General features: G+C 72.1%; 43 protein-coding genes and 1 other RNA gene (2 of these 44 cut by a window edge). 22 read left to right on the top strand and 22 right to left on the bottom strand.

The window, feature by feature from the left end; all coding sequences use genetic code 11:
• The 11 genes from ACFRIC_RS26525 to ACFRIC_RS26575 form a co-directional block, all read right to left on the bottom strand.
• Positions 1 to 423: the 5' portion of a hypothetical protein gene (locus tag ACFRIC_RS26525; protein WP_382790267.1), read on the bottom strand. The gene continues 225 nt to the left of window position 1, outside the view; 423 of the gene's 648 nt are visible here — the first part of the coding sequence; its start codon is at positions 421 to 423; its stop codon lies off the left edge, out of view.
• A 44-nt stretch (positions 424 to 467) separates the two neighbouring features.
• Positions 468 to 1,172, bottom strand: coding sequence for a hypothetical protein (locus ACFRIC_RS26530; RefSeq protein WP_382790270.1), 705 nt, complete (start codon positions 1,170 to 1,172; stop codon positions 468 to 470).
• A 24-nt stretch (positions 1,173 to 1,196) separates the two neighbouring features.
• Entirely contained in the window at positions 1,197 to 1,820 is a 624-nt protein-coding gene (locus ACFRIC_RS26535) for a hypothetical protein (RefSeq protein ID WP_382790273.1), read from the bottom strand.
• Between the two features lie 90 nt (positions 1,821 to 1,910).
• Positions 1,911 to 3,209, bottom strand: coding sequence for a hypothetical protein (locus ACFRIC_RS26540; protein WP_382790275.1), 1,299 nt, complete (start codon positions 3,207 to 3,209; stop codon positions 1,911 to 1,913).
• Positions 3,206 to 3,523 (bottom strand): hypothetical protein, encoded by a 318-nt coding sequence (locus ACFRIC_RS26545; protein ID WP_382790278.1) that lies wholly within the window; start codon positions 3,521 to 3,523, stop codon positions 3,206 to 3,208. The genes ACFRIC_RS26540 and ACFRIC_RS26545 overlap by 4 nt, the downstream gene beginning before the upstream one ends.
• A 44-nt stretch (positions 3,524 to 3,567) precedes the next feature.
• Positions 3,568 to 4,614, bottom strand: a complete 1,047-nt coding sequence (locus tag ACFRIC_RS26550) for a hypothetical protein (protein ID WP_382790280.1) — start codon at positions 4,612 to 4,614, stop codon at positions 3,568 to 3,570.
• Complete coding sequence (locus tag ACFRIC_RS26555) at positions 4,602 to 5,231, bottom strand: hypothetical protein (RefSeq protein ID WP_382790282.1); 630 nt, start codon at positions 5,229 to 5,231, stop codon at positions 4,602 to 4,604. The genes ACFRIC_RS26550 and ACFRIC_RS26555 overlap by 13 nt, the downstream gene beginning before the upstream one ends.
• 274 nt (positions 5,232 to 5,505) lie before the next feature.
• On the bottom strand, positions 5,506 to 6,996 hold the full coding sequence (locus tag ACFRIC_RS26560) for an acyltransferase (protein ID WP_382790285.1): 1,491 nt from the start codon (positions 6,994 to 6,996) through the stop codon (positions 5,506 to 5,508).
• Positions 6,993 to 9,272, bottom strand: a complete 2,280-nt coding sequence (locus tag ACFRIC_RS26565; RefSeq protein ID WP_382790288.1) for a glycosyltransferase — start codon at positions 9,270 to 9,272, stop codon at positions 6,993 to 6,995. Before ACFRIC_RS26565 ends, ACFRIC_RS26560 begins: the two co-directional genes overlap by 4 nt.
• Positions 9,269 to 10,381, bottom strand: coding sequence for a hypothetical protein (locus ACFRIC_RS26570; protein WP_382790291.1), 1,113 nt, complete (start codon positions 10,379 to 10,381; stop codon positions 9,269 to 9,271). Before ACFRIC_RS26570 ends, ACFRIC_RS26565 begins: the two co-directional genes overlap by 4 nt.
• A gap of 324 nt (positions 10,382 to 10,705) precedes the next feature.
• On the bottom strand, positions 10,706 to 11,686 hold the full coding sequence (locus ACFRIC_RS26575; RefSeq protein WP_382790294.1) for a LysR family transcriptional regulator: 981 nt from the start codon (positions 11,684 to 11,686) through the stop codon (positions 10,706 to 10,708).
• A gap of 83 nt (positions 11,687 to 11,769) precedes the next feature.
• On the opposite strand from ACFRIC_RS26575, the gene ACFRIC_RS26580 reads away from it, so the two are divergent.
• The 6 genes from ACFRIC_RS26580 (at position 11,770) to ACFRIC_RS26605 (ending at position 19,703) form a co-directional block, all read left to right on the top strand.
• On the top strand, positions 11,770 to 13,092 hold the full coding sequence (locus tag ACFRIC_RS26580) for an MFS transporter (RefSeq protein ID WP_382790297.1): 1,323 nt from the start codon (positions 11,770 to 11,772) through the stop codon (positions 13,090 to 13,092).
• 255 nt (positions 13,093 to 13,347) lie between these two features.
• Positions 13,348 to 14,643, top strand: a complete 1,296-nt coding sequence (locus tag ACFRIC_RS26585) for an ABC transporter substrate-binding protein (RefSeq protein ID WP_382790300.1) — start codon at positions 13,348 to 13,350, stop codon at positions 14,641 to 14,643.
• Positions 14,640 to 15,605, top strand: a complete 966-nt coding sequence (locus tag ACFRIC_RS26590) for a carbohydrate ABC transporter permease (protein ID WP_382790303.1) — start codon at positions 14,640 to 14,642, stop codon at positions 15,603 to 15,605. The genes ACFRIC_RS26585 and ACFRIC_RS26590 overlap by 4 nt, the downstream gene beginning before the upstream one ends.
• The gene (locus tag ACFRIC_RS26595; protein ID WP_382790306.1) at positions 15,602 to 16,423 is read left to right on the top strand and encodes a carbohydrate ABC transporter permease; all 822 of its coding nucleotides are present in this window, start codon (positions 15,602 to 15,604) and stop codon (positions 16,421 to 16,423) included. Before ACFRIC_RS26590 ends, ACFRIC_RS26595 begins: the two co-directional genes overlap by 4 nt.
• Before the next feature lie 11 nt (positions 16,424 to 16,434).
• A complete protein-coding gene (gene yicI, locus ACFRIC_RS26600; protein ID WP_382790309.1) occupies positions 16,435 to 18,690 on the top strand; it encodes an alpha-xylosidase in 2,256 nt (751 codons plus the stop codon).
• Entirely contained in the window at positions 18,690 to 19,703 is a 1,014-nt protein-coding gene (locus tag ACFRIC_RS26605; protein WP_382790312.1) for a LacI family DNA-binding transcriptional regulator, read from the top strand. The genes yicI and ACFRIC_RS26605 overlap by 1 nt, the downstream gene beginning before the upstream one ends.
• 104 nt (positions 19,704 to 19,807) lie before the next feature.
• Here the strand turns inward: ACFRIC_RS26605 and ssrA are convergent.
• From ssrA to ftsE, 5 genes are all read right to left on the bottom strand, one after another.
• Positions 19,808 to 20,196: a transfer-messenger RNA gene (gene ssrA / locus ACFRIC_RS26610) on the bottom strand.
• A 139-nt stretch (positions 20,197 to 20,335) separates the two neighbouring features.
• Complete coding sequence (gene smpB / locus ACFRIC_RS26615; protein WP_382790475.1) at positions 20,336 to 20,878, bottom strand: SsrA-binding protein SmpB; 543 nt, start codon at positions 20,876 to 20,878, stop codon at positions 20,336 to 20,338.
• An 81-nt stretch (positions 20,879 to 20,959) separates the two neighbouring features.
• Positions 20,960 to 22,126, bottom strand: a complete 1,167-nt coding sequence (locus ACFRIC_RS26620) for a S41 family peptidase (RefSeq protein WP_382790315.1) — start codon at positions 22,124 to 22,126, stop codon at positions 20,960 to 20,962.
• Positions 22,127 to 22,193: 67 nt separating this feature from the next.
• A complete protein-coding gene (ftsX, locus tag ACFRIC_RS26625) occupies positions 22,194 to 23,114 on the bottom strand; it encodes a permease-like cell division protein FtsX (RefSeq protein WP_355766939.1) in 921 nt (306 codons plus the stop codon).
• A 33-nt stretch (positions 23,115 to 23,147) separates the two neighbouring features.
• Positions 23,148 to 23,837, bottom strand: coding sequence for a cell division ATP-binding protein FtsE (ftsE, locus tag ACFRIC_RS26630; RefSeq protein ID WP_328555238.1), 690 nt, complete (start codon positions 23,835 to 23,837; stop codon positions 23,148 to 23,150).
• A gap of 302 nt (positions 23,838 to 24,139) precedes the next feature.
• On the opposite strand from ftsE, the gene ACFRIC_RS26635 reads away from it, so the two are divergent.
• Positions 24,140 to 24,331 carry a hypothetical protein gene (locus ACFRIC_RS26635; protein WP_037619292.1) on the top strand — a complete coding sequence of 64 codons (192 nt, stop codon included), beginning with the start codon at positions 24,140 to 24,142 and terminating at the stop codon, positions 24,329 to 24,331.
• Between the two features lie 96 nt (positions 24,332 to 24,427).
• Here the strand turns inward: ACFRIC_RS26635 and ACFRIC_RS26640 are convergent, their stop codons facing one another.
• From ACFRIC_RS26640 to ACFRIC_RS26655, 4 genes are all read right to left on the bottom strand, one after another.
• Positions 24,428 to 25,036 (bottom strand): hypothetical protein, encoded by a 609-nt coding sequence (locus ACFRIC_RS26640; RefSeq protein WP_382790319.1) that lies wholly within the window; start codon positions 25,034 to 25,036, stop codon positions 24,428 to 24,430.
• Between the two features lie 336 nt (positions 25,037 to 25,372).
• Positions 25,373 to 26,479, bottom strand: coding sequence for a peptide chain release factor 2 (gene prfB / locus ACFRIC_RS26645; protein WP_382790322.1), 1,107 nt, complete (start codon positions 26,477 to 26,479; stop codon positions 25,373 to 25,375).
• 300 nt (positions 26,480 to 26,779) lie between these two features.
• A complete protein-coding gene (locus ACFRIC_RS26650; protein WP_382790324.1) occupies positions 26,780 to 28,021 on the bottom strand; it encodes a serine/threonine-protein kinase in 1,242 nt (413 codons plus the stop codon).
• 308 nt (positions 28,022 to 28,329) lie between these two features.
• The gene (locus ACFRIC_RS26655; RefSeq protein WP_382790327.1) at positions 28,330 to 30,000 is read right to left on the bottom strand and encodes a serine/threonine-protein kinase; all 1,671 of its coding nucleotides are present in this window, start codon (positions 29,998 to 30,000) and stop codon (positions 28,330 to 28,332) included.
• 490 nt (positions 30,001 to 30,490) lie between these two features.
• Between ACFRIC_RS26655 and ACFRIC_RS26660 the strand changes: the two genes are divergently transcribed.
• From ACFRIC_RS26660 to ACFRIC_RS26700, 9 genes are all read left to right on the top strand, one after another.
• Entirely contained in the window at positions 30,491 to 34,624 is a 4,134-nt protein-coding gene (locus ACFRIC_RS26660) for an FHA domain-containing protein (protein ID WP_382790330.1), read from the top strand.
• A 454-nt stretch (positions 34,625 to 35,078) separates the two neighbouring features.
• Positions 35,079 to 36,485, top strand: coding sequence for an ABC transporter substrate-binding protein (locus ACFRIC_RS26665; RefSeq protein ID WP_382790332.1), 1,407 nt, complete (start codon positions 35,079 to 35,081; stop codon positions 36,483 to 36,485).
• 7 nt (positions 36,486 to 36,492) lie between these two features.
• Positions 36,493 to 37,833, top strand: a complete 1,341-nt coding sequence (locus ACFRIC_RS26670; RefSeq protein ID WP_382790335.1) for a carbohydrate ABC transporter permease — start codon at positions 36,493 to 36,495, stop codon at positions 37,831 to 37,833.
• The gene (locus ACFRIC_RS26675; RefSeq protein ID WP_382790338.1) at positions 37,830 to 38,741 is read left to right on the top strand and encodes a carbohydrate ABC transporter permease; all 912 of its coding nucleotides are present in this window, start codon (positions 37,830 to 37,832) and stop codon (positions 38,739 to 38,741) included. Before ACFRIC_RS26670 ends, ACFRIC_RS26675 begins: the two co-directional genes overlap by 4 nt.
• A gap of 153 nt (positions 38,742 to 38,894) precedes the next feature.
• Positions 38,895 to 41,177 carry a CDP-glycerol glycerophosphotransferase family protein gene (locus ACFRIC_RS26680; protein ID WP_382790340.1) on the top strand — a complete coding sequence of 761 codons (2,283 nt, stop codon included), beginning with the start codon at positions 38,895 to 38,897 and terminating at the stop codon, positions 41,175 to 41,177.
• A 123-nt stretch (positions 41,178 to 41,300) separates the two neighbouring features.
• Positions 41,301 to 43,460, top strand: coding sequence for a CDP-glycerol glycerophosphotransferase family protein (locus tag ACFRIC_RS26685; RefSeq protein WP_382790343.1), 2,160 nt, complete (start codon positions 41,301 to 41,303; stop codon positions 43,458 to 43,460).
• A 1-nt stretch (position 43,461) separates the two neighbouring features.
• On the top strand, positions 43,462 to 45,672 hold the full coding sequence (locus ACFRIC_RS26690; RefSeq protein WP_382790346.1) for a CDP-glycerol glycerophosphotransferase family protein: 2,211 nt from the start codon (positions 43,462 to 43,464) through the stop codon (positions 45,670 to 45,672).
• A 140-nt stretch (positions 45,673 to 45,812) separates the two neighbouring features.
• Positions 45,813 to 47,072, top strand: a complete 1,260-nt coding sequence (locus tag ACFRIC_RS26695; protein ID WP_382790478.1) for a hypothetical protein — start codon at positions 45,813 to 45,815, stop codon at positions 47,070 to 47,072.
• A gap of 84 nt (positions 47,073 to 47,156) precedes the next feature.
• Positions 47,157 to 48,818, top strand: coding sequence for a hypothetical protein (locus ACFRIC_RS26700; protein WP_382790349.1), 1,662 nt, complete (start codon positions 47,157 to 47,159; stop codon positions 48,816 to 48,818).
• 101 nt (positions 48,819 to 48,919) lie between these two features.
• Here the strand turns inward: ACFRIC_RS26700 and ACFRIC_RS26705 are convergent, their stop codons facing one another.
• Positions 48,920 to 49,333 (bottom strand): organic hydroperoxide resistance protein, encoded by a 414-nt coding sequence (locus ACFRIC_RS26705; RefSeq protein ID WP_361681287.1) that lies wholly within the window; start codon positions 49,331 to 49,333, stop codon positions 48,920 to 48,922.
• Positions 49,334 to 49,458: 125 nt separating this feature from the next.
• On the opposite strand from ACFRIC_RS26705, the gene ACFRIC_RS26710 reads away from it, so the two are divergent.
• The 5 genes from ACFRIC_RS26710 (at position 49,459) to ACFRIC_RS26730 (ending at position 56,705) form a co-directional block, all read left to right on the top strand.
• The gene (locus ACFRIC_RS26710) at positions 49,459 to 49,956 is read left to right on the top strand and encodes a MarR family winged helix-turn-helix transcriptional regulator (RefSeq protein WP_382790354.1); all 498 of its coding nucleotides are present in this window, start codon (positions 49,459 to 49,461) and stop codon (positions 49,954 to 49,956) included.
• 1,678 nt (positions 49,957 to 51,634) lie between these two features.
• On the top strand, positions 51,635 to 52,900 hold the full coding sequence (locus ACFRIC_RS26715) for a glycosyltransferase 87 family protein (protein ID WP_382790357.1): 1,266 nt from the start codon (positions 51,635 to 51,637) through the stop codon (positions 52,898 to 52,900).
• Positions 52,901 to 52,955: 55 nt separating this feature from the next.
• Entirely contained in the window at positions 52,956 to 54,551 is a 1,596-nt protein-coding gene (locus ACFRIC_RS26720; RefSeq protein ID WP_382790359.1) for a glycosyltransferase family 2 protein, read from the top strand.
• A 118-nt stretch (positions 54,552 to 54,669) separates the two neighbouring features.
• The gene (gene galE / locus ACFRIC_RS26725; protein WP_382790361.1) at positions 54,670 to 55,650 is read left to right on the top strand and encodes a UDP-glucose 4-epimerase GalE; all 981 of its coding nucleotides are present in this window, start codon (positions 54,670 to 54,672) and stop codon (positions 55,648 to 55,650) included.
• Positions 55,651 to 55,745: 95 nt separating this feature from the next.
• The gene (locus ACFRIC_RS26730; RefSeq protein ID WP_382790364.1) at positions 55,746 to 56,705 is read left to right on the top strand and encodes an ADP-ribosylglycohydrolase family protein; all 960 of its coding nucleotides are present in this window, start codon (positions 55,746 to 55,748) and stop codon (positions 56,703 to 56,705) included.
• Between the two features lie 82 nt (positions 56,706 to 56,787).
• Here the strand turns inward: ACFRIC_RS26730 and ACFRIC_RS26735 are convergent, their stop codons facing one another.
• Complete coding sequence (locus ACFRIC_RS26735) at positions 56,788 to 57,444, bottom strand: TetR/AcrR family transcriptional regulator (protein ID WP_382790367.1); 657 nt, start codon at positions 57,442 to 57,444, stop codon at positions 56,788 to 56,790.
• Between the two features lie 172 nt (positions 57,445 to 57,616).
• Here ACFRIC_RS26735 and ACFRIC_RS26740 point away from each other — a divergent pair, with 172 nt between their 5' ends.
• Positions 57,617 to 57,671: the 5' end (the start) of an ABC transporter permease gene (locus ACFRIC_RS26740; protein ID WP_382790370.1), read on the top strand. 866 nt of this gene lie beyond the right edge of the window; 55 of the gene's 921 nt are visible here — the first part of the coding sequence; its start codon is at positions 57,617 to 57,619; its stop codon lies beyond the right edge, outside the window.

Raw genomic sequence — 57,671 nt, forward strand, 5'->3', positions numbered from 1 at the left:
GAAGTAGCGCACCGTGCCGGTGACCGTCCACTTGGCGGACTTGAAGGACTGGACCCACTGTTGAGCCGCCGCCGCACCCTCGCCCTCCGTGTAGTACTCGAGGGCGGGAAGACGAGGGTTCTGCGCATCGATGGCCGCGTTGAGCGCGCGGATGAGTTCCGCGTTGTCCTTGAGGATCGCGTCCTGGACTGCGTCGCCCGAGGTCTCAGGAGTGAAGGTGAGGGTCAGATCCGACGGCAGCTCGATCTTCGGTCGGCCCGGCGTCTGCGGCACGCTCGCGCTGGGTGAGGCCGCCTTCTTGTCTCCGGTGTTCGCGCCGGCGATCTTGTCGTTGGCCTTCGGCTTGTCACCACCCCCACCGCACCCGGACAAGAGCAGTACCGCTGACGCTCCGACAGCGGCTGTGGCAAGCAGGCGGTTCACGGCAGGCTCCTGTGTGGCGTGGGGTGCGGAAGGGCACCAACACGCTAACCGGTTGCTGTCCGCAAGGCTCCCGGCCCCTCGAAGCCGGTCATCGTCGCGATCCGGCGGAGGATCGCCCGGTACTGCTCACACCGTTCGACAGCGGTCGTGCTCAGCGTGAGCACGGCCAGCCGCCTGCAATCCGGATGCGGCAGGTGGGCGCGGAACTGGACCAAGGGTGTCCGAGGAAGCCCTTCGACCGTGCCGGGGGTGTGGACGCACTCGCTGAACGTGACCGGACCGCAGGGCAGTTCGGCGTACTCGATGTTCGCCCGCGCATCGAGTTCGCTCACCGCACGAGCCGCCGTGACGGCTCTCGGCGCCACCGCCGTGGTCCGCCAGGAGACGGTGAAGAACGACAGCAACGGACCGCCACCGGTCCCGGCCCCCTCGTCCACGTCGTCCACGTCGTCCACGTCGTCCCTGTGCAACCCGACCGAGCAGTGAACGGTTCCCGCCTCCTTCAACGCACCCAGCAGTCGCTGCCCTTGGGCCAACTGGGCGATGAACCGCTGCCGTACCGCCTCGTCGGGAGCCGCCTGGAGGAACGGCGCGAGGGCGATACGTAGATCGTCCGCCGCCGAGGAGTCCGGCGCGGGAAGCAGCGCGTCGAGCGGCACCGCGGTGAAGCCGGCCGGCTCCGCGAACCAGATGTCAGCGTCGGGGTCCTCCGCCGAATCGTCGACGGTGAAGTGAGGGGTCGTGGTCATCGGATCCTGCCTGCCCGGTGCGAATCAGCGGGGATGCGAGTGCGGGCGCACCGCGTCGGGGACATGGGCTCCGGAACGGCGGGCCCGTTCGAGGGCGTCCGGGCTCGCGTTCCAGTCGGTCGGCTCGATGCCCCGGCGGCCCGTGGCCGTGCGCTGGTAGAGCAGGTGCAGCCGCTTGGGAGCCTCGCCCCTGCGCCGGGAAGCCGCGATGACGGCGATGAAACGGGGGTCACCGGCGAACCAGAGCGGTTCGATCTCCGCCTTGAGCTCCGGCTTCGTCCGAGCGGTACCGAACCTTCGCATCCACCAGAAGGTGCGCATACCGGAAAGGAACAGCAGCGGAATCTGCTCCCCCGGCGCCTCTGGATTCGGCAGCTCCAGCCACATCTCGTCCTCTTCGACCGCCGGATGCCGGTTCCGCCCTCGGGGCACGTCCGAGAGGAACTGCCAGGGGTACTGCCAGAGGACGCGCTGAATGTAGATGGAGGGCCGGATGTAGGCGAGTTGGAGGACGGCTCGGAACGCCGAATACAGAAGTACTGGGATGAAGAGAACGGCGTAGGCGGGGCTCAGGAACGAGACGAGAATGCCGAGAGCGCCGATCCAGACTGCGACCCACCCCACTAGTCGCGCAGCGATCGAGAGCATGTGCTGGACCCAGGCTCGTCGGGTCGGCGGATGATCCCAAGCGGTCGGGTACTTGGTCGGATGCATAGGGCGAGAGCCTCCTGCTCAGGACTAGAAGACGTGACGAGCGATGTCGAAGAGGGCGCCGCTGTCGAGACCCAGTCGAACCCCGTCGATACCTGCCACTGAGCCGTCTTTGATTCCGTCGTCGTCCGTGTCCACGGCAGTCATGGCCAGGCCGAATCCGGCAGTGCCGACACCGACAGAAGCGGACGTGACTTCGACAGCTCTGGTTACTTGGGCTGCTCTGGCTCCTCTGATCGTGAAACCGAGCAACGAGTTGTCCAGGTCGGAGATGGCCTTTGCATGCTCCATCGTTTCGACGCCGAAACGACCCATACGCTGGCCGACTGTGAGGACCTCCCCCGCCTCACCGGTGGCCCTCATCGCGACTACCGCACCTTTCCCAGCCGCTCCTACGCCAGGCAGCGCACCCAGGACATCGCCGCCGACGGTGACGAAGTTGCTCCAGAAATCCGTGTCGATCTCACCTTTGGTGAACCCGTCCTTGAGTGAGGCCCAGACGGCCGGTTCCTGGGTGATCCGGAGTGACAACGACGTCGCACTCAAAGCCGACGCAGCCAGCAGCAGCACCGCGGCCAACGTCCCACCCGAAACCACGAACAACGCGACCAAACCGATCACAGCCCCCAGCGTGCTCAGGATGTCCGGCAGGTTTTCCAGGACCCAGTCGAGGGCCGAGTCGAACCAACCCGGCTCATGAGGGGTCAGCTTCTTCGTGGCGTCGCGGATCTTTCCGGCGCGCAGCCGGGCCCGGTGCTCGTGTTCCCCGGCGAGTTCGCGCGCCTTTCCGCGAATCGCGGTCAGCGCGTCCTCGGCGTCGGCCACCGCCGATTTCGCCCTGGTCAGGGCCTTGTGCGCCTCGTCGTGCGCGGCGCCCGCCCCTTCCAGGTCGGGGCTGTCACCCGCTTTAGTGGCGTGGCCCTTCGCCCGGTCCAGGGCGGCCCGGGCGTCCTTCGCCTCGTCTTCGAGTCGCTTCGCCCGCCGCTGGAAGTCGTCGAGTTCGCCTTCCCAGCGGCCGAGTTGTCCGGCCGCCTTCCGGATGGAGTGCGCCGCGTTCTTCAGGTTCAGGGGAAGCGGTCCGCCGTCCAACTGCTCTCGGAAGGCGACGGCCGCGTCGCCCTTCCAGTAGCTGCCGTCCATCAGCCTGGTGACGAGTCCGTGCGTCTCCTCGAGCACCTTCGCGCACCCCGTGAGCTTCTTGCGGAGGCCGCTCACGGTCTCCGTACGGCCCGGCACCGGATCGAACCCGAGATGCGGATAGCGGGAGGCGGGGTCGGGGGCATGCGGGTCGGGCACCGGCCTCGTGTCCTCGTGCGCGTACGTCACCTCGTACCGCCACCCCCGCCGTGCCCGGCCTTCCGCAGAGCCTGCTCCAAGGCCCTGTCCACCTCGCGGTAACTGTCCCGGCTCTTCCCGATGATCTTGGCCAGGTCCTCGGTCTGCTCACCGATCTGGTCGGCTCCGTACTTCCAGTTGTCCTGGAACTCCTCGCAGGCGCCGTCGAGATCGTCCGTCCCCAGGCCGGAGACCGTGGCGTCCCGCAACGCCCTGCGCAGGCCCCGCAACGACTCCGTCGACTTGCCGAGCATCCTCATGAAGTGCGACAGCTCGTCGCCGTCGACAGCCAACCGCTCCGCCACGCCCTCTGCTCTTTCCGGGTCTCAGGGAGTCCGTGGAGCCGGACTCAGCGGTTGATGGACTGGATCTCCTGCACGACGACGTCCTGACCGGCCCCGAAGGTGCCGTCCGGCAGGTTCCGCGGCTCGGCTATGCCGGTGCCCGTCCAGTGGATCCGCCAGGTGAGGACGGCTTGCAGCCGGTAGGAGCCGGCGCCGGAGGAACGCAGGTACCGCAGCCCGCACGGGGGCGTCTCCCCGGCCCTGCCCCTCGTGTACGCCTCGCCGATGCGGCCGCCCGCGATCTCACAGACGCCCGACGCCGGATACGTCTGCGCGTCCGCTGTCCCGGGCTCGATCCTCAGCGAAACCGGCTCCGCCGTCGTCGTCGCGCTCACGTTCAGCAGCGGCACCGACGCGGTCACCGACACCGGCTTGAAGCTCGCCGTGTCCAACCACGCCCACGTCGGGAGATTCACCTTCGTCGTCCCCGCCGGAGCCAGGTCCACCCTCGTCGAGGGCACCCGCACCTCCACGTACGCGAGCTGCGCCAGCATCTCCGGCGTGATCGCCTCCGGAACGTCCGCCGGCGGGGGCGCGCCCTTGTCGACCCAGAAGGTGTCCTTGGTGCACGTGGAGGCGGCCGGGTCGCCCTCGTGGCCCGGCGTGACGTACGCGTCCCACCAGTAGCCCTTGCCGGTCCTGTCCTTGTTGAAGTCCTTGTACGGGTGCCCGTTCACGTAGGTGTCGCGCTGCTCCGCGTCCCACTGGTACCCCGTCGATTCGACGGCCCAGATCGACTCCTTGTACGTCTGCATCTGGGCCGGGGTGTATTTCGGGGCGTAGTAGCAGGCGGGCGGCGCCCACCCACCCGACGCCGAGGTCACCGGACCGGCGGATTCCCCGCCCCCGTTCCTCGAACGGTCGAACACGACAACACCCGCGGTGGCGTACAGGGTGCCGTCGCCCGTGGCACTCCCGCTCGCCTTCGGCGTGGTGTTCTCGTGGCCCTCGCCGCCACGGCCACCGGCGTTCGCGGCCTGGGAGCCGAGCGTGCCAAGGCAGAGGAGCGCCGTGAGCGTCACGGAACCGGTGGAACGCATCACGGCTGACACTGGGCAGCGCCGCGCTTCGAGATGACCTTGGTGGTCTGCCAGACACCGTCCTGATTTTCGACCAGCCTGGTGTTGTACAACACGTAACTGTCCGCCGAGGTCGGCACGTTCTCGGGCTTGTTCGTCTTCCGGTTCTTGAGGAAGGACTTGCTCTCGTCCGAGCAATAGACGACAGCGGCACTGCCATCGGACTGGAAGGTGACCTGGCGGTCGAAGTAGCGGGTGGTCCCCGTCCACGAACGATCGTCGTCCAGATAGCCCTTGATGAACAACCGCGCGCTGCCCAGGGCGCCTTCCGAGCTGTAGAAGCCGAGAGCCTCGGTGTGCACCGTTCCCTGGAAGATGGCGTCGTCGATGGAGTTGATGCGCTGGGCGTTGTCCGCCAGCACCGCGTCCTTCCTGGCATCCCCGCTCTTCTGGCCCTCGAACACGTTGCGCGCGTCGGAAGGGAACGTGATCGTGGGCCGTCGCCCGGAGGCCGGCGCGCTCGCCGTCGGCGAAGCCGAATACGTACTCCCGGCCCCCGCGATCCCCCGCTCCTCCCCACCCCCACCGCAAGCCGTCAACAGAAACAGTGCGGCTGCGGCTGTGGAGAGCAGGCGGGCGTGGGGGGTCACAGGTGCTCCTGGCGGCGTGGGGTGCGGGAGGGGCGGCGGCACGTCACGCTAGCGGGGCCCCTGCCCACGGCACCAGGACGAAGGGTGCCGAGCAGGTGGATATAGAGGTTCATAGCGTGACCAAACGGCCACCCAGAACCTTCGATTGAGTGACATCACGGGACGAAAAGGGACGAGGGTGCCCGTGAGCCGGGACAGTCAGGCACCGGCTCACGGCTCACGGCTCACGGCTCACGGCTCACGGCTCACGGCTCACGGGAACCCTCGGCGGCCGTCAGGCCTTCGCCCGGTGACCCCGGGTCGACGAACGCCCGCCTCCCCCGCGACCCCCGCGGCTCTTGGCCCCGTTCGGCCAGAGCCGCGGGCTCCGCTGGGCGGCGATGTCCTCGATCCAGCCGAAGGCCAGGATGGTCAGGCCTATCAGCGGCCACACCAGGACGAACATCCACAGGGTGTACGTGGAGTCGAGGGCCGCCGTCGCCCCGTCGTTGTCCATGAACGGGAGGTTGTAGAGCTGGTCGAGGATCGGGACCGTGGCCATGATGAGCGTGTTGTGCCACAGGTAGATCGTGACCGCGCGGTTGTTGGACAGCGTCACCAGCTTGTCCCACCGGGCGAGGCGGCCCGGCAACTCCTTCCAGGACGGGCTGTACTGGAGCAGGATCACCACGAATCCGAAGGACCACAGCGCGTCGGCCAGCGGGATGTCGTTCAGGTCCCAGCCGTCGGGGCCCAGATGACCCGAGGCCCACCACAGGGCGAAGCCCATCATCAGGGCCGAGCACGAGATGGCGATGTAGCGCGGGACCTTGACGAGCATCCCCTCGTGGTGGGCGAAGCCCAGGATCCAGCAGCCTCCGTAGACGGTGAAGTCGGTGACGGCGTTGCCGGTCTCACCGGGGATGGTGACCAGCCCGGTGCCGAGCACGGCCGTCAGGGCGAGGGGCGCCAGCGCGGTCATCCACGGCGCGCGACGGAACGCCCACAGCAGGAACGGGGACGCGACCACGAACCACAGATACGCGCGCAGGTACCAGAGCACACCCGCGGCCTCGACCGCCCAGGTGTCCTCGAACAGTCCCGACCGGGAGCCCAGGTGCCAGGGGAACGGAGGGGCGCCGATCGGGACGACGTAGTCGAGCAGCTCTACCACGTGCCAGCCGCCACCGAGGTCGGGGTCCTTCGCCGGGTTCCAGCCGCCCAGGAACATCATGGCCAGCACCACGGCGCCGAACGCCCAGAGCGGAGGCAGCAGACGCCTGAGGCGTCCCCGGATCACGCTGAGCGGCGGCCGGCTCAACGAGCGCGCCATGAGGGAGCCCGCGAGCGCGAACATCACGCCCATGGAGGGGAAGAGGATCGTCAGCCAGGCCCAGCCGAACAGGTGGTACACGACCACACGGACCAGGGCCATGGACCGGAGCAGGTCCAGGTAGCGATCGCGGCCGGGGCGGCGCGCGGCCGGTTTCGCGCCCGGTTCCGCACCCAGGTTCGCACCGGGTTCCGTACCCAAGCCCGCGCCCGGGCCGGCGCCCAAGCCCGCGCCCGGGCCGGCGCCCAAGCCCGTACCCGGGCCGGCGCCCAAGCCCGTACCCAGGCCGGCGCCCGAGCCCGGCTCCGCACCCGCCCACGTCTGCGTCTCCTGCTGCCGGCGCAGCCACTCGTCCGCGGGCGGCGCCCCCGGGTGCGTACGCGGCTGCGGGACCGCCGGTTTCGGGGTGCCCAGCGGCGGAGTCGCCCCCACCGGGTACTCGTGCGTGGTCATCCGACCGGCCTCCGTTCGTTCCCGCCGTGCGACGCCGGCTGCGGCGGGATCGGTTCCGTTCCCGGAACGGATCCCGGAACGGATCCCGGAACGGATCCCGGAACCGATCCCGGGACCGATCCCGGTGCCGCGCCCACGACGCCGGTGCGGCGCAGCTTCTGCCAGCGCAGCCGGCCGCCGGTGAGGGCGGTGATCCAGGACTGCAGCAGGACGACGTACATCAACTGCCGGTAGAGGATCTGCTGCAGGGGCAGCGAGATCAGATGGGTCATGCGTTCCTTGTCCAGCCGGAACGCGTACGCCGCGCACACCGCCTGGATGGTGAGGACGCCGAGCCAGGCGACGATCGTCCTCTGGGTCGGGCCGAAGACGACCCCGTACAGGAGGAAGACGTCGATCAGCGGCGCGAGGAGCGGGGCCAGGACCATGAACAGGGAGACCAGGGGCAGGCCGATCCGGCCGAAGCGGCCCGAGGGGCCCCGTTCGATCAGGGCGCGGCGGTGCTTCCAGATCGCCTGCATGGTGCCGTAGCACCAGCGGTAGCGCTGGGACCACAGTTGCTGGACGGACTCGGGGGCCTCGGTCCAGGCGCGCGCGTCCTCCGCGTAGACGACCCGCCAGCCGTCACGGTGGAGGGCCATCGTGATGTCGGTGTCCTCCGCGAGCGTGTCGTCGCTCATGCCGCCGACGCGTTCGAGCGCGGTGCGGCGGAAGGCTCCGACGGCGCCGGGGATGGTCGGCATGCAGCGCAGCAGGTCGTACATGCGGCGGTCGAGGTTGAAGCCCATCACGTACTCGATGTGCTGCCAGGCGCCGATGAGGGACTGCCGGTTGCCGACCTTGGCGTTGCCCGCGACCGCGCCGACCCTGCGGTCGGCGAAGGGCTGGACGAGTTCGCGGACGGTCGCCGGTTCGAAGACCGTGTCGCCGTCCATCATCACGACGATGGCGTGACTGGCGTTCGCCAGGCCCCGGTTGAGGGCCGCGGGCTTGCCGGCGTTGACCTGGCGCACGACGCGTACGTTCGGCAGCCGCATGTCCTCGACGATGCGGGCGGTGCCGTCGCTCGACCCGTCGTCGATCACGATGATCTCGATGGGATGCTCGCTCGCCATGAGGGAGTTGACGGTGTTCTCGATGCACTTGGCCTCGTTGTACGCCGGGACCAGCACCGTCACCGGTTCGGTGACCGGCGCCGCGCCCCAGCGGAAGTCCTTGCGGCGGACCCGGCGGGCGTGCAGCGCGGAGAGCAGGAGCATCATCCCGAAGCGGGTGAAGACCAGTACGCCGATGATCGCGATCCCGACGACCAGGACGTCGGTGGTCTTCTCCGAGGCCTGCACCAGGAAGATCCAGGCCCTGCCCTTCCAGAGGTCGACGCCGGTGACCGGGATGTTCGCGCTCGGCGCGTCCAGTGCTTCGGTGAGGTTCTGGAACTCGTAGCCCTCGGCCTGGAGGCGGGGCAGGAACTGGGCCAGGGCCTGCACGGTCTGGTGGCGGTCGCCGCCCGAGTCGTGCATCAGGACGATGGCGCCCTTGCCGCCCTTGGGCGTGGCGCGGCGGATGATCTCGTCGACGCCGGGCTTCTGCCAGTCCTCGCTGTCGGTGTTGTTGACGACGGTGATGTAGCCGCGGGTTCCGACGTACTGCGTCACGGGCCAGGACCTGTCGTCCATCGCGTCGGCGAACGAGGAGTACGGGGGACGGAACAGGGAGCTGCGGATGCCCGCCGCGCCCTCCAGGGCCAGTTGGTTCTGCGACAGCTCCCAGTCGATACGGCTCTTGGACTGGTACGACAGGTCGGGGTGGTTGAAGGTGTGCAGGCCGACCTCGTGGCCCTCCTTCACCATCCGTTCGACGAGGCCCGGGTAGCGCGAGGCCATGGTGCCGGTGACGAAGAAGACCGCGTGGGCGTGGTGCGCCTTGAGGACGTCCAGGACCTTGGGGGTCCAGGTCGGGTCCGGGCCGTCGTCGAAGGTGAGGACGAGACGGTGGTCCGGGACGCTGAGGCTGGTGGTGCGGCCGCTGCGGGTGTCGATGACCGGGCCGCCGTCGAGGATCTTCTGCGGCACCTTGTCCGTGGCCGCCTCGGGCCGGACGCGGTGGTCCGCGAGGATCTCGCTGTGCACGTAGCCGCGCAGCATCAGCATCGCCATCATCGCGAGCAGGAGGACCAGGGGCAGCAGGAAGCGCATGGGAAGACGGCGGCGCGGGGCGTCGCGGTCCTGGCGCAGTGTGGTGGGTCCGGCGGGTGCGCGTCGGCGAAGGCCGCTCATGGGGTTCCGGCCCCCGCTCCGGTGGAGCCCGTGGTGCCGGTGGTCTCCGTGGGGGCGGGCGTGCCGGCGGGGGTGGTCTCCGGGGCGGAGGCCGTGGGCTGGCCGTCCGCCGAGACGGACGGTCTGGGCTCGGGGTCCGGGTCCTTGGGAGTGACGCCGGGGTTCGGCTTCTTGCTCGCCGACGTGCTGGGCTTCGGGTCGCCGGACGCGCCCGTCGCGGAGGCGGAGGCCGAGGCGGAGGGTGAGGCGCTCGAACCGGGTGAGGGGGTCGTGCCGTCGGAGGCCGTGGCCCGCGCGCCGGGCGCGGTGGCGGCGCCCCGGCCGGGGTTCACCGACTGCGTGGGCAGGGGTGAGGTCTCGACCTTGCCCGCGGGTGTGTCCTCCTCCTGGCCGGGGACCGGGAGCCAGGGAGCGTTCGAGTTGCCCGAGAGGAGCGTGGCGACGATCACGACGGCGTAGACCGCGCAGGCCACGGCGACGAGCATGCCGAGGCGGCGGAAGCGGCGGCTGCGGCGGCCGGAGGCGTCGACGAAGACGGGGCCGTCAGAGGCCTCCGCGCTTCCCGGGACGTCCTTGCCCGGGGCGCCCGGCCGGTCGCCCGCCGTACGGCCGGGCTCGGCGCCCGTCTCACGGCTCGCGCTGTCGAGCTGGATGGTGACCTCGTGCGGGTCGTGACCGTCCGCCGGGTCGGCGGAGTTCTCCCGGGAAGCGGACGGCAGGAAGCCGAAGTCCGGTGCGTCCGCGGCGTCGGGAAGCAGCCCGGCCACCGGGCCGTCGTCGAAGGTGGGTCCGTCGGTGAAGAAGGGCCGTACCTGGGTGGTACGGGCCGGGGTCGACGGTTCCGCCGCGGCCGTGGCTCCTACGGCGGACCACGCCTCCGGATCCCGCTCGGACGCCGCTCCCGGCCCGGACCGGCGGCCGATCGACAGGTCGGCCTCCGGCCCACCGCCGACGAGCAGTTCGGCCTCCGGCCCACCACCGCCGAGCAGTTCGGCCTGCGGCACGCGACCGACGAGCAGTTCGGTCCCCGGTTCCGGGATTCGCTCGGGACGTCCGCCGGCCGCTCGCTCGGCGCGTTCCCCACGCTCGGGAATGATGCCAACCCCCATATCCGGCCACGAAAGGGTTCTGCCGACTCGCGGCCGGGCGGTCGGCCCCGCGGCCTCCCGCACAGGTGACGGATCCACACGACGCCCGTCACGCCGATCGATGTCCCGGTCGGCCGGTTGGGCGTCTTTCCGCCAGTTCTCAACGCGCACGTACATCCCCCCATGGGACTGCTCACGGGGTGCGCGACGACTCCGGGCAGATGCCGTCCTTGTCGTCCGGACCGAGCCCCCACCCGACCCAAAAGCGCCCCCAATATCACAATGCGCCCGGAGGCAGGAATGTAGCGCAGGGCGGGACTCGTACGGTTACGTCTCATGCATCTCTCAGGAAATGAGGGCGTCGGTGGCCGGAATCCACCCTCCCTGGGGACTCAGTAGCCAACTTTCTTCGCTCGCGAGTTCGCCTGCGGCTCGTACGAGCGCATCGATCCCCGGGTGAACCAGTCCCTTGCGCCACACGAGTGACACCGGTGACAGCGGTACGGGATCGACCAGGGGCCTCGACACCGAACCGGGCATGGCCGGAAACTCCACCACGGCGAGCACCGGATTCCGCCACTTGGCCATGACCCGTCCGAATTCCTCCGGCCCGACGGCCACCGGTGCGGGTGACGCGAGTCTGATGCCTCGTCCCTCGAACAGGTGATGTGCCAGGTCGGTCCACTCCAGCGTCCGGGGGTTCCCCGCCCCCGCGTACACGGTCTCGCCCGCGAGCGCGGCGAGCGGTACCGCGTCCAGGGCGGCGAGGTGATGGTCCTCGGGCAGGACGACGGCCATCGGCTCGTAGCGCACCACCCGGTGCTCCAGCCGGGCCCGCACGGCGGGGTCGAGTCCCGCGAAGCGGCCGAACGACACGTCCAGACGGCCGGCGAGCAGATCCGCCGCGGCGCCGGTGAGCCCGGTCTCGTAACGGGCCATCAGCTCGCTGCCCGGGGCGAGGTCGCGGGCCCGGTCGAGGATGCGGCTGGAGACCAGGCCGGGTGTGTTCACGTCCACGAGCAGCGGCCGTTCCTCACCGCCGGGCCGTGCGAAGGCGTCCAGCAGCGCGTCGTGCGCCTCCAGCACGCGGCGCGCGTACGGCAGCAGCCGCTGGGCCTCCAGCGTCGGTGTCACCTGCCGGGTGGTCCGCACGAACAGCTCCGCCCCGAGCTCCCGTTCCAGCCGGCGGATGTCACGGCTCAGGGACTGCTGGGCCACGTACAGGCGGGCGGCGGCACGGGTGAAGTGCAGCTCCTCGGCGACGGTGAGGAAGGCGCGCAGCAGACGGAGGTCCAGGTGACCGGGAAAGGGGCGTTGACCAGGCATCACGCGAACCTACAACCCAAGTGCGTGAATCGCTACGGAGTAAGTGTTGGACCGCCCTCGCGACGCCGGGCGAGGGTTCGTGCATGTCACCGCTCACCCCGTACCGCCGTCTGTTCGCGCTGCCCGGCACCCGCGCCTTCACCCTCGGGAACCTCGTCGCCCGGCTGCCCATGGGCATGTCCAGCGTGAGCGCGGTCATCATGATCGCCGGGGCACGGGGCTCGTACGCGCTCGCCGGCGCCGTCACGGCGACCGGTCTCGCGACGACGGCCGTGGTCGCTCCCTGGATCGCGCGGCTGGTCGACCGGCACGGGCAGGCCCGGGTGGCCGTGCCCGCCACGGCCTTCGCGCTGCTCGGCGGGACGGGGCTGGTGGCCTGCGTGCGCTTCGGCGCCCCCGACTGGACCCTCTTCGCCGCGTACGCCGCCACCGCCACGACCCCGAACACGGGCGGGATGTCCCGCGCCCGCTGGGCCCACCTCCTGAAGGGCGACGCGGCGGCGCTGCACACCGCGAACTCCTTCGAGCAGGCCGTGGACGAGCTGTGCTTCATGCTGGGCCCGGTGCTCGCGGCCTTCCTGTGCGGGGCCGTCGCCCCGGAGGCGGGCATGCTCGTGGGGGGCGCGCTGCTGATGACGGGCGTCCTGCTGTTCACCGCGCAGCGTTCGACGCAGCCTCCGCTCCGGCCGGCCACGGCGTCCGGGTCGCCCGCGCTCGCCCCCGGCATGCCCGCGCTGCTGCTCTCCTTCCTCGCCACCGGCGCGGTGTTCGGCGCGATGGAGGTGGCCACGATCGCGTTCGCGGACGAGCGGGGACACAGCTCCGCCGCGGGTGTGGTGCTCGGCCTCCAGGCGGCGGGGTCGTGCGTGGCGGGCCTGCTGTTCGGCGTGCTGCTGCGGGGGACGCCGTCGGCCTCCGGGCACAGTGCCCGGCTCGACGCCGACGCACTCGCCGCTCGGCGGTACGCCGTGTGTGTCGGGGCCATGGCCGTTCTGCTGACGCTGCCGCTCCTGGCCGTCCGGCTCACCGGCTCGCTTCCGGTTCTCGCGGGCGCGCTGCTCGTGGCGGGCATGGCGACCGCTCCGACCATGGTCACCGGCATGACCCTGGTCCAGCGGCGCACGCCCGAGGGGCGGCTGAACGAGGGGATGACGCTCGCGGTGACCGGCCTGCTGGGCGGGATAGCCGGCGGCTCGGCGGCGGGCGGATGGATGGTGGAGCAGTGGTCGCCGGCCGCGGGATTCACGGTCCCGGTCGCGGCGGCGACGACCGCGCTGGTGATCGCCACCCTGGCCGCACGGACGAGCGCCGCCCGCACCCGGAAGACCAGCCCCGAATCCACCCCGGCCCACACCCCACAGCCCCGGCAGCACCGCCCCGAACCCGCCCCGCTCCACCCTTCGTAGACACGGGGCGCCGCCCGAACCCCGAACCCGCCCCCGCTCACACCCCGTAGACCGGAGCACCGCTCCGACACCCCACAGTCCGGGCCCCGCCGTCCGACCCGTCGAACCCCTGCCCCAATTCCGGTTCAGCCCATTGACGTGCCCACGGCCGCCACCTACCTTCCCCCGTCGAAGCGCTTCGACGTCATGCATCGAAACGATTCGACGACGGTGCATGGCAGCCCGATACTCATCCAACTCCTCTGGAGGCAGTGGATGTCGACGACACGGCGGCGAGTGGCGGCGGCGGTGGCGGTGACCTTGACAGGTGCCCTGCTGGCGACGGCATGCGGCGGCTCGGACAGTGGCTCCTCGGACGGCAAGACACTCAGACTGTGGCACTACGAAGGGCCCGACAGCGCGATGGGCGCGGCCTGGAACGAGGCCATCAAGGAATTCGAAGCGCAACACCCCGGCGTGAAGGTGAAGTTCGAGGAGAAGGGTTTCGAGCAGATCCAGAAGACCGCGCCCATGGTCCTCAACTCGAACGACGCCCCCGACCTCATGGAGTACAACAAGGGCAACGCGACCGCGGGCCTGCTCTCCAAGCAGGGGCTGCTGACCGACCTCACGGCCGAGGCGGCCAAGCGCGGCTGGGACAAGAAGCTCAGCGCCGGCGTGAGGACCACGAGCCAGTACGACGCGAACGGCGTCATGGGCTCCGGCAAGTGGTACGGCGTGCCCAACTACGCCGAGTACACGATGGTCTTCTACAACAAGGACCTCTTCAAAAAGTACGGGATCGCGGAGCCGACCTCGTACGACGAACTGGTCTCCGCGATGGACACGTTCGTGGCGAAGGGCGTCACCCCGCTCGCCAACGCGGGCGCCGAGTACGTCGCCCAGCAGTACCTCTACCAGCTCGCCCTCTCCAAAGCCGACCGCTCCTGGGTCGACACCTACGAGCTGTACAAGGGCAGGACCGACTTCCACGACACCGCCTGGAGCTACGCGGCGGACACCTTCGCCGACTGGGTGAAGAAGGGGTACATCTCCGAGAAGTCCAGCGGCACGAAGGCCGAGGACGCCGGCGTGTCCTGGATCCAGGGCAAGTCGCCGATCCTCTTCTCCGGAAGCTGGTGGTACGGCCGCTTCGAGGCGGAGGCGAAGTTCGACTGGGACTCCGGCCTGTTCCCGGGCTCGAACCTCACCCTGGGCTCCGGCGGCAACCTGTGGGTGGTCCCCAAGGGCGCGAAGAACAAGGAACTGGCCTACGACTTCATCGACATCACCATGTCGAAGAAGATCCAGAACATGCTGGGCAACAAGGGCGGCGTCCCGGTGGCCGCGGACGCCTCCGCGATCACCGATCCCAGGACCAAGACCCTGATAGCCGACTACAACACCCTGTCGGGGCGCGACGGGCTCGCCTTCTACCCGGACTGGCCGGTGGCGGGCTTCTACGACACCCTCGTCTCCGAGACGCAGAAGCTGATCACGGGCAGCGAGAAGCCCGACGCCTACCTGGACAACCTCCAGAAGGCGTACGACAAGGGCGTACCGCAGCGATGACGGCGACCGCCGAACGCGGCGGGCGGGTGACCGGCCTGAAGGCCCGGGCCGGTCACCCGAGCCGCCCGCACACCTCGTACGCGCTGTTCCTGCTGCCCGGCGTGCTCGCCTTCACGGCCGTGGTCGTCGTGCCGTTCCTGATGAACACCTGGATCGGCTTCACCGACTGGCAGGGGGTCGGGACCCCTTCGTGGACCGGGCTCGCCAACTACCGCGCCCTGATGGACGACAGCGAGTTCTGGGCGTCGTTCCGGCACAGCCTGTTCATGGTGCTGGCGATGGCCCTCGTGCCGACGGCCGTCGGACTCGTCCTGGCCGCCGCCCTGTTCGACTACGTCGGCAAGCACTTCGGCAGCAGGATCGTGGCCGTGCTGCGGGCCTGCTACTACCTGCCCCAGGTGCTGCCGATCGCGGTCGCGGGCATCGTCTGGAGCTGGATCCTCGCCCCCGACGACGGCTCGCTCAACGCGCTCCTCGACGCCGTCGGTCTCGGCTCCTGGCAGCAGGACTGGCTCGGCGACCCGGACCTCGCGCTGTACAGCGTGATGGGGGTGATGGTCTGGGTGCAGCTCGGCTTCCCGCTGGTGGTCTTCATGGCGGGACTGCAACGCGTCGACCCGGGGCTGCACGAGGCGGCCGAGCTGGACGGCGCCGGCTGGTGGCGGCGGTTCTGGCACATCACGCTGCCGCAGATCCGCCCGGAGATCTCGGTCGTCCTGCTGTGGTGCACGATCGCCGCGCTGAAGGTGTTCGGGGCGGTCTACGTCCTGACGAAGGGCGGTCCGGGCGGCGCCACGGACGTGCCGTCGTACTTCTCCTTCGCCACCTTCTTCGAGAAGACCCAGGTCGGCTACGGCGCCGCGATCTCCACCGTCCTGACCGTGATCGTCCTGGCGCTCGCGCTGATCGGGCTGAGGTTCCAGACCCGCGCCGAGGACGCCGAGGAAGGGGTCCGCGTATGAGCGCGCTCCGCCGCTCCCCCGTGCTCGTGGCTCTCGTGATCGGCGCGCTGTTCATGGTGCTGCCGTTCGCCGTGGTCGCCCTCAACGCGGTCAAGTCGCCCGCCGAGTACTCCGCGCACGGCCCTCTGAGCCTGCCGCACGGTCTCTACCTCGACGGTCTGGAGGACTTCTGGCAGCGGGTCGACTTCGGGCGGAAGCTCCTCAACTCGGTGCTGATCTCCGGCTCGGTGGCGATCGGGGCCGCGGTGCTGTCCGTGCTGAACGCGTACGCGATCGGCATCGGCCGGATCAGGGGCCGCGCCTGGGTGCTCGCCTTCTTCGTCCTCGCCAACACGCTGCCGCAGGAGGCGCTGGTCTATCCGCTCTATTACCTGAGCAAGCAGGCCGGTCTCTACGACACCAGGCTCAGCGTGATCATCGTGTTCACGGTGCTCCAGACGGCCTTCGGCACCTATCTCCTCTCCGCCGTCCTCGGGCGGTTCCCGCGCGAGATCATCGAGGCCGCGCGGATCGACGGGGCGAACCAGTGGCAGGTCCTGTGGCGGATCGTCGTCCCGGTGAGCCGCCCCACGATCGGCGTGCTCCTCGTCTTCTTCTTCATCTGGACGTGGAACGAGTTCCTGCTGCCGCTGGTCATGCTGATCTCCAACGACAACCAGACCGTGTCGGTGGCCCTCGGCGTCCTCCAGGGACAGCGTCTGATGGACGCCACGATGACGAACGCGGCCGCCCTGCTCGGCGTGCTGCCCGCCCTCGTCTTCTTCCTCGTCTTCCAGCGGACCCTCACCCGCGGCATCGCCGTCGGCGCAGTGAAGTAAGGGGTACGACAGTGAAGTTCACGGACGGCTACTGGCTGCTGCGCGACGGCGTCACCGCGGCCCACCCGGTCGAGGTCCTCGACGTGACCTCGGGCCCCGGCGGCCTGGAGATCCACGCGCCGACGCAGCCCATCCGGCACCGCGGCGACCTGCTGAAGGGACCGGTCGTGACGATCAGCGCCCACGCGCCGATGCCCGACGTCATCGGCGTCACGTTCACCCACTTCCAGGGCGAGGAGCCCCGGGGCCCCCGGTTCGAGCTGCGCGGAACCGGGTTCACCCCGCACACCGAGTACGACGACGACCACGCCACCCTGACCTCGGGCGCCCTGTCCGTCCGGGTCGCCCGCACCACCCCCTGGCACATCGACTTCCTCGCGCACGGCCGGACCCTGACCAGCAGCGGCCCCAAGGGCATGGGCATCATGCGGGACGCGGACGGGGCCCACTACCTGCGCGAACAGCTCGACCTCGGTGTCGGCACCCAGGTCTTCGGCCTCGGCGAGCGGTTCGGGCCGCTGGTCAAGAACGGCCAGGTCGTGGACATGTGGAACGCGGACGGCGGCACCGCCACCGAGCAGGCCTACAAGAACGTGCCGTTCTATCTGACGGACGCGGGCTACGGCGTCTTCGTCGACCATCCGGGCCGGGTGTCCTTCGAGGTCGGCTCGGAGGCGGTCTCCCGGGTCCAGTTCAGCGCCGAGACGCAGGAGTTGACGTACTACGTCATCCACGGCCCCACCCCGAAGGACATCCTGCGCAAGTACACGGAGCTCACCGGGCGTCCGGCCCTGCCGCCGGCGTGGTCGTTCGGCCTGTGGCTGTCGACGTCCTTCACGACCTCCTACGACGAGGACACCGTCACGTCCTTCATCGACGGCATGCGGGACCGTGAACTCCCGCTGTCCGTCTTCCACTTCGACTGCTTCTGGATGCGCGAGTTCAACTGGTGCGACTTCCGGTGGGACCCGCGGGTGTTCCCCGATCCGGAGGGCATGCTGACGCGGCTGAAGGACAAGGGGCTCAGGATCTGCGTCTGGATCAACCCGTACATCGCGCAGCGCTCACCGCTGTTCGCGGAGGGGCGGGCGCTCGGGCATCTGCTGAGGCGCCCCGACGGCAGCGTGTGGCAGTGGGATCTGTGGCAGCCGGGGATGGCCCTGGTCGACTTCACCAGCCCGGCGGCCCGGGACTGGTACGCCGCGAAGCTGGAGGCGCTGCTGGAGCAGGGGGTCGACTGCTTCAAGACCGACTTCGGCGAGCGGGTCCCGGTGGACGTGGCGTACGCCGACGGCGCCGACCCGGAGCGGATGCACAACTACTACACGTACCTCTACAACCAGACCGTGTTCGACGTGCTCCGCAAACACCGGGGCGAGGAGGAGGCCGTCGTCTTCGCCCGCTCGGCGACCGCGGGGAGCCAGCGGTTCCCGGTGCACTGGGGCGGCGACTGCGAGGCGACGTACGCGTCGATGGCGGAGTCGCTGCGCGGCGGGCTCAGCCTCGGCATGTCGGGGTTCGGGTTCTGGAGCCACGACATCGGCGGCTTCGAGGGCACGCCGACGCCCGCGCTGTTCAAACGGTGGATCGCCTTCGGGCTGCTGTCCTCGCACAGCCGGCTGCACGGCTCGTCCTCGTACCGCGTGCCCTGGCTGTTCGACGAGGAGGCCGTGGACGTCCTGCGGCTGTTCACCCGGCTCAAGCTCCGCCTCATGCCGTATCTGTACGAGGCCGCCCGCACCGCCCACGCGGAGGGGGTGCCGATGATGCGGGCGATGGTCCTGGAGTTCCCGGACGATCCGGGGTGCGCGCATCTGGAGCGGCAGTACATGCTGGGCCCGGATCTCCTGGTCGCGCCGGTCTTCAGCGACGAGGGGGACGTCTCGTACTACGTGCCCGAGGGCACGTGGACCCCCTATCTGGGCGGGCCGCCGGTGACCGGACCGCGCTGGGTGCGCGAGCGGCACGGCTTCCTGAGCGTGCCGCTGCTGGTGCGGCCGGGCGCGGTGATCCCGGTCGGCGCGGTGGAGGACGGTCCCGAGTACGACTACGCCGACGGGGTCACCCTGCGCGCGTACGGGCTGGAGCGCGGCGCCCAGGTGTCGGTGCGGGTCGGCCCGGTGACCTTCACCGTCGTGCGCGAGGGGAACACCCTGCGCGCGGCCTGCAGCGACCCGTCCGCGCCCTGGGGGCTGGCCGCGGGCGGACGCGAGGTACGGGCCCGCGCCGGGACGGGCTTCCTGTCCCTCGACCTGGAGGCGGAGTGATGGTCAAGATCACCGATGTCGCGCGGCACGCCGGGGTGTCCCCGAGCACCGTCTCCTACGCCCTCAGCGGCAAGCGGCCGATCTCCGAGGAGACCCGGCTGCGCGTCGAGGAGAGCATCCGCCGGCTCGGCTACCGCCCGCACGCGGGGGCGAGGGCGCTGGCCAGCAGCCGGTCGAACGTCCTGGCGCTGGTCGTGCCGCTGCGGGCGGGCATCCATGTGCCGGTGGTGATGCAGTTCGCGGTGTCGGTGGTGACGGCGGCGCGGCTGCACGACCACGACGTCCTGCTGCTCACCCAGGAGGAGGGAGAGGAGGGGCTGCGCCGGGTCGCGGACACCGCGTTGGTGGACGCGCTGATCGTGATGGACGTCCAGCTCCACGATCCCCGGCTGCCGTTGCTGCGGGCGCTGGAGCGGCCGTCGGTGCTCATCGGCTTCCCGGCCGCCCCGGACGCGCTCACCTGCATCGACCTGGACTTCAAGGCGGCCGGTGAGCTGTGTGTGGAGCGGCTCGCTGGGCTCGGGCACCGGGTCGTCGCGCTGGTCGGGTCGCCGCCCGAGGTGTATGTGCGGGGCACGGCGTTCGCGCAGCGGGTGGTGCAGGGGTTCACGGCCGCCGCCGACCGGAACGGTCTGGCCTCGTCCGTGCACCCCTGTGAGGCCTCGCCGGCCGCCGCGCGCCGGGTCGCCGAGCAACTTCTGCGCGAGCAGCCCGCGTTGACCGGTGTCGTCGTCCACAACGAGCCGGTCCTGGAACCGTTGATCGACGCGTTCGAGCAGCTCGGTCTGCGGGTTCCGGCGGATCTGTCCGTCACCGCGATCTGTCCGGACGAGCTCGCCGGGAGTCTGCGGGTCCCGGTCACCTCCATCGCGCTTCCGTCGGCCGAAGTGGGCGGACGGGCGGTCGACCTGCTGATGAGAAAGCTGAACGGCACGTCCTGTCCCGAGGCGACCCTGCTCACGCCCACGATGACGGAGCGGGCCAGTACGGCTCCCCGGGCGCTGCATCCCTGAGGGCGGGCCGCATTCCCGGGAGGGCAAGACGAAGGCCCCGCTACCTGAGCCGCGGGGCCTTCGTCACGCTATTCGATTGTGCGTATTCAATTAAAACATGGGATGAGTGGAGATGGCGGGAATCGAACCCGCGTCCAACGGTGCAAAATCAGGGCTTCTCCGTGTGCAGTTCGCTGCGATTTTCTCAGCCCCGGCGATCACGCGAACAAGTCGCCGACGGGCTCAGCCACTGTTTGATTTCCCATCGAACCCCGTGACCGGGCTCGATGGTTTAGTCCCCTAGATTATGCCAGGGTCCGGGTCGGGAACACTCCCGGGCTGACACCCATTAAGGGTCCTTCACTCACTGCTTATTAGGCAGCGAGGGCGAAGGACTGGGAATCGCTCTTGGAATTGGCGATTATTTTTTGCGACATATGGTTTACGAGATCATTGCCGCTTCCTCGACACGCTTCCCCTGCTTCAACAGCCGCTGTCGAAACCGATCATCCCCATGTTGATTTTTCAAAGCTCGGCCCCTCCGGGGAGGAACCCGCGCCCTCGATGGGGTGCGTTGCCATCCTACGTGACCAGCGCACGGGCGTGCCAGCATATTCCCGCGGGCCGGCCCACCGGCCGCGTCGGCGCCCGTCCTACTCGCCGCGCTGCTTGCGCTTGGCCGCCGCGATGGCCCGGTCGGACTCGCGCCGGTCCTGCTTCTCGCGCAGGGTCTGCCGCTTGTCGTACTCCTTCTTGCCGCGTGCGAGCGCGATCTCCGCCTTCGCCCGGCCGTCCTTGAAGTACAGGACGAGCGGCACGATCGTGTGACCCGTCTCCTCGGACTTCACGGACAGCTTCTCGATCTCCTCGCGGTGCAGCAGCAGCTTGCGCTTGCGGCGGGCGGAGTGGTTGGTCCAGCTTCCCTGGTTGTACTCCGGGATGTGGGCGTTGTGCAGCCAGGCCTCGCCGCCCTCGATCTGGACGAACCCGTCGGCCAGCGAGCTCCGGCCCTGGCGCAGCGACTTGACCTCGGTACCGGTCAGGACGAGCCCGGCCTCGTAGGTGTCGATGATCGAGTAGTCGTGGCGGGCCTTCTTGTTCTGCGCGACGATCTTGCGCTTGCCGCCCTTCTCGCCGTCCCTGGACTTGGCGGCAGTCCCGCCCTGCTTGGGCTGGGACTCCTTCGGTACGTACATTCCCTTGCTCATAGTGCTGGCCATTTTCGCACTACAGGGGGGCTCGGGGGAAAGCCGATTACCGGAGCCGCCGTCAGCGGGTCAGGGAAGGTCCCCGAGACCGCTCAGCACGGTCTCGGCCCGCTGCAGCGACTGCTTGTCCGCCTCCAGGTCGGGGGTGATGCCCCGGCCGTCGACGGAGCGGCCCGCGGGGGTGCGGTAGTGGCCGACGGTCAGCTCGGCGACGGAGCCGTCGGGCAGCCTGCTCGGCATCTGGACCGAGCCCTTGCCGAAGGTGCGGGTTCCCACGACGACCGCGCGTCCACGGTCCTGGAGCGCCCCGGTGAGCAGCTCGGCCGCGCTCATCGTGCCGCCGTCCACGAGCGTGACCAGGGGTCTCGCGGTGTCGCCGCCCGGGTCCGCGTGCAGGGCGCGCTCGGCGCCGTTCACGTCGTACGTGGCGACGAGGCCGCCGTCCAGGAAGGCGGAGGCGGTGGTGACGGCCTCGGTGACCAGGCCGCCGGAGTTGCCGCGCAGGTCGAGGACGATCCCGGCCCGGCCGGGAGCCCGCCCGACGGCGGTGCGTACGGCGTCGCCGACGCCCTTGGTGAAGGCGTCGACCTTGATCAGGGTGACCCGGCCGGGAAGGCTGCTGACGGTCACGGAGTCCGTGGAGAGCCGGGCGCGGCGCAGGGTCCTGCTCCACGACTGCGTGCCGCGCTCCAGGCCGAGGGAGACCTTCGTGCCGGCGGTCGCGTCGTCCGCGTCGCCGCGCAGTAAGGCGACCACCTCGGTGACGGGCCGGCCGTCCACCCGCTCGCCGTCGACGGTGCGCAGGAGGTCGCCCTTGCGGATGCCCGCGGCGGCCGCGGGCGAGCCTGCGCTGACCCGGGTGACCTCGATGCGTCCGTCGCTCTCGCGGCGGGCCCAGAGGCCGACGCCGGTGTACTGGCCGTCGAGTGCTTCCTCGAACTCCTCGTACTCGCCCTGGGAGTAGACGGCGCCCCAGCGGTCTCCGCTGCGGCTCACGGCCCGTTCGGCGGCCTCCATGGGCGACTTGCCGTCGGCCATCGCCTGGGCGGCGGCCCGGGTGACCTCGTCGTGCCGGCGCGCCGAGGCCGAACCGGGCGTGCCGTCCCCGGTCTTCCGGGCGGTGTCGGAGAACGATCCGGTGGCCGCGCCGGCGACGAGGACGGTCGCGAACACCAATGTCAGGGCCGCCCCGCGGCGGATGCGGCGGGGCTCGCAGAACAGGTCACGGCCTGACATGCCGGTGAGTCTAGGACAACGCGAAGGGCCGCACCGCCGGTTGACGGTACGGCCCTGTTGGGATGCGTCACACCTTCAGGTACTTGCGCAATGCGAAGAAAGCGGCCAGGGCGGGCATCAGCAGGCTCGTCGCGAGGATGAGCGGGAGCTTGGTCAACACGGCGTCCCAGCCGATGAAGTTGATCAAGTTGAGCTTCTCGGACAGCGCCAGACCGTGGTCGATGATGAAGTACCGCGCGATCAGCAGGAATCCGCAGGCCACACCGCCGCCGATGAGTCCGGCGACCGCGGCCTCGGCGATGAACGGCGCCTGGATGTAGAAGCCGGAGGCGCCGACGAGGCGCATGATGCCGGTCTCGCGCCGCCGGCTGAACGCCGAGACACGCACCGTGTTGACGATCAGCATCAGGGCGACGACGAGCATCATCGCCATCACCGCGCGCGCGGCCCAGTTCATGCCGTTGAGCAGCCCGAACAGGTTGTCCAGGATGCCCTTCTGGTCCTGGACCGACTGCACGCCGTCACGGCCGTCGAAGGCGGTCGCGATGACCTGGTACTTCTCCGGGTCCTTCAGCTTGATCCGGTACGACTCCTGCATCTGGTCCGGCGTGAGGGAGCTGGCCAGCGGCGAGTCGCCGAACTGCTCCTTGTAGTGCTTGTACGCCTGGTCCGAGGACTCGTAGGTGACCTTCTGCACGACCGTGGACATCTTGTCCAGGTCGGCGACGATCTGCTTCTTCTGGTCGCTGGTCACCGCGCCCCTGGCGCAGTGCGGGTCGGACTCGGCGTCACTCTTGTTGCAGAGGAAGATCGAGACGTTGACCTTGTCGTACCAGTAGCCCTTCATGGTGTTCACCTGGTCGCTCATCAGGAGCGAGCCGCCGAACAGGGCGAGCGAGAGGGCGACCGAGACGACGACCGCGAAGGTCATGGTCAGGTTGCGGCGGAGACCGACACCGATCTCCGACAGAACGAACTGCGCGCGCATGGCGTCTTCCTCAGACCTTTCCGTGGACGATGATCAGTGCTGGTAGCCGTAGACGCCGCGCGCCTGGTCGCGGACGAGACGGCCCTGCTCCAGCTCGATGACGCGCTTGCGCATCTGGTCCACGATGTTCTGGTCGTGCGTGGCCATCAGGACCGTGGTGCCCGTCCGGTTGATCCGGTCGAGCAGTTTCATGATGCCCACCGAGGTCTGTGGGTCGAGGTTTCCGGTCGGCTCGTCGGCGATGAGGAGCTTGGGCCGGTTCACGAAGGCTCTCGCGATGGCCACACGCTGCTGCTCACCACCGGACAGCTCGCCGGGCATCCGGTCCTCCTTGCCGCCCAGGCCGACGAGGTCGAGCACCTGGGGCACGGACTTGCGGATCTCGCCGCGGGACTTGCCGATGACCTCCTGGGCGAAGGCCACGTTCTCGGCGACCGTCTTGTTGGGCAGGAGACGGAAGTCCTGGAAGACCGTCCCGAGCTGGCGGCGCATCTGCGGCACCTTCCAGTTCGAGAGGCGCGCGAGGTCCTTGCCCAGGACGTGCACCTGGCCTTGGCTGGTCCGCTCCTCGCGGAGGATCAGCCGCAGGAAGGTGGACTTTCCGGAGCCGGAGGACCCCACGAGGAACACGAATTCTCCGCGCTCGACCTCCAGGGAGACATCCCTGAGAGCGGGGCGGGTCTGCTTGGGGTAGACCTTGGAGACATTGTCGAATCGGATCACGGGTGCACCACGGGTCGCCGGGGGTAGGTGTGCGTGACCATACGCGAACCGGGTGTGCAAGCGCAGTCGGCGTACGGGGTTGCGCGCGGCTTGCACGATTTGTCACGGATATGAGGCGCGATTCACACCCGATCCGAGGGGCTGGGGCAGCTCGGGGCGGGGCAGGAAAACGGGGGGCCGCGCCGAAAGCCGCGGAACCTGGCACAGTGGTAGGGGAACGGTTGCGTTCGCCGCAGCGTTAAGAGAGCGATGTGTACGTGAGAGTGCTGCGTACGCGGAGACGTCGCAAGGAGGGCCGGCGCATGACGTACGACCGACTGGTATGCGCTAACTGCGCGGCACCCGTCAGCGAGGGCCGCTGCCCCGTCTGCCGCGCGAACCGGCAGCGACTCCAGCAGGAGAGCCCCTTCGCGGGACTCAACCCCATGGCACTGATCGCGCTTCTGGCGGTCCTGATAGCGGCACTGGCGCTGGTGGCCCACCAGACGGTGTGAGCGCCGCGGGGACGGTCGGCACGGCCGTCGCCGCCCAGGAACACGGGCAGGGCCCGGAGCGAGCTGCTCCGGGCCCTTCGTCGTACGTGGGGAACGTCAGGCGGCGGCACCGCCGCGGCCGCCCGCGAGGCGGGGCAGCAGGCGGAAGCCGACACCGCCGGCGATCATCGTGGCGGCACCGATGATCAGGAACGTGGTCTGGCCGGCACCGGTCTCGGCCAGCGCGCCGTCCTTGCCCTGGGCCTGGGTGTCGGAGCCGGTGTCGGTGAGGGCCGAGGAGCCCTCCTCCTGGGCGGAGGAGCCACCGTTGGGGTCGGCGTCGTTGCCGCCGGTGCCGGTGCCGCTCGTGCTGCCGTCGGAGGGGGCGGTGGTGCTGCCGCCCGAGGTGGGTTCGTCGGTCGGGTCGGCCGGGTCGGTCGGGTCCGGGTCCTCGGTCGGCTCCGTCACGGTCGGCGCCGGCTCCGTGGGCTCGGTCTCCGTGGGGGCCGGCTCCGTGGGCTCGGTCTCCGTGGGAGTCGGCTCGGCGGTGGTGGTCGGGATGCCCGTGTCGGTGGGCGTCGGGGTCGGGTCGTCGGCGGTGGTCGCCGTGAGGCCGACATTGAGGTCGAGCGCCGAGGCGGCACCCGCCGCGGTGAGTGAAGCACCGGCGGCAATCACCGCGCCGGCGGCTATCCGCGCCACGCGGATCCGCGTCTTCTTGGTCATCTGCCTGCTACCCCCAGTAGCTGATCGTCAATGGAGCAGCGTCCGGAGCCACGGCGTCACAGGGGATTTCGTTCGACCCCCCGGTTCACATGCGCCCCGGTGATACGCATGCCACACGTCACCCTTCCCAGTTTTCAAAGCAGCGTCAAGGTCGTTGCGTACGCGATGTCCGGAACGGCATCGTTTGCCTGGCCTGGGGACATGTGACTGTGACGGAAAACCCATACGGCCCCTACAAACAAAGGCAACTGCCGCCCGGTGGACGGCAGTTGCCTTGTCGACAAAGAGGTTCAGCGGGGGCGGAGAACGCCCGCCCGCACCGCTTCCGTCGTGTGTTTACTTCTCCTGCTGCTTGCGCCAGCGAATTCCGGCCTCGAGGAAGCCGTCGATCTCGCCACCGAACACGGCTTCGGGGTTGCCGACTTCGAACTCCGTGCGCAAGTCCTTGACCATCTGGTACGGGTGCAGGACGTACGAACGCATCTGGTTGCCCCAGGAGTTGCCGCCGTCGCCCTTGAGGGCGTCCATCGCGGCCTGCTCCTCCTGCCGGCGCCGCTCGAGGAGCTTGGCCTGGAGGACGTTCATGGCCGAGGCCTTGTTCTGGATCTGCGACCGCTCGTTCTGGCAGGAGACCACGATGCCGGTGGGCAGGTGGGTCAGACGCACCGCGGAGTCGGTGGTGTTGACGCCCTGGCCGCCGGGACCGGACGAGCGGTACACGTCGATCCGCAGCTCGGACTCGTCGATCTCGATGTGGTCGGTCTGCTCGACCACCGGCAGGATCTCGACACCGGCGAAGGAAGTCTGGCGGCGCCCCTGGTTGTCGAACGGCGAGATGCGCACCAGCCGGTGCGTGCCCTGCTCGACGGAGAGCGTGCCGTACGCGTACGGCGAGTGGACGGCGAAGGTGGTGGACTTGATGCCCGCCTCTTCCGCGTACGAGGTCTCGTACAGCTCCGTCTTGTAGCCGTGGCGCTCGGCCCAGCGCAGGTACATGCGCTGGAGCTTCTCGGCGAAGTCGGAGGCGTCGACGCCGCCGGCCTCGGCGCGGATGGTGACGACGGCCTCACGGGAGTCGTACTCGCCGGACAGGAGGGTGCGGACCTCCATCTCGTCCAGCGCCTTCTTGACGGCGACGAGCTCGGCGTCGGCCTCGGCGCGGGTGTCCGGGTCGTCCTCCTCCTCGGCCATCTCGAAGAGCACGCTCAGATCGTCGATGCGCCCGCGGAGCGCCTCGGCCTTCCTGACCTCCGCCTGGAGGTGGCTCAGCTTGCTGGTGATCTTCTGCGCCTCGTCCGGGTCGTCCCACAGGGACGGCGCGGCCGCCTGCTCCTCGAGCACGGCGACATCTGCCCTCAGCTTGTCGAGGTCCAGGACGGCCTCGATCGACTCCATGGTCGAGGAGAGGGACTTGAGCTCTTCGGAAACATCGACGACTGCCACGCCTCCAGCGTAACGGCTACGGCAACCGGGCCTCGCCTCTCACCCCCGAGGGACCCCGCCGACCCCCTGCCCCGGGCACAAGCGTGTCTCGCCCCCTCCGCCCCTACCCGTCCCGTCACGGGGGCGCTGCCCCCGGCCCCCCGCTCCTCAATCGCCGGAGGGGCTGATTCTCAGCCCGTCCGGCGATTGAGGACGAGGCCGTTCAGGCCGAAGCGGGGGTCCGGGGGCGGCAGCCCCCAGGGACGGGTCGGGTAGGGGCGGAGGGGGCGAAAGAGGCCTTTTCCCGGGTGGCGGCCGTGGTCACGGCGAGGCCGGGGCCGAGTTCTTCGTGTCCTGGGGAGGCGCGTCGTCGCCGCCGGAGGTGGCGAGCCAGGTGCCGACCCCGGCCGCGGCGACCAGGACGACGGCCGCCACCCCCAGGGTGATCCGCCGCCGCCGCGCGGAGGCACGATGCCGGGCGGACCCGGGCCGAGGCGCGCCAGCGGCCCGGGGCGCACGCGCCGTCCCCCGTGCCCCGCCGGCCAGCTCGTCGGGCGCCGGCACCCGCATCGAGGTGTGCGTGTCCCGGTTCGAGTCGGTCGCACCCCCCGGCACCAGCGGCACGGCCCCACGCCGCTCCCGCGCGGCGGCGGGCGCCGACGGCTCCGCGCTCTCCTCCTGCTCCTCGTCCCCGTCCGCGGAGTCCGCGTCCGGGGAGTCCACGTCCAGCGGCGGCATCCCGGCCAGCAGCGGAAGCTGCTCCCGCAGCCGCGCCCCCAGCTCGGAGGCCCGCAGCCGGGACGCGGGCGCCTTGGCCAGACACTGCACGATGAGCTGCCACAGCTCGTCCGGGATGCCCGGCAGCGGCACGACGGTCTCGGTGACATGGCGGCGCAGGACCGCGCCGGGGTGTCCGCCCCCGAACGGCGTGAAACCGGCGAGCAGCTCGTAGAGCACGGTCGCCAGGGCGTAGATGTCGACGGCGGCACGCGGCGGCAGGCCCTCGATGATCTCGGGCGCGAGATAGTCGGGCGTGCCGATGATCTTCGTGACCCGGGTCCGGCGGGGCGAGTCGATGAGCTTGGCCACGCCGAAGTCGGTCAGGAGGGCCGGGTGGGAGCCGCCGGGGCCGAGCGGGCCCTGCATGTCGAGCAGGACGTTCTCGGGCTTCACGTCGCGGTGGACGACGCCGGCGGCGTGCGCGGCGGCGAGCCCGTCCGCCACGTCGGCGACGATCGCGACCGCGGCCTCCGGGGCGAGCCGGCGTTCCCGGTCGAGCCGGGTGCGCAGGTCGGTGCCCCGCACGAGGTCCATCACGAGGGCGAGGTCGTTGCCGTCCACCACCAGGTCGCGCACCGCCACCACGTGCGGGTGGTCGAGGCCGAGCAGCGCGGTGCGCTCCTGCACGAAGCGCCCCACCAGTTCCTGGTCGGACGCGAGGTCCTCGCGCAACAGCTTGATGGCGACGGGACCCTCGGGCCCCTCGCCGAGCCACACCGTGCCGGCGCTCCCCCGCCCCAGGATCTGGTGCGCGGTGTACCTGCTGCCGATCTTGCGTGCCAAGACTGCTCCTACAGACGCGTGTTGCCGCTTAAAGTACGCGCCCGCGGAGCCAACCTTCACGCCCGGGACCGAAATCACCCATCAGATGTCGACAAATCCCCAGAGTCGGCTGCCCGAGGGGCAGGGATCGGCCGTCCGAGGGACAGGAATCGGTCGCCCGGGGGCCAAGGGATCGGTCGCCCAGGGACCGGGAATCGGTCCGCCCGGGGGCCAGGAATCGGTCCGCCCGGGGGTCAGGGATCGGTCGCCCGAGGACCCCGGATCTCTCATCCGTGGGCCCCCGGACCGGTCGCCCGGGGCTCCCCGGATCAGTTGCCCGAGCCGCCCGAGGGGTCCTTCGAGCCGAGATCGCCGATCCAGCCGCTGACCTGGTCGTACCAGTGCGTGAGCTGGCCCCAGAAGCTCCGGGTCGAGCCGATCCAGTCCTGGAGGGGGCTGAACTCCCAGACCAGCCAGCCGGCCACGAACAGGATGACGATCGTGAACAGGCAGCCCTTGAGGCAGCCGAGTCCCGGGATCTTCATCGGGTTGGCGCTGCCCTGGCGGGGCTCGCGCTGACGGGGGGCGGGCTGCTGGGGCCGCTGCGGCTCGGGCGCGTACCGCTGCGGCTGGGGCTGCTGCTGGGGCGCCGGGGCGTACCGCTGCGGCTGCTGGTGCTGCGGCGCGTACTGCTGCTGGGGCTGCTGCTGCGGATAGCCGTATCCGGGCGGCGGCTGCTGGCCCCGCTGCGGACGCTGCTGCTGGGGCTGCCCCTGGGGCCGCGCGACCTGGCGCTGCGGGCGTCGGCGCAGCGGGTCCTCGTTCGGGTCGAGGTACTGGACCTGCGTCTGCTCGTTGCGGTCACGGGCCGCGCGCATCTGGTTCTGCCAGGGGTGCGGGTCGTCGCTCTGGCCGGGCTGTCCGCCCGGCTGGTTCTGCGGCACCGGCGGCAGCACGGCGGTCGGGTCGGCCGCTCCCGAGGTGTGCGGCAGCACGCTGGTGGCGCCGTACGGGTCGTAGGAGGCCGCGCCCTGCGGGAGCACCTGGGTCGGGTCGGCCGAGCCGGGCAGGTCCGGGACGTGCGCCGGGGCCGGGTCGGGGGCGAGCAGGGCGCCCACGCCCTCGGCGGCGGCGATCTGCGCGGGCGAGGCGTGCACCCCGACGCCCGCGGCGACGGCACGCAGTCCGCGGGCGAGGTTCTCGGCACTGGGCCGTTCGTCCGGGTTCTTGCGCAGGCAGCGCTCTATGACGGTCCACAGCGGGTCCGGGACGGTCGAGGGGCGGCGCGGTTCGGCACTCAGGTGCTGGTGGAGCACTTCGAGGGCGGAGCTGCCGGCGAACGGCGGGCGCCCGGTGATCAGCTCGTACATCAGGATGCCGGCGCCGTAGATGTCGACGGCGGACGTCTGCGGGCGTCCCTCGGCGGACTCCGGGGCGACGTACGCGGGCGTGCCGACGAATTCGTGGGTCCGGGTGAGGCCGGGGGAGTCGGCGAGCCGCGCGATGCCGAAGTCGGTCAGCATCGGGTGCATCTGGCCGGCGTCCTGCTTGAGCAGGACGTTCGCGGGCTTCAGGTCGCGGTGCACGACGCCGTCGGCGTGGCTGGCGGCGAGCGCGTCGGCGATCTGGGCGGTGAGCAGGGCGGCCGCGACGGGCGAGAACGGTCCGTTCTCGCGCAGGTAGCGGTGCAGGTCGGGACCGTCGATCAGGTCCATGACCAGGGCGAGGAGGTCTCCCTCGACGACGAGGTCGCGGACCCGCACGATGTTCGGGTGGGTCAGGCGCAGCAGCACCGACCGCTCCCGCAGGAAGCGCATCACGATGTCGGCGTCACCGGCGAGCTCTTCCTTCAGGACCTTGATCGCCACGGTCTCGCCGGGCTGTCCCGCGACGGCCGCCTCGGCGCCGGCGGTCTCCCGCTGACGGGCGCGCCAGACCGTGCCTGTGGCGCCGCGCCCCAGCGGCTCCTCAAGGAGGTACTTGCTCCCTACCGGCCGCACGTCATGCGCTCCCTGTTGCTTGCTTGCCTGGTCCGTCCACCGTGATCACCGTGGTACAGGAGATTCCGACCCACTCTAGTGCCGCCCTGCCCGGCGACGGGCTGTCCTGCCCGTGTGCTTTCCCATAGGTCCCGTGCGCACCTGTGGTTCGCATAAGCGCTTACGTGGGCGTCCCCGTCCATGTTCGACGAAAAGCCGCTCGCGTGTGTTCGACGGAAAGACGCTCACTTCGGTCGCTTGGTTGCCCGGACCGGGCGTGAGCGATCTCAAGCCGACATCGGGCGGGCACTGGTCAGGAACTTTTACGGGCAGAGCCGACCAATCAAGATCACTTACGGGTGGGGGGCGGGCGTGTTGTCGGTGGCAGGTGCGAGGATGCCTCCAGTTACTGGCCGACGTGCCCGTGTGCGGTGGGGGGATCTGCGGTGGGGGACCGCAGCGCAGCCTCGCCCTCGCCGCGGCGCCTGTGCTGAAGGGACCCCTGACGGCGATGCAGATCCGGCTGACCGTCGTAGACCCGCTGGGCCCGCCCTCGGAACCGCGGGGGCGAGCCACGGCCTGCGATGTGCTGGTCACCGCGCCGGCCGGGACGGCGTTGGCCGCGGTCGCCTCGGGACTGGCCGCGGCGGTCGGGGGAAGCGGGGGCCCCTCCCAGGGCGAGCGGGGCCGCGAGTCCGGCGGGGGCCAGATCGTGCTCTACGCGGGCGCGGAGCGGCTGGACGCCCAGCGCTGCACGCTCGGCGAGCCGCCGCTGACCGACGGCGCCGTGCTCAGTCTGGGCGCGCCCGCTGAGCCCGGCCCCGACCTGGACGACGTGTCGGCCCAGCTGCACGTGGTCGCGGGACCGGACGCCGGCGGTGTGCACCTGCTGCACGGCGGCCAGATCCGCATCGGCCGCTCCGCGGACGCCGACGTGCCCCTGGACGACCCGGACGTGTCCCGCCTGCACTGCGCGGTCACGGTCACCCCCGAGGGCCGCGTCTCGGTCGCCGACCTCGGGTCCACGAACGGCACGACACTGGACGGCTCCCGCGTCGGTGGCCGTCCCGTCCCCTTCACCGCGGACGCGCTGCTGCGCGTCGGCGAGTCCGCCCTGCGGCTCGCCCCGCCGGGAGGCCCGGGCCTCGTGGAGACGGCTCCGGACGGCGAGGGCCATGTGCGCGTCCGAACCGGCTCCGCCGAGAGCACCCCGCCCCGTTCCGGCGGGGACACCGCGAGCCGCTCCGGGGACACCGCGAGCCGCTCCGGCAGGTCCGCCGAAGGCGCCCTGAACCGATCCGGCGAGTACGCCGGTGACACCTTGAGCCGTCATGGCAGGTCCGCCGAAGACGCTCCCGACCGCTCCGGCGGGTCCGCGGGGAACACCCCGAGCCGTCCTGGTGGGTACGGGGACGACACCCCCGACCGATCCGGCAGGCCTGCCGGGCGCGTTCCCGCGCAGGCCGGCGGCACCGTCGGCCACGGCGTCCCGGCGGGCGCCCCCGCGGCAGACCGGCCCGACGGGTCCCACGTTCGGCCCGGCTCGGCTTCCCCCGGTTCCACGCCCCCCGCGGCCGGCGGCTTCCCGGAGGACGGCTCACCGGGCGCCACCGCCCCCGGACCGGACGCCACGCAGCCGCGCGGTGCCGTGCCCCACGCGCGTGGGGAGAGCGCCTCCCTCACCCAGGGCGGTGGTCTGCCGCCTGCGGGCGAGACGCATCACGCCTACGGGACCGCCGAGTGGGGCGCGTCCGCGGGCGGCGTCCCCGGAGCGCAGGAGCACGGACGGGCGGTGCCCCTCGCCGTCCCGGAACAGGGCCGGGCACCCCGGACCGAGCGCGGCCCCCGGGACGCGACGACGGAGGGCCGCGGCCCGGGCCCGTCCGCGCGCCAGACGGGCGGCCCCGCGGGCTCCGACGAGCCGGACGGTGCGGGTCGGGCCGACACGGCGGCCTTCGGCCCCGGCGCGGCCGACCCGTCCGACACCCCCGGCTCCGGCATCCCCTCCGCCCGCACGGGCACACCCACGCGCGGCACGGACGTTCCGCCGGGCGTGCGCAAGCGGGGCGGCATCGGGGCATGGGCCCGGCGTCTGGCGGGCGGCCGCGGCGGACCGTCCCCGGCACGGGAGACGTACGAGGACGGCGCGGTCGCGGTGGAGGAACTCCTCCCCGAGGTACGGCGCTCACCCGAGAGCTGGCCCGATCCGGCGACCCTGCTGCTCACCGCGATGGGCCCCGGTGCCCGGCTGTGGGAGCGCGGCCCGGGCCACCCCGAGGCACTGACGGTACGGCTGGGCACGGCCGACCGGGCGGCCCCCGACGGCTCGGGCCTGCTGCCCGCGGTGCCGGTGACCGCCGGGCTGCGGGAGGCCGGCTCCCTGGGCCTGGCCGGACCGCGGGCGCGGCTGTCGGGGCTGGCCCGCGCGGTCGTCGCGCAGCTCGCCGCGCTGCACTCCCCCGACACCCTGGAGATCGTCCTCATCAGCACCGACCGGACCCGCCCGGTCGAGGAGCGCACCGCCGAGTGGTCCTGGCTCGGCTGGCTCCCCCATCTGCGTCCCGCCCACGGCCAGGACTGCCGTCTGCTCCTCGCGTACGACCGCGAGCAGGCGGCGGCGCGCGCGGACGAGCTCCTGCGCCGCCTGGAGGACCACCTCGCGGAGGCGCGGGAGGCACCGCGCGTACGCCGTCCGCACCCCGGCGGCGCCGGTGCCGCGGTTCCGGCCGCCCGGTCCGGGACGCACGACACGGACGCCGGACGCGCCGGACACGTCACCCCGCCCGGCGACGACGGCTCGCGGAACGCGGCACGAAGGCCGTCCTGGGCGCGGGCCGACGACATGGACGAGGGGTACGACGGCCCGTACACGGTGGTGATCGTGGACGGGGACCCCGGCGGCGCCGACGTACGGGAGGGCCTGACGCGCCTCGCGCACGAGGGCTCGCGGGCCGGAATCCATCTGGTGTGCCTCGCCGAGACGGTCGCCGCCTCGCCCGCGTCGCCGGTGACGGAGACCTACGAGGCGGCGTGCGCGGTGTCGTCGGCGTTCCGCGAGTGCGGGGCGGTGGCGCTGCTGAGCGGGGACGTGGCCACGGCGCTGCGGCTCATGCGGGTGGCACCGGGCGGCAGTGGCGGGCCCGCCCCCGAGGCGGCACCGCACGGCGGACCCGACGGCGGCGTGCGGGGTGCCTCCGGCGCCGGGAACGGCTCGTCGGCGCACTCCGGTCCCCGGCACGGGGGAGCCACCCACGCGGGCATCCCGCGCCCGGCGTCCGGACGGCACGACGGTTCCGGTACGGCCCGCACGGGCCGTACGTCCTCCGGCGCCGCGGGCCACTTCCAGCGTGGCCCCGTGGGGCACGGCACCGTCGCCGCCGTGGACGCCGTGTCGCTCGCCTGGGCCGAGCGGTTCGCCCGCTCCCTGGCGCCGCTGCGGACGGACGGCACGGCCGGGGACCGGCACACGCGCGTGTCGGCGCCCCTGCCCCAGATGGCCCGTCTGCTCGACGAGTTGGGGCTGGCTCGGGCCACCCCCGCCTCCCTGATGGCGCGTTGGGCGGACGCCGCGGACGACAGCGAGGCGTTCGGCGGTCGGGCGCGGACGGTGCTGGGAGCCGGTCCGCGCGGACCCGTCGCCGTGGACCTGCCCGTCGAGGGCCCGCATCTGCTGATCGAGGGCCCGCCCGGCAGCGGCCGTACGGAACTGCTGCGCTCGGTCGCCGCGTCCCTGGCCGCCGCCGAACGGCCCGACCGGCTCGGGATCGTCCTGATGGACGGACGCGACGGAACCGCGGCCCACGGCGGCGCGGGCGCCGGGGAAGGCCTCCAGGTCTGCACCGACCTGCCGCACGTCAGCACCCACCTCACGGCCAACGACCCCGTCCGGATGCGGGAGTTCGCCCAGTCGCTGAGCGCCGAACTGAAGCGGCGGTCCGAGCTGCTGGGCCGGCTCGGCTTCGCGGAGTGGCACGCCGGGCGGACGGTCCCCGGTCGGATCGTGGCCCAGCGCTCGGGCGGAAGCTCGCCCGGCGGGGCCTCCTCCCTGGGTGCCTCGGACCTCGACACCCCGTCCAGCTCGACGCTGCGGCTGCGCCCCGCCGCCGCGCGCCGGCAGACCGAGCCGGGGCCCCCGCTGGCCCGGCTGGTCGTGGTCGTCGACGATCTGGACGCCCTGCTGACACCCCCGCTGGGCTCCCCCGGACGTCCGGCGGCCGGTTCCGTCGTACGGGCTCTGGAGGCCGTCGTCCGGGAGGGCGACCGGCTCGGGGTGCACCTCGTGGCGGCGTTCGGCGCCGACGGCCGTACGGCCACGTCGGAGCTGACGCGTTCCGCCGCGCTGCGCGTCACCCTGGACGCGCCGTCGCCCGGACCGGAGGAACCCGCCCCCGGGCGGGGCCGGTTGCGGCTCCCGGACGGCCGGGAGATCCCGTTCCAGGGCGGGCGGGTCACGGGGCGCATTCCGCGGACCGCGACCCTGCGCCCCACGGTCGTCCCCCTGGAGTGGCACCGCATGGGCGACCCGCCGGCCCGCCGCCCGGTCCGTGAGCTGGGCAACGGCCCGACCGACCTGGCCCTGCTCGCCAGCGCCCTGGAACGAGCCGCGCGCTCCGTCTCCGCGACGGAGATGCCCTCCCTCCTGTGACCCACGCCGGAGACACCCCGCCCCCGGCGGCCGACCACCGACAGCCGTGACCGCGACGCCCCGCGGCACCGACAACCCGCCCACAGCGGCCGACCACCGGCAGCCCCCACCGCGACGCCCCGGGACCCCGGCACCCTGATCACCGCGACCGGCGGCCGGGACGCCCGGCCGCCGGGCCCCGCGGCCGGAACCCCCGCGGGGCGGGAATGCGTCACCGGTGTCGGTCAGCGGTGCCCGCAGCCGCGCACGTCACAGCGTCGGCGCCGCTCCCGTCCCGGTGCGGGCGGGCGGCTTCGGCGGACTTCCGCGCCATGACGCGACGTCACGACCCCGTCACGATCGTCCACTTGACACCACCGGCGGTCTTGCCGCCCCCGAGTGGGCAGGCGTAGACCGGAGTGATCCGGGCAGCAGCCGCTTTGACGTTCGACGAAGAACGAAGAACGGGGCAGTGATGCGCAGCATTCCTCAGATACGCAGGTCGCCCGATCACTCCACCCGCCGCGCGCGCAGAGCCGCACAGGCCGCGGCGGCCGCCGTCGTCGCGGGCGCGCTCACGCTGACGGCGTGCGGTGGCGGCGGCGGTGACGACAAGGGAAGCGACGGCGGCAAGGCCACGGAGAGCGGCGGCGCGGGATCCGTCTCCCTGCCCAAGCTCGACGGCGCCACCCTCGAGGTCGCCGCCGTGTGGACCGGGGCGGAACAGGCCAACTTCAAGAAGGTGCTCGCGGAGTTCGAGAAGCGCACCGGCGCGAAGGTCACCTTCGTCCCGGCGCAGGACCCGATCATCAACTTCCTCGGTTCGAAGATCGCGGGCGGCGCGCCCCCGGACGTGGCGCTGCTCCCCCAGGTCGGCGCGGTGAAGCAGGCCGTCGACAAGGGGTGGGCCAAGCCCGTCGGCCCGGACGCGCAGGCCCAGTTGACGAAGAACTACGCGCAGGGCTGGCAGGACCTCGGCAAGGTCGGCGGCAAGCAGTACGCCGTGTACTACAAGGCCGCCAACAAGTCCCTGGTCTGGTACAACACCAAGGTCTTCGAGAACGCGGGGGCCAAGGAGCCCAAGACCTGGAAGGAGTTCCTGGCCACCGCGCACACGATCTACGACTCCGGCGTCACCCCGGTCTCGGTCGGCGGCGCCGACGGCTGGACGCTCACCGACTGGTTCGAGAACATCTACCTCTCCCAGGCGGGGCCCGAGAAGTACGACCAGCTCGCCCAGCACAAGATCAAGTGGACGGATCCGTCCGTGAAGGACGCGCTGACCACGCTGGCCCAGTTGTGGGGCGACAAGAACCTCATCGCGGGCGGCCCGGACGGCGCGCTCCAGACGGAGTTCCCGGCCTCGGTCACCCAGACGTTCACCGGCGGCGACCAGCCCAAGGCGGGCATGGTCTTCGAGGGCGACTTCGTGGGCGTCAACATCGCGGAGACCAAGGCGAAGATCGGGACGGACGCGAAGGTCTTCCCGTTCCCGGCGGTCGGCGACAAGGCGCCGGTGGTCAGCGGCGGTGACGCGGCCGTCGTCCTGAAGGACTCGAAGGCGGCCCAGGCGCTGCTGACGTTCCTCGCCTCGCCGGACGCGGCGACCGTCCAGGCCAAGCTCGGCGGCTACCTCTCCCCCAACAAGAACGTGGCCGGGTCGGCCTATCCGAACGCGGTCCAGCAGGCCATGGCCAAGGCGCTGATCGCGGCGGGCGACGACTTCCGCTTCGACATGTCCGACCAGGCCCCGCAGGCCTTCGGCGGCACGCCCGGCAAGGGCGAGTGGAAGGACCTGCAGGACTTCCTGAAGAACCCGAAGGACGTGGCGGGGGCACAGGCGAAGCTCGAATCGGACGCCGCAGCGGCCTACAAGGGCTGATCCGGTCATGACGTCGGCGACGGCCGGGGGCACCGCACCGGTGCCCCCGGCCCGTACACGCAAGAGCGTGACCGGGACCCGCAGGACGGTGGCGGTGCTCTTCCTGCTGCCCGCCCTGGTGCTGCTCGGCGCGCTCGTGGTCTACCCGATCGGGTACTCGGTCGTGCGCAGCTTCTACGACCAACAGGGCGACGGCTTCGCCGGGTTCGACAACTACAAGGCGCTGTTCACCGACGACGGGATCCGCACGGCGCTCAAGAACAACGTCATCTGGGTGGTGTTCGCCCCGACGGTCGCGACCGCGCTCGGGCTGATCTTCGCGGTGCTCACCGAACGGGTGCGCTGGGGAACGGCGTTCAAGCTGGTCGTCTTCATGCCGATGGCCATCTCGATGCTCGCCGCCGGCATCATCTTCCGGCTGGTGTACGACCAGGACCCGGACAAGGGCGTCGCGAACGCGGTGTGGGTGGGGGTGCACGACACCTTCGCCCCGGCGTCGGCGTTCCCGAAGGCCCACCCCGGCCGGGAGTCGCCCCTGACGCCCGACGCGGGCGGATTCGTCACCCGGAACACCGTGCACACCGGGCAGTCCGTCGCCCTGCCGCTGGTCGGCGTCGCCCCGGACCAGATGCCGGGCAGCGCGAGGAAGGCGGTGCGGGCGGCCGCGGACCCGGGCCGGGTCACCGGCACGGCCTGGCAGGACTTCACCCGCGGGAAGGGCGTCGGCAGGCTCGGCCAGGTCGACCCGAGCGAGCTGGGCTACGCCGGGATGAGGATCGAGGCGGTCAAGGACGGCGAGGTCGTCGACTCGGCGAAGGTGGGCGACGACGGCACGTTCTCGCTCTCGGGCAAGGCGGACGGCGCACGGCTGCGGCTTCCGGCGAGCAACTTCGCGGAGCCGTACAACGGGGTCGACTGGCTGGGCCCGTCCCTGGTCACCCCGGCCATCATCGGCAGTTACGTCTGGATGTGGGCGGGCTTCGCGATGGTGCTGATCGCGGCGGGCCTGGCGGGTGTGCCGCGCGAACTCCTGGAAGCCGCCCGGGTCGACGGGGCGAACGAGTGGCAGGTGTTCCGCCGGATCACCGTGCCGCTGCTGGCGCCGGTGCTCGCGGTCGTCGCCGTGACCTTGATGATCAATGTGCTGAAGGTCTTCGACCTGGTGTTCATCATCGCGCCCGGCTCCTCCCAGGACGACGCGAACGTGCTGGCCCTGGAGCTGTACCGCAAGGGCTTCTCGGAGGGCAGGCCGGGCGTGGCGAGCGCCATCGCGGTGTTCCTGCTGCTGCTGGTGATCCCGGTGATGGCCTTCAACGTCCGCAGGCTCAGGCGGGAGGTGCGGCGATGAGCACGCATGCCGGACAGTTGACGAAGACGGTGACCGCCACCGCCGTGGACAGGGCGCGTCCCTCGCTCGGTTCACGGATCACGAGCGGGCTGGGCAGCGGCGTCGTACGCGTCTTCCTGCTGCTCGTCGGCCTGTTCTGGCTGGTGCCGACGATCGGGCTGCTGCTGTCCTCGCTGCGCAGCCCCGAGGACATGAGCGGCAGCGGCTGGTGGAAGGTGTTCACCGCGCCCTCGCAGCTCACCGTGGACAACTACCAGAAGCTCCTCGAGAACAGCGACATCACCAACTCGCTGCTCAACACGGTGCTGATCACGGTTCCGGCGACCGTGCTGGTCGTCGTGATCGGTTCGCTCGCGGGCTACGCCTTCGCCTGGATGGAGTTCCCGGGCCGCGACTGGTGGTTCCTCGGCGTGGTCGGTCTGCTGGTCGTGCCGGTGCAGGTGGCGCTGATCCCGATCGCCGAACTCTTCGGGAAGATCGGCGTCTTCGGGTCGGTCACCGGCGTGGTCCTCTTCCACGTCGGCTACGGACTGCCCTTCGCGGTGTTCCTCCTGCGGAACTTCTTCGCGGAGATACCGAGGGAGCTGCTGGAGGCGGCCCGGCTGGACGGCGCGGGTGAACTGCGCCTGTTCACCCGGGTCGTGATGCCGCTCGGCGGTCCCGCGATCGCCTCGCTGGGGATCTTCCAGTTCCTGTGGGTGTGGAACGACATGCTGGTCGCGCTGGTGTTCTCCGACTCGGGGAGCCAGCCCATCACGGTCGCCCTCCAGACACAGGTACGCCAGTTCGGCAACAACATCGACGTGCTGGCGCCGGGTGCGTTCATCTCGATGGTGATCCCGCTGGCCGTGTTCTTCGCGTTCCAGCGGCAGTTCGTCTCCGGAGTGATGGCGGGCGCGGTCAAGTAGGCAGGTCGCGAGGGGTGTTCGAGGGGCGGGCCGGTCACCGGCCCGCCCCTCGCCGTTCACCCGGCGTCCCCCGGATGCCACATCTGGCGTAACCAAGTCACCCCTTCGGCCGTTCCCGGGCAGGTATGCCCGCGCCGACCCATGGATGTCCCCGTGCCCAGGTTCAGTGTCATCGTCCCCGTGTACAAGGTTCAGGCGTACCTGCACGAGTGCCTCGAATCCGTCCTCGGACAGTCCTGCCCGGATCTCGAACTCATCGCGGTCGACGACTGTTCACCCGACGCCTGCGGGGCGGTCATCGACGAGTTCGCGGCCCGCGACTCCCGCGTTCTCGCCGTGCACCTGCCCGAGAACGTGGGCCTCGGCCGCGCGCGCAACGCCGGTATCGACCGCGCCACCGGGGACTACCTGATCTTCCTGGACAGCGACGACACACTCACCCCGGACGCGCTGCGGGCCATCGCCGGCCGGCTGGAGGAGACGGGCGACCCGGACGTCCTGGTGTACGACTACGCGCGTACGTACTGGTCGGGCGAGGCCGTCCGGAACCAGGCCGCGGCGCAGCTCACCGAGGAGGGTCCGGCCCCGTTCCGGCTGGACGAACGGCCCGGACTGCTGCGGCTGCTGATGGTGGTCTGGAACAAGGCGTACCGCCGGGACTTCGTCGAGCGCTCGGGCCTGCGGTTCCCGCCCGGCTACTACGAGGACACGCCCTGGACGTATCCGGCGCTGATGTCCGCCGGGACGATCGCGACCCTCGACCGGGTCTGCGTGCACTACCGCCAGCGGCGCCACGGCAGCATCCTCGGCACCAGCAGCCGCAAGCACTTCGACGTCTTCGAGCAGTACGACCGGGTCTTCGCGCATGTCGCCGCGCACCCGGAGCTGGACCGGTGGCGACCCGTGCTGTTCCGGCGCATGATCGACCATTTCGCCACCGTGTTCGTGAAGCGGGGCCGGCTGCCGCGCGAGGCCCGGGCGGAGTTCCTGCGCAAGGCCCGTGCGCACCACCGCCGTTACCGCGTCCCCGGTGTGCCGGCCGCTCCGGGCAGCCGGCTGCGCCACGCGCTGGTCGGCCTCGGCACCCATCGCGCGTACCGGCTGCTGTCCTTCCTGTCGCGGGTCAGGACGAGAGCCGTGCGGCCGATCGCCGGGCTGCGGCGCGCGGTGCGCGGCGCCGCGCTCCGGTTCCACTACCGCGTGCAGCTCCGTCTCCCGCTGCGCTCCGACCGTGCCGTGTTCTCCAGCCACGGGGGCCGGGGCCACGGCTGCAACCCGGGGGCCCTGGAGTCCGCGTTCCGCAGCTTCGCGCCGCACATCCGCACCGCGTGGATCGCGGACCCCGAGCACCACCACACGATCCCGGACCGGACGCGGCGGCTGCGTCCGGGCACGGCGGCGTACTGGACGGCGCTGGCCCGCTCCAAGTACCTGGTGAACAACGTCGACTTCGACCGGCGGCTGGTCAAGCGGCCCGGCCAGATCATGATCCAGACGCAGCACGGGACCCCGCTCAAGCGGATGGGACTCGATCTCCAGGACCGCCCGGCCGCCGCGCGCGGCACCGACTTCGCCGAGCTGCTGCGCGGTGCCGACAAGTGGGACTACTGCCTGTCCGGCAACCGCCATTCCACGCTGGTCTGGGAGCGGGTCTTCCCTTCCTCGTACACGACACTGGAGTACGGACTGCCCCGCAACGACGTGTACCAGCACGCGACGCCGGCGGACGTGGAACGGCTGCGCGCCTCGCTCGGCATCCCCGCGGGCACGGTCGCCGTGCTGTACGCGCCCACGTACCGGGACTACCGGCACAGCCGGCCGCGCACCCCGGACCTGGAGCGGGTGCTGCGCGAGCTGGGCCCGCGCTTCGTCGTGCTGGCCCGCGCCCACCCCGCCTACGGGGCGCCGCTCACGGAGACGACGGGTGGCCGGGTCATCGACGTGTCCGGACATCCGAGCGTCGAGTCGCTGTGCCTCGCCTCGGACGCGCTGGTCACCGACTACTCGTCGCTGATGTTCGACTACGCGGTCCTGGACCGGCCGATCGTCGTCCTCGCGGACGACTGGGAGGCGTACGAGGCGGCCCGCGGCACCTACTTCGACGTGCGCGCCTCCCCGCCGGGCGCCCTCGCGCGCGACGAGGACGAGCTGATCGACGTCTTCGCGACCGGGCAGTGGCGCGGCCCGGACGCGGCCCGGCTGCGGGCCGCGTTCCGTGAGCGGTTCTGCCCCTACGACGACGGGCGGGCCGCCGAACGGGTCGTACGGCACGTGGTGCTCGGCGAGAGCGCCGGACTGCCCCCGTTCGTCCCCCTCGCGGAACGCCGGCCGGTCCCCTCGGCCCAGGCGGCCCCGGCACGTGTCCCGGCCACCGACCGACCGCTCGCGGGCGTCCCGGCTCCGGGGGGCGTCGTTCCGCTGACCGAGACCCTCTGAACCGGAGTCCGCGTGCCCTCCAGTCCCTCGCGGCCCACGCCCACCCGGCCCTCCACCTGGCGGCCGGCCGGGCGCCCCGGGCGATGAACCCCCCGTCCGGCGCCCCTTGAGAGAAAGAGCAGAATGCCCCGCTTCAGTGTCATCGTGCCCACCTTCGAAGTCGCCGGGCACCTGGCCCGCGCGCTGGACTCGGTCCTGTCCCAGTCCTTCGGCGACTTCGAGCTGATCCCGGTCTGCGACGAGCCGGACGCCCCGGCCGCCGGGGTCGCCGCCGCGTACGCGGACCGGGACTCCCGGGTGGTCCCGGTCCATGCGCCGCCGTCCCCCGGACTGGGCGCGGCGCGCAACGCCGGGATCGCGGCGGCGAAGGGCGCGTACCTGCTCTTCCTCGACGGCGACGACGAGCTGGTGCCGGGCGCCCTGGCCGCCCTGGACGCGGGTCTCGCGGCGGGCGTGGACGTCCTCTACTTCGGGCATCAGCGGGTGCACTGGTGGGAGGGCGAGCCGAGCACACCCCCGCTCGACAAGGCCCCGGAGGTGCTCGGCGTCCACGTCCCGGCGTGGAGCGCCGTGTACCGCCGCGGCTTCGTGGCCGAGCACGAACTCGCCTTTCCCGAGGGGCATCACACGGACACGGGCTGGGGCGGCCTGGTGACCGTGGCGGCCGAGCGGCCGGCGGTGCTGCGGACGGTCTGCGTACGGCATCGTCTGCGCCGCCAGGGCAGCCGTCTCAACGCCCCGGGCGAGCATCACTTCGACCTCCTCGACCAGGTCGAGCGGGTCCTCGTCCACGCCTCGCGGCGGACCCTGCCCGCGGCCCGGTCGAAGGCGCTGTTCGGCCAGCTCTTCTCGCTGGTCCTGAAGACGGCCGCGCATCCGGTCCGGGTGCCCGCGCGCCGCCGCCGCGCCTTCTTCCGCCGGGCGGGCAAGCTCTACCGGCGGCACCGCCCGGCCGGGTTCCGGGCTCCGGCGGGCAGCCTCGGGGTGCAGCACCTGCTGCTCGCGGCGGGCGCGTACAGCGCGTTCCGCGCGCTGCGCGGCACGAACCGGGCCGTCTCCGGTGTGCTGCGCCGGGTGCCGCGGGGGCGGACCCTGCGCACCCGGGCGCGCTACGCCCTCCAGCTCCGCCGCCCGCTCGACGAGAACCTCGCCGTGTACTGCGCCTACTGGGGCCGGGGTTACGCCTGCAATCCGGCGGCGATCCACGCCAAGGCCCGCGAACTGGCCCCGCACATCCGGTCGGTGTTCCTGGTCGAGCCGGAGGCCGTGGACGCGCTGCCGAAGGACGTCGAGCACGCGGTGATCGGCAGCCGGCGCGCCTGGGAGGTGCTGGCGCGCGCCAAGTACCTGGTCAACAACGCCAACTTCGCCGACGGCGTGGTCAAACGGCCCGGGAGCGTGCACCTCCAGACCCAGCACGGCACACCGCTGAAGAGGATGGGCGTCGACCAGTCGACGTTCCCGGTGGTGGCCGCCGCGACCGGCAGCTTCACCAAGCTGCTGGCCCGGGTGGACCGCTGGGACTACAACCTCTCCTCCAACCGCCACTCCACCCAGATGTGGGAGCGGGCCTTCCCGGGCGGCTACGAGGCGCTGGAGTACGGCTATCCGCGCAACGACGTCTACTGCACGGCGAGCGCCGAGGACGTGGCCCGGGTCCGCGAACGGCTCGGGGTGCCCGAGGGCCGCACGGCGCTGCTGTACGCGCCGACGCACCGCGACCACAGCACCGGCTTCGAGTCCCGGCTGGACCTGGAGGCGTTCTGCGAGGCGATCGGCGACCGGTTCGTCGTCCTGCTGCGCGCCCACTACTTCTACGACGAGGGCCGCGGGCGCGGCAGCGGACGGATCATCGACGTGACCGGACACCGGTCCTCCGAGGACGTCTGCCTGGCCGCCGACGCGCTGATCACGGACTACTCGTCGATCATGTTCGACTACGCCAACCTCGACCGGCCCGTCGTCGTGTACGCGGACGACTGGGAGGTCTACCGGGAGACCCGGGGCGTCTACTTCGACGTGCTGGAGGAGCCGCCGGGCCGGGTGGCGCGCACCCCGGACGAACTGGCCGCGCTGTTCGCCGACGGCTCCTACGCGGATCCGGGCGCCGCCGCGCTGCGGGCCCGCTTCCGTGAGCGCTTCTGCCAGTTCGACGACGGCAGGGCCGCCGAGCGGGTGGTGCGCAGGGTGCTGCTGGGCGAGTCCCCGGAGACGATCCCGCCCGTCCTGCCGCTCGCCGAACGCGTCCCGGCTCCGGCCGCGTCCACCCTCGTAAGGAGCTGACGTGCCCCGCTTCAGCATCATCGTCCCCGTCTTCAAGGTGCAGGGCTTCCTGCGCGAGTGTCTCGACTCGGTCCTGGAGCAGTCGTACACGGACATCGAGGTCATCGCCGTCGACGACTGTTCCCCGGACGGCTGCGGCGCGATCCTCGACGAGTACGCGGCCCGCGATCCCCGGGTACGGGTGCTGCACCTGCCGGAGAACGTGGGGCTCGGCCGTGCCCGCAACGCCGGGATGCCGCTCGCCGGCGGCGACTACCTCTTGTTCCTCGACAGCGACGACACCCTGACACCGGGCGCGCTGGGTGCCGTCGCCGACCGTCTGGACGAGACCGCCGATCCGGATGTGCTGGTCTTCGACTACGCGCGCACCTATTGGTGGGGCGGCACCCGCAGGAACGTGCTGGCGCGGGTCCTCGCGGAGGCCGGCCCCGGCACCTTCTCCGCGGCCGAACACCCGGAGATCCTGGATCTGCTGATGGTGGTGTGGAACAAGGTCTACCGCCGGGCGTTCGTGGAGCGGGAGGGCTTCGCCTTCCCGCCGGGGTACTACGAGGACACGCCCTGGACCTTCCCGGTGATGCTCAGCGCGGAGCGGATCGCGGCCCTGGACCGGATCTGTCTGGCCTACCGCCAGCGCAGGCAGGGCAACATCCTGTCCACCACCAGCCGCAAGCACTTCGACATCCACGACCAGTACGACCGGGTCTTCGCGTTCGTCGCCTCGCGGCCGGAGCTCGCGCACTGGCGCCCGTATCTGCACCACAAGATGGGTGAGCACTGCCTCGACATCCTGTCCAAGGAGGACCGGCTGCCGGAGGAGGACAAGGCGGAGTTCTTCCGGCTGACGGCGGCGCTGTTCCGCAAGCACCGGAGCGGTCCCGTTCCGCCCGAACTGCGGGTCCTGGAGGGCGGTTTCACCCGCTACCGGGTACGGCGGCAGGCGGACCGCGCGGGCCGGGAACTCGGCCGGCGCGGACAGCAGGTCCGCCGGGCCGTCGCCGCGCGGGTCAAGCACGGCTGGTCCGCGGTGCACGGACACCGGCCGCTGGACCCGCACCTGGCGGTGTACTCGGCGTTCTCCCACCGGGGCGTGCTCGGCGATCCGGCGGCGGTGTACGCCGCGGCGCGTGAACTCGCCCCGCACGTGAGGGGGGTGTGGGTGGTGCGCGACGAGGAGCAGGCGGCGCTGCTGCCGCCGGACACCGAGCACGTCCTGCTCGACTCCCTGGCCTACCGCCGTATCACCGCGCGGGCCACGTACTTCGTGAACAACGTCAACTGGCCCGGCTCGCTGGTCAAGCGCCCCGGCAGCGTCCACGTCCACACCCATCAGGGCACCCCGCTGAAGTACATGGCCGCGGACCTGCTGCACAAGCCGGGGGCACGGCACGGCGTCGACGTGCCGCAGATGCTGCGCCGCGCCGACCGCTGGGACTTCAGTCTGGTCGCCAACCGGCACTCGGAGCTGGTCTGGGGCCGCGCCTACCCCTGCCACTTCACCTCGCTGCGCAGCGGCAGCCCCCGCAACGACGTCCTGGTGCGGGCCCGGCCCGAGGACGGGCGGGCGGCCCGGGCGCGCCTGGGGATCCCGGCCGGGAACCGGGTGCTGCTGTACGCGCCGACGCGCCGCGAGTACGTCCGCGGCGGGCATGCCGAGCGGCTCGACCTGGCCGCGTTCGCGGACGGCCTCGGCGCGGACCACACCCTGGTCGTACGGCTGCATCCCTCGCTCGCGGACGGTCCGGCGCGCGGGATGGGGCTGGCCGAGCTGCACCGGCGCGGGGTCGTGGTCGACGCCACGGACGAACCGCGGGTCGAGGACGTGATGCTGGCCTCGGACGCCCTGGTGACCGACTACTCGGCCCTCATGTTCGACTACGCCAACCTCGACCGGCCGATCGTGCTCCTCGCCGACGACTGGGGCGCGTACGCGGCGAGCCGGGGCGCCTACTTCGACATCACGGCCGACGCGCCGGGACATGTCGCCCGTACGCAAAGGGAGTTGGCGGAGCTGTTCGCCACGGGGGCCTGGCGGGACGGGGAGTCGGAGCGGCTGCGGGCCGGATTCCGGTCACGGTTCTGCGAGTTCGACGACGGCCGGGCCGCCGAGCGGGTGGTGCGCACCCTGATGCTCGGCGAGCCGCCGGTACCGCCGCCGGTGACCGCCGCCCTGCCCGCCCAGGCGGGCCACGACGTCCTCGCGTCGTCATGAGCGCCGCCTCGAACCGCCCCGCCGCGAACGGCACGGCGGCCGGTGCGGCCTTCGGCGTCCCGGGCGGCTGCGGCGGCGCGCCCGGGTCGGCGCGGTCCCGCCGGTTCCGGGCGCGGGTCCCGCGTTCGGCCCGTGGCCGGGTGATCCTGATCGCCGTCGTCTTCGCGGTCCTCCAGCTCGCCAACGTCACCAACCGGGACACCCCGGACACCAAGAACTATCTGACGTACGCGCTGGACCTGAGCGGCTACAGCAAGCAGGAGGCCGCCGCGCTGACCATCGACTACGTGTGCGCGGGCAAGGCGTCCGTGGCCCGGCGCAACCAGGCCGTCGACGTGGTGCGCTTCCACCGCCCGAGTCCGACCCGGCGGGTCGTCGCCGAGTGCCGGCGCGAGCAGTGGCGGGGGGTGTCCGCGCGGCTGGCGGCCGGGCCGACGACGGGGCACACCGTGCCGTTCATGCCGCCCCGCTTCATGCGGATCTTCGAGGCACGGCCGGGATATCCGGTGCTGCTGGTGCCGTTCGTGACGGTGCTCGGAGTGACCTGGGGTCTGTGGGCCTCGGCCGTGGCCGTGACGGTGGCCGGGGGCGTCCTCGTCTTCCTCCTGCTGCGCACTCTGCGCACCTCCACCGGCGCGGCCCTGACCGGGCAGGCCCTCTACTACGTCCTGCCGTGCGGCACGACGGCGATGCGCCCCATGACCGAGGGCCTGATGATGGCCCTGACCCTCGCGGCCCTGTGGGGCTGCGCGCTGGTCCTGGAGGGCCACCGCGCGCGGGCCGGGATCGGGCTGGTCGGCGGCTGTCTGGCGGTCCTGTTCACGGTGAAGCATTCGCAGGCGCTGTTCCTCGGGCTGTGTCTGGGCGCCGCCTGCGCGGTGCTGATGGCGCGGCGACGGCGGTGGGGCGGGCCGCTGCGGACGCTGGGAGTGGTGGCGGGCTGCGGCGTGCTGGCCACCCTGCTGCTCGCGAAGGTCCTGCACTACCCGTCCCAGTCGGAGAGCGTGCAGGATCTGCTCACCGGGCACTACGCGCGTCCCGACCGCGTCCATCCGTGGCCGGAGTTCCTCCATCTGGAGGCGGCCTTCTGGATCGAGTGGACGCGCCGCCAGTTGTGGGAGCCGCTGTTCCTCGCGGCCGTGGTGGCGGCCGGGTGGGGGGCGCTGCGCAGGCATCGGGCCTTCGCCGTGTTCCTGCTGGCGGCGGCGGGCACCGGGGTGCTCAACCAGGCCGCGCATCCCGACATCAACGTCTGGGGCGACCGGCTGATCGTGCTGCTGTGGCTGCTGCCGGCGGTGGGCCTGCCCCTGCTGCTGGACACGGTCGCCCGCCCCGGCACGCGGCTGTCCGGCGGTCTGGTCCCGGGGCCCCAGAGGAGGGAGTCCGAGGTCGCCCGATGAGGTGATCAAGGGCTAGGCCGCCGATCGCGGCGGGCATATAGGGCAGATGCCGGAAACCGCCGTTCCCCGTTCCCCCGCCGCCCGATGAGCGCCGACGTCGTCACCCGGCGGGAGGCCGTCCTCGGCGCGACCGCGCTGCGCAAGCGGGGCCGCCCGCGCCCGACGCCGTATCAGGTCTGGGGCGGCCTGTTCTGGCTGGTGATGACGCTCGTGTACTGGCGGATCCCGTTGTGCTGCGACGCGGGCCAGCACGCGGCGGTCGTCGAACGGCTGCGGGCGGACCTGCTGCACCCGCGCCATCCGATGGCGGACCTGCCGGGCGCGGGCAGCCCGTACTACTCGCCGTACGCGGTGGCCGAGGGCGCCTTCGCCCGGCTGACCGGACTCGGCGGCTGGGCGGTGGTGCGGCTCGCCGGGCCCGTCAACCTGCTGGTGCTGCTGACCGGCATCGGCCGCTTCACCCGGGTGCTGACACCCCGTCGCGCGGCGCCGGTCCTGTGTCTGTTCGCGATGGTGCTGCTGTGGGGCACGGAGCGGGCCTGGTGGAGCGGCTACCTCGGGCTGATGTCGATGACCGGCAACCTGGGCTACCCCTCGACGTTCGCGATCGGGCTGGCCTTCTGGGCCTGGGCGCTCACCGCCCGGCGCGCGGCGGGCACGGGGGGCCTCGTCCGGTTCGTCGGCCCGGGCGGCCTGGGGAGCTGGTGGGGGTACGCGGGGCTCGGCGTCCTGTACGGGCTGATCCTGCTCGTGCATCCGATCACGTCGATCGCGGCGGTGCTGGGCGGGGTGGCGTTCGTGGCGGCCCGGCAGCGCGGGCGGCGTCCTGCGGTGGTGTGCCGGTGGCTGCTCGCGGGCGCGGTGGCGCTCCTCGTCGCGTACGCGTGGCCGTACTTCGACGTGTTCGCGCTGACCGGGGACCGCAGCGTCGACGCCATGCACGAGCAGTTGTACGACCGGATGCCCGGACACTTCTGGCTGGCGCTGACCGGGTTGCCCGCGCTGTGGCTGCGGGGCCTGCGCGCCCGGCGGGGCGAGGGGCACGGGTGGCGCGATCCGCTGGTGCTGATGTTCGCGCTGGAGTGCGCGGTGGTGGCGTACGGCTGGGTGAGCGGGCACTACACGTACGGCAGGATCCTCGGGCTCACGCTGGTGCCGCTGCAGTTCGCGCTCGGGGTGGAGCTGGCGGAGCCGCGGCCGTGGGGGCCGTGGCGGCGGCTGCTGGGCGGAGTCGCGGCCGCGGGCGCGCTGACCGGGTTCCTGACCGTGCAGGCGGGGGCGGTGGTGCCGCGCTCGCTCGACCCGGTCGGCTTCGCCCAGCCGCCGCGCTGGCCGACGTACGACTGGGCGGCCCGGTACATCCGGCCCGGCGAGGCGGTGATCGCGGACGGGTACTACTCGGTCCATCTGCTCGCGGGCTACGGCCCGGATCTCGCGGCGCCCGCCTGGCCCGACCCCGCTCTCGCCGAGAGCGAGCGGCTGCGCCGGCTCACGGCGGTGCGCGCCTATCTCGCCCCGTCGTCGACCCGGGCCGAACGCGTGGCGATCGCGAGCCGGTACCACGCCCGCTGGCTGCTGCTGACGCGCTGGCGGCCGGTGCCCGAGGAGGCGACGGTGGTGGCGTGGAGCCGGGAGACCGGGGAGGTGCTGGCCCGGATCGGGCCGGGAGCCGGTTCCCGCACCGGCGCGGCGGCCGGCACGGATGCCGGCGCGAAGGGCGATGCGGGTGCCGGGTCGCGTCCGTGACGGCGCGTCAGGCGCGCTTCCACGGACACGACCCGAGGCCGGTGCGGCGGTTCCGTGCCGCTCGATGACGGACCCTCCGGCACCGGCCCGCTCGGTGCCGGCTACTCGATGACGAGCTCGACCGGGATGTTGCCGCGGGTGGCGTTGGAGTAGGGGCAGACCTGGTGGGCCTGCTCGACCAGCTTGCGGCCGGTCTCCTCGTCCACGGTGTCGGGCAGCTCGACGCGGAGCGTGACGGCCAGGCCGAAGCCCTCGCCCTGCTTGCCGATGCCCACCTCGCCGGTCACGGCGGCCTGCGTGACGTCGACCTTCGCGGCGCGGCCGACCAGGCCGAGGGCGCTCGCGAAGCAGGCCGCGTACCCGGCGGCGAAGAGCTGCTCGGGGTTGGTCCCCTTGCCGCTGCCGCCCATCTCCACCGGAATGCCGAGCTCGAGGTCGAGCGTGCCGTCGGAGCTGACGGCACGGCCCTCGCGGCCGTGGGTGGCGGTGGCGACGGCGGTGTAGAGCGCGTCCATGCGGACCATCCCTCTCAGGTCGGAATCGTGGCGGGGGCTGCCGGTCCGGCGACCCCACGACCAGAATTAGAGCACGCAATTCAGTTGTGCACAACTTAATTGCTCGCTAGAGCTATCCTGAGGGCATGACCGCAACACCCGCCCCGAGCGCCGGGGCCCCCGTCGCGGGGGACTTCCTCCGCCTCGACGAGCAGATCTGCTTCTCGCTGAACGCCGCCTCGCGCGCCTTCGGCGGCGTCTACCGGGTCCTGCTGAAGGACCTCGGGCTCACCTACCCGCAGTACCTGGTCATGCTGGTGCTGTGGGAGCACGGCGAACTGCCCGTGAAGAGGGTCGGCGAGCATCTGCGGCTCGACTCGGGCACCCTGTCGCCGCTGCTGAAGCGGCTGGAGGCGGCGGGCCTCGTACGGCGGGAGCGCAGCGCGCGCGACGAGCGGTCCGTGCAGGTGGGACTCACCGAAGAGGGGGCGGCGCTGCGGGAGCGGGCGCTGGACGTGCCGCGCCGCATCGCGGCCGCCACCGGGGCGGACCTGGAGGAGATCCGAGAGCTCCGGGCCCGGCTGGACCGGCTGACCGCGGCGCTGGACGAGGCGGCCCTGTCCGAGGCTCCGGGATGCACGTAGGCCGGCGCACGTAGAGGCGCAGCGTCACGCCCCGGCTCGCGATCCGCTCCACGGACTCGAACTGCTCCCCGACCACGGCGAGCTTGAGGCGCTCGGTCGCCTCCGCCGGGGACCAGGCCCGGCGCGTCGCGAAGGGCGCGGCGAAGACCCACACCCGGTCGAGCCGGTCCAGCCTGCGGCGCAGTTCGGCGGGGTCCGCCTCACGGCCGTACAGGGTTCCGGACGCGGGTGCCGGGACGCTCAGCGCGATGTCGCGGATCCCTCGGAAGCCCCTGGGGTAGGCCAGGGCCGCTCGCCGCGCGAGGGACGGCAGGAACAGCACCGGGTCGCCGGGGCGCAGTTCGCGGTGGGCGACGGCGGCGACGGCGGCCAGGTCGTCGGGGCGGCGGTCGGGGACGCGGTCCGCGCGCAGCAGCGGGAGCTGGACGGCGAGGACGAGGGCCACCGCGAGGACGCCGGTGGGGACGGCGTGGGGCAGCAGCCGCGGGAGTCTCGTGGCGAGGTGGTCGGCTCCGGCGGCCGCGAGCAGCGGGGCTCCGGCCAGGGCGTACAGGACGTAGCGCTCGTCGTAGAGCGGCCGCCAGTGGGACACGGTCAGCAGCACGGCCGGGGGCACGGCCGCCAGGGGCAGGGCGACGGCCGTGAGCGAGAGGGTGCCGCGCGGGGTCCGCTCGGGCCGGAACGCGAGGGCGGCGAGGACGAGGTAGGGCACGATGACGAGCCGGGCCGGGCCGGTGAACAGCCCGAGCAGCCGTCTCGCGCTGGCGAGTCCGGTGCGCGGCAGCCAGGCGACCTGCGCGGACTGGCCGTGGGAGACCAGGAGGAGGGGCGCGAGCACCAGGGCCGTGGCCGCGGCGGCGAGGGCCCAGGCCCGCCACACCCGCGCCGGCACCCGGGCGAGCGCCAGTGTCGTGGCGTGGGCGAGGAGCAGGAGCAGGGCCATCTCGTGCAGCAGGCAGGTGACGGCGGCCGTCGCTCCGTAGGCGATCCAGGGGCCGGGCCGGGTGGAGCGGGCGGCCCCGACCAGCAGCAGGGTCGCTCCGGCCGCCCCGGCCGCGACGAGTGCGTAGGAGCGGCCCTCCTGGGCGAAGTGGCCGGTCATGGGTGTGACGGCGTACAGCAGGCCCGCCCACAGACCGACGCGCGGGCGGCCCAGCCGGACGCCGAGCGCGGCCACGAGCCCCGCGGTCGCGGCGGCGCCGCAGACGGAGGGCAGGCGCAGGGCGACCTCGCCGGGGTGCGGGGCGAGGACGGGGTGCATGAGGAGGTAGTACAGGCCGTGCACGGCGTCCACGGAGTGCAGCAGGTGCCAGATCTGGGGCACCGAGCGCTGGGCGACCTGGAACGTGACGGCCTCGTCGCGCCACATGCCGCCGCGGTCGAGCCCCCACAGGCCGATCGCGAGCATGGCCAGGACGGGCGCGAGGACGGCCAGGACGACGGCCGCCCTGTGCCGGCGCCGGGACGGGCGGCACCGGTCCCGGCCACGGGACGACGCGCCACCCCGGGCGGCCGGAGGCCGAAGGGCCGGGGGCCGGGCCGCCGGACGCCTCGCCGTCGGCGGCCTCATCCACGCATACACCATGAGGGCGATTTTTTGCTATTAAACAACGTTTAGCCGGTATTGACGGCGTATCGCACGGTACGACCCATCCATGCGGCTTACGATCCCGACTTGATGAGCCCCTCCCGAAAGCACCGCACGCTCGCCCTCGCCGCCGCCTGGCTCGCCACCCGCGCCCTGATGCTGTGGCTCCTCGCCCACGACCGGCTCGCCCCGCTGGGCCGGGGTGGGGTGTCGCGCGAGGTGGGCCATCTCTACTTCCACTGGTACGGCGTGCTGTCCCAGGGCGCGTTCCCGGTCGGTGACCGGCTGTGGCAGTACCCGCCGGGGGCCGGCCCGGTGCTGCTCGCACCGGGGCTGCTGCCGGGACTGACGTACTTCACCGCGTTCGTGGCCTGCACGCTCGCCGCCGACGCGGTGATCGCCGCCGCCCTCACCCGTGCCGGGCTGCGGCCCGGACGCAGTCCGCGCGGCGCCTGGCTGTGGGTGCTGGGCCTGCCCCTGCTGCTGCACATCCCGCTGGCCCGGTACGACGTGCAGGTCACCGCCTTCGCCGTCGTCTCGCTGCTGGCGCTCTCCCGCGGCCCGCGCGTGTGCGGCGCGTTCGCCGCGATGGGCGCCCTGGTGAAGGTCTGGCCCGCGCTGGCGCTGATCGGGACCCCGCGGGGCCGCGGCACGCGCGAGGTGTGGACCTCGGCGGTGATCACCGCGGCCGCGCTGCTCGCCGTCCTCGCGGCCCTCTTCAGCGGCCCGTTCGACTTCCTGCGCCAGCAGAGCGGCCGGGGTGTGCAGATCGAGTCCCTCGGCGGCACAGTCCTGGGCCTCGCGCGCCACGCCGGCTGGCCGGGCACCGCCCGCTACCAGTACGGCGCGATGGAGTTCGTCGGTCCGTACACCGGCGCGGTCGCGGCCTGCTCGCTCGCCCTGACCGTCGCCGCGTTCGGGCTCGTGCTGCTGTGGCGCGTCCGCGCACGGCGCTGGACGGAGGCCACCCCGTACGACGCGGCGCTCACGGCCGTCCTGCTGTTCACCGTGACCAGCCGGGTGATCAGCCCCCAGTACATGGTGTGGCTGCTGGGCCTCTGCGCCGTCTGCCTGACCTCGCGGCACACCACGCAGCGCCCGGTCGCCGTGCTGGTCCTGGTGGCGACGGCGGTCAGTTCGGTGGCCTATCCGGGGCTGTACGGCGAGGTGGTGCGCAGCACCTGGACGGGCTGTCTGCTGATGCTCGTACGCAACGGCCTGCTGGCGGCCGCGGCGGGAGTGTCCTTCGTACGGCTGTGGCGGTCGGGGCTTCCCCCGGCCGCCCCGCGCCGTGTGCCGGCGGGGCGGGAGCGCGGTCCTCACCGGGTTCCCACCGGGCTCCGAACGCGACACTGACCGCCTCTTGACGGAGAATTACCCGCAATCCCTACGATTCCGGCCCGTGGATCACATGAACCCTCATCAGGCGAAGGTCAGCGTCGTCGTCATCGGGTACGACGACGCCACCCATGTGGCGGACGCGGTGCGCTCGGCGCTCGCGCAGGGTCCCGCCGTGGCCGAGGTGATCGCCGTGGACGATCGCTCGACGGACGGCAGCGCCGCCCTCCTCGACGACCTAGCCGCGGGGGAGCCGCGCCTGAGGGTGATCCACCGGCCGGTCAACAGCGGCGGCTGCGGCAGTCCGCGCAACGACGGCATCGACGCGGCCGCCGCCCCGTACGTGATGTTCCTGGACAGCGACGACGTCCTGCCGGCCGGCGCGGTGGACGCGCTCCTCGGCGCCGCCGAGGAACACGACGTCGAGGTCGCCGCCGGGCTCTGCGTACGCCGGGAACTGCCCTCGGGCCGCGAGGTCCCCTGGGAACGAGCCCTCTACGCGCGGGCCGCCCTGATATCCCGCCCCGCGCGCCGCCTCCGCCTCGCCCACGACACCCTCTGCGTCAACAAGCTGTACCGCACCGGCTTCCTGCGCGAGCACGGCATCCGCTTCCCCGAAGGCCACTACCCCTACGAGGACTTCGTGTTCACCGCGCGGGTGCTGGCCGCCGCGCCGCGCATCGCGCTGATCCCCGACACGGTCTACGTCTGGCACGTACGGCGCACCGCGGAGCGCCTGTCCATCTCGCTCGACCGCTCCGGCATCGACAACTGGCGGGCCCGCACCGAGGCGAACCGGGCCGCGTACGAGATCCTCCTGGGCGCCGGGGAGAAAGGGCTCGCGCGGGCCGTGCGGGCCAAGTTCCTAGACCACGAACTGCGCATGTACACGCGCGAACTGGAACAGCGCTCCCCCGGCTACCGCGGCGCCTGGTGGGACCACACCCGGGCCTATCTGGCGACGTTCGACGCGGCCGACCTCGGCGTCAATCCCTCGGCCCCCGGCCGTCTCGTCGCCCGTGTGATCCTCGCCTGCCCCGCCCCGCGCGACCTGCCCCGCCTGAGGGAACTCGCCGCCCGTCCGGCCCGGCTGCTCCCGCCCTACCCCCGCGACAGCGACGGCGTCCCCGTATGGTCCGCGGATCTCCCCGAGGTGACCCTGGAGCACTTCCTGGACCGGCCCGCCCATCTGCTGCCCGCCGCCGTCGACGCGGAACTGCGCCCCCGTGCTCGGGGCACCCGGCTGCGGCTGCGCCTGCACGAGATGTACGGGCGGATGGCCGCGGCCGGTCCCGCCTCGGTGGAACTGGCGTTCGTCCACCGGGAGGAGGGGCGGGTGGGCCTGAGCGGCACGGCGCACCTGGTGGCCGACCGGTACGGAGACTCCTGGTGCGCGGAGACGCCGGTGAAGCTGTCCGCCCTGGGCGCGGGCGTGTGGGATCTGCGCCTGGTCGTGCGCTTTCACGACGGTACGAGCCGGGAGGTGTCCGCGCACGCGCTCGGCGGCCCGGGGCTGCTGCGCCGCCGCGCGGTCGCCGACCCCCACCACGGCGTTCTCCTCGTACAGCCCTACCGGACGCACGCGGGGGCGCTGGGGCTGCGGACGGCGTCCGGCGTGCGGGGCGTGACCGCGGTGGTGTCCCGCAGGCTCCGCCGCCTGCTTCACTGATACGCGGACGCGGAGACGCGAGGCGCGGACGCGGACACCGTCCCGCGCGCCCGCCCCTCCCCGGCCGCAGACGCACGGTCCGGCACCACGGACTCACTCACGAGGGGAACGGCCGCACATGACCTGGCTGATCACCGGCGGCGCCGGCTACATCGGAGCGCACGTCGTCCGCGCGCTGCGCGAGGCGGGCGAACAGGCCGTGGTCTACGACGACCTGTCCACGGGGATCGCGGAGCGGGTGCCGTCGGACGTTCCGCTGGTGGTCGGCTCGACCCTGGACGGCGACCTGCTGGCCCGGACGCTCACGGAGCACTCGGTCACCGGTGTCGTCCACCTGGCGGCGAAGAAGCAGGTCGGCGAATCGGTGGACCTGCCCCTGCACTACTACCGGGAGAACGTCGAGGGCCTGCGCGTCCTGCTGGAGGCCGTGACCGCGGCCTCCGTGACGGCGTTCGTCTTCTCGTCCTCGGCCGCGGTGTACGGCATGCCGGACGTGGACCTGGTGACGGAGGAGACACCCTGCGCGCCGATGAGCCCCTACGGTGAGACGAAGCTGGCGGGCGAGTGGCTGGTGCGCGCCACCGGCCGCGCGACGGGTCTGTCGACGGCCTGTCTGCGCTACTTCAACGTGGCGGGCGCGGCGGCCCCGGAGCTGGCCGACACCGGCGTCTTCAACCTCGTCCCCATGGTCTTCGAGAAGCTGACCGACGACGCGGCGCCGCGCGTCTTCGGCGACGACTACCCGACCCCGGACGGCACCTGCGTGCGCGACTACATCCACGTGGTCGACCTGGCCGAGGCGCACGTGGCCGCGGCCCGCGCCCTGACGGCCTCCCCCGGGACCTCCCTGACCCTCAACATCGGCCGCGGCGAGGGGGTTTCGGTGCGCGAGATGATCGACCGCATCAACGCGCTCACCGGCTACGACCGCCCCCCGGTCACCACCCCGCGCCGCCCCGGCGACCCGGCCCGCGTCGTCGCCTCCGCCGACCGCGCCGCCGACGAACTGGGCTGGAAGGCCCGCCACGACGTCGACGACATGATCACCTCAGCCTGGACAGGCTGGCTCCACCACCACCCGCACGCGAGCCGTCACTGAGGCCTGCCGCTCGGATCGGCCGTCGCGGCGACGACCGGCCGGAGGTCCCGGCGCCCTCTGACGGGCCCCCCTCCCCTCCCCCGTACGCTCGCCGCATGACGGCCACCGGCACCATCCTCGGCTCCGCGGTGGGCGACGCCCTCGGCGCACCGTTCGAGTTCGGCCCGGAAGGCGCGTTCACCCGTCGCTTCCCGGTACCCGGGCAGGACGGCGAGATGTGCGGGGGCGGCGGCTGGGACCCGGGCGAGGCGACCGACGACACGCAGATGGCCGTCCTGGTCGGCGAGTCACTGCTCCACCACGGCCGCCTCGAACTCCCCGACCTCTTCGACCGGTTCAGGCGCTGGGCGGCGGCCGACCCGAAGGACATCGGTCTGCAGACCGAGGCGGTCCTGACGAGCGGCGACCCCTGGGACCTGGCGGCCGCCCTGCACTTCCAGAGCAACCAACGCGGCGCCGGGAACGGCTCGTTGATGCGGGCGTCGACGTCCGCCGTGTTCTTCGCCCCGCACGGCCGGGACGCCACGATGTCCGCCGCGCGCCGCATCGCCGCCCTGACCCACGGCGACCGTGCCGCCTGGGAGGGCACGGCGATCCTTCACGAACTGATCCGCGTGGCCCTGCTCGGACAAGACCCCCTCGCCGCGCTCCCTGACACCCTCGACGCCGTCCACCCGGACCACCGGGCTCGCTACGCCACGGTCCTGGCCCGCGACTGGCACCCCGATCGGGCGACCGAGTTCAACGGAGCCGTGTGGCCCTGTCTCGGCTCGGCCGTGTGGGCCGTGCGGACCACGGACTCCTTCGAGGACGCCGTCCGCGCGGCGGTCGACCTCGGCGGCGACACGGACACCGTCGCGGCGGTGACGGGTGCCCTCGCGGGGGCGGTGTACGGCGAGGGCGCCGTGCCCGGGCGCTGGAGCGAGCCGCTGCACGTGCCCCTGCCGGGTTTCGACGGGAGGGTCCTGCGGGCCGCCGAACTGACGGATCTCGCGGTCCGGCTCTCCGGGGAGCGGCCCGACAGGGAGCGGCCGGCCCGGCGGGACCCGGCCTGAGCGGGATCGCCGAGGCCGCCGAGCCGCAAGCGCCGAGCTCACCGGGCCGGGGTGCCGGGGTCGCCGGTCCGGGGCACCCGGGTCAGAGCGCCTTCAGGGCTGCCGCTGTCGCTCGGGCCAGGCTGGCCAGGTAGCCCTTCGGGACCTTCGGGCCGCGGACGACGACCGCGCGCCAGTACAGCGGGCCCGACATCAGGTCCAGGGCGAGTTCGACGTCGACGCCCCCGCGGATCTCGCCCCGCTCGACGGCCGACGCGACGATCCCGCTCGCCACCGACTGCTGGCCCTCCCGCAGCGCCGCCTGCATCGCGTCCGCGATCTCGGGGTTGCGGGCCGCCTCGGCCTGGAGGTCGGGGATGATCTGGCCGGCCACCGGGTGCCGCAGGGCGCGCGAGGTGACCTCGTACAGCAGCCGCAGGTCTCCCTCCAGGGAGCCGGTGTCCGGCGCGGGCAGTCCCTGGACCGCGATCGCCGAGACCAGGTCGAGCACGAGATGGAGCTTGGAGCGCCAGCGCCGGTACACCGCGGTCTTGCCCACGCCCGCGCGGCGGGCGATGCCCTCGATGGACATCCGGGCGTAGCCGACGGAGGCGAGCTCCTCGAAGACGGCGGCGCGGATCGCCTCGGTCACGTCCTCGCGGAGGACGGCCGCACCGGCGGGAGCCCGGCGGCGCCTGGGCTTTCCGTCGGCAGGCGCGGGCGTGGCGGCACTCGCGGCTGTGTCGGCGTTCGTCGTCATACGGACCAGCATAGGGCGTTACGACGAAACGGTTGCGTTCCGACGTCGACTGGGCCTACTCTCGCGTTACGACGATACGGTCCCGTCCCGACGCAAGAAAACGGCAAGAAACACCGTCGGAAACATCCGGGACCGACCGCGCGCCCCCACCCCCCGAGCGAAAGCAACGGATGTGAGCCAGGTCCTCAACACACCGCCCCCGACAGCGTCACCGGTCTCCCCCACCG

The sequence above is a fragment of the Streptomyces sp. NPDC056738 genome (assembly GCF_042790435.1).
GTDB lineage: Bacteria > Actinomycetota > Actinomycetes > Streptomycetales > Streptomycetaceae > Streptomyces.

Bases quoted from the DNA above. Each gene is read 5' to 3' on its own strand.
- ACFRIC_RS26620 (WP_382790315.1), bottom strand. From the start codon at position 22,126: ATGTCAGGCCGTGACCTGTTCTGCGAGCCCCGCCGCATCCGCCGCGGG.
- ACFRIC_RS26665 (WP_382790332.1), top strand. From the start codon at position 35,079: ATGCGCAGCATTCCTCAGATACGCAGGTCGCCCGATCACTCCACCCGC.
- ACFRIC_RS26700 (WP_382790349.1), top strand. From the start codon at position 47,157: ATGAGCGCCGACGTCGTCACCCGGCGGGAGGCCGTCCTCGGCGCGACC.
- ACFRIC_RS26580 (WP_382790297.1), top strand. From the start codon at position 11,770: ATGTCACCGCTCACCCCGTACCGCCGTCTGTTCGCGCTGCCCGGCACC.
- ACFRIC_RS26670 (WP_382790335.1), top strand. From the start codon at position 36,493: ATGACGTCGGCGACGGCCGGGGGCACCGCACCGGTGCCCCCGGCCCGT.
- ACFRIC_RS26730 (WP_382790364.1), top strand. From the start codon at position 55,746: ATGACGGCCACCGGCACCATCCTCGGCTCCGCGGTGGGCGACGCCCTC.
- ACFRIC_RS26710 (WP_382790354.1), top strand. From the start codon at position 49,459: ATGACCGCAACACCCGCCCCGAGCGCCGGGGCCCCCGTCGCGGGGGAC.
- ACFRIC_RS26675 (WP_382790338.1), top strand. From the start codon at position 37,830: ATGAGCACGCATGCCGGACAGTTGACGAAGACGGTGACCGCCACCGCC.
- galE (WP_382790361.1), top strand. From the start codon at position 54,670: ATGACCTGGCTGATCACCGGCGGCGCCGGCTACATCGGAGCGCACGTC.
- ACFRIC_RS26595 (WP_382790306.1), top strand. From the start codon at position 15,602: ATGAGCGCGCTCCGCCGCTCCCCCGTGCTCGTGGCTCTCGTGATCGGC.
- ACFRIC_RS26685 (WP_382790343.1), top strand. From the start codon at position 41,301: ATGCCCCGCTTCAGTGTCATCGTGCCCACCTTCGAAGTCGCCGGGCAC.
- ACFRIC_RS26565 (WP_382790288.1), bottom strand. From the start codon at position 9,272: ATGAGCGGCCTTCGCCGACGCGCACCCGCCGGACCCACCACACTGCGC.
- ACFRIC_RS26640 (WP_382790319.1), bottom strand. From the start codon at position 25,036: ATGACCAAGAAGACGCGGATCCGCGTGGCGCGGATAGCCGCCGGCGCG.
- ACFRIC_RS26635 (WP_037619292.1), top strand. From the start codon at position 24,140: ATGACGTACGACCGACTGGTATGCGCTAACTGCGCGGCACCCGTCAGC.
- ACFRIC_RS26735 (WP_382790367.1), bottom strand. From the start codon at position 57,444: ATGACGACGAACGCCGACACAGCCGCGAGTGCCGCCACGCCCGCGCCT.
- ACFRIC_RS26585 (WP_382790300.1), top strand. From the start codon at position 13,348: ATGTCGACGACACGGCGGCGAGTGGCGGCGGCGGTGGCGGTGACCTTG.
- ACFRIC_RS26570 (WP_382790291.1), bottom strand. From the start codon at position 10,381: ATGGGGGTTGGCATCATTCCCGAGCGTGGGGAACGCGCCGAGCGAGCG.
- ACFRIC_RS26605 (WP_382790312.1), top strand. From the start codon at position 18,690: ATGGTCAAGATCACCGATGTCGCGCGGCACGCCGGGGTGTCCCCGAGC.
- ACFRIC_RS26590 (WP_382790303.1), top strand. From the start codon at position 14,640: ATGACGGCGACCGCCGAACGCGGCGGGCGGGTGACCGGCCTGAAGGCC.
- ftsX (WP_355766939.1), bottom strand. From the start codon at position 23,114: ATGCGCGCGCAGTTCGTTCTGTCGGAGATCGGTGTCGGTCTCCGCCGC.
- ACFRIC_RS26575 (WP_382790294.1), bottom strand. From the start codon at position 11,686: ATGCCTGGTCAACGCCCCTTTCCCGGTCACCTGGACCTCCGTCTGCTG.
- ACFRIC_RS26560 (WP_382790285.1), bottom strand. From the start codon at position 6,996: ATGACCACGCACGAGTACCCGGTGGGGGCGACTCCGCCGCTGGGCACC.
- smpB (WP_382790475.1), bottom strand. From the start codon at position 20,878: ATGTACGTACCGAAGGAGTCCCAGCCCAAGCAGGGCGGGACTGCCGCC.
- ACFRIC_RS26715 (WP_382790357.1), top strand. From the start codon at position 51,635: ATGAGCCCCTCCCGAAAGCACCGCACGCTCGCCCTCGCCGCCGCCTGG.
- ACFRIC_RS26705 (WP_361681287.1), bottom strand. From the start codon at position 49,333: ATGGACGCGCTCTACACCGCCGTCGCCACCGCCACCCACGGCCGCGAG.
- ACFRIC_RS26660 (WP_382790330.1), top strand. From the start codon at position 30,491: ATGCAGATCCGGCTGACCGTCGTAGACCCGCTGGGCCCGCCCTCGGAA.
- ACFRIC_RS26530 (WP_382790270.1), bottom strand. From the start codon at position 1,172: ATGACCACGACCCCTCACTTCACCGTCGACGATTCGGCGGAGGACCCC.
- ACFRIC_RS26535 (WP_382790273.1), bottom strand. From the start codon at position 1,820: ATGCTCTCGATCGCTGCGCGACTAGTGGGGTGGGTCGCAGTCTGGATC.
- ACFRIC_RS26720 (WP_382790359.1), top strand. From the start codon at position 52,956: ATGAACCCTCATCAGGCGAAGGTCAGCGTCGTCGTCATCGGGTACGAC.